At 70.4% G+C, this 57671-nt stretch carries 45 protein-coding genes (1 of these 45 running past the window's edge); 22 read left to right on the top strand and 23 right to left on the bottom strand.

Going from position 1 to position 57671, the window contains the following annotated elements:
- Positions 1-850: the 5' portion of a triacylglycerol lipase gene (locus tag FMQ63_RS21270; protein ID WP_026113875.1), read on the bottom strand. The gene continues 305 nt to the left of window position 1, outside the view; only the first 850 of its 1155 coding nucleotides appear in the window; it begins with the start codon at positions 848-850; its stop codon lies off the left edge, out of view.
- A 134-nt stretch (positions 851-984) separates the two neighbouring features.
- Here FMQ63_RS21270 and FMQ63_RS21265 point away from each other — a divergent pair, with 134 nt between their 5' ends.
- A complete protein-coding gene (locus tag FMQ63_RS21265; protein WP_011550991.1) occupies positions 985-3063 on the top strand; it encodes a S46 family peptidase in 2079 nt (692 codons plus the stop codon).
- Between the two features lie 129 nt (positions 3064-3192).
- Positions 3193-4935 (top strand): serine/threonine-protein kinase, encoded by a 1743-nt coding sequence (locus tag FMQ63_RS21260; protein WP_011550992.1) that lies wholly within the window; start codon positions 3193-3195, stop codon positions 4933-4935.
- A gap of 8 nt (positions 4936-4943) precedes the next feature.
- Here FMQ63_RS21260 and FMQ63_RS21255 read toward each other — a convergent pair whose 3' ends face one another.
- Positions 4944-5282 (bottom strand): hypothetical protein, encoded by a 339-nt coding sequence (locus tag FMQ63_RS21255; RefSeq protein WP_011550993.1) that lies wholly within the window; start codon positions 5280-5282, stop codon positions 4944-4946.
- Positions 5283-5688: 406 nt separating this feature from the next.
- Here FMQ63_RS21255 and FMQ63_RS21250 point away from each other — a divergent pair, with 406 nt between their 5' ends.
- Entirely contained in the window at positions 5689-6288 is a 600-nt protein-coding gene (locus FMQ63_RS21250; protein WP_011550994.1) for an adenylate/guanylate cyclase domain-containing protein, read from the top strand.
- A 51-nt stretch (positions 6289-6339) separates the two neighbouring features.
- A complete protein-coding gene (locus tag FMQ63_RS21245; protein ID WP_011550995.1) occupies positions 6340-6987 on the top strand; it encodes a glutathione S-transferase family protein in 648 nt (215 codons plus the stop codon).
- A 17-nt stretch (positions 6988-7004) separates the two neighbouring features.
- Here FMQ63_RS21245 and FMQ63_RS21240 read toward each other — a convergent pair whose 3' ends face one another.
- The 5 genes from FMQ63_RS21240 to FMQ63_RS21220 all read right to left on the bottom strand — a co-directional run bounded on the left by FMQ63_RS21240 (position 7005) and on the right by FMQ63_RS21220 (position 11501).
- Entirely contained in the window at positions 7005-7598 is a 594-nt protein-coding gene (locus tag FMQ63_RS21240; protein ID WP_011550996.1) for a hypothetical protein, read from the bottom strand.
- 38 nt (positions 7599-7636) lie between these two features.
- The gene (locus FMQ63_RS21235) at positions 7637-8461 is read right to left on the bottom strand and encodes a glycosyltransferase family 2 protein (protein WP_011550997.1); all 825 of its coding nucleotides are present in this window, start codon (positions 8459-8461) and stop codon (positions 7637-7639) included.
- Positions 8458-9057, bottom strand: coding sequence for an HAD family phosphatase (locus FMQ63_RS21230; RefSeq protein ID WP_011550998.1), 600 nt, complete (start codon positions 9055-9057; stop codon positions 8458-8460). Before FMQ63_RS21230 ends, FMQ63_RS21235 begins: the two co-directional genes overlap by 4 nt.
- 10 nt (positions 9058-9067) lie before the next feature.
- Complete coding sequence (locus FMQ63_RS21225) at positions 9068-10963, bottom strand: methyl-accepting chemotaxis protein (protein WP_011550999.1); 1896 nt, start codon at positions 10961-10963, stop codon at positions 9068-9070.
- 97 nt (positions 10964-11060) lie between these two features.
- On the bottom strand, positions 11061-11501 hold the full coding sequence (locus tag FMQ63_RS21220; RefSeq protein ID WP_011551000.1) for a host attachment protein: 441 nt from the start codon (positions 11499-11501) through the stop codon (positions 11061-11063).
- A gap of 197 nt (positions 11502-11698) precedes the next feature.
- Here FMQ63_RS21220 and FMQ63_RS21215 point away from each other — a divergent pair, with 197 nt between their 5' ends.
- The 3 genes from FMQ63_RS21215 (at position 11699) to FMQ63_RS21205 (ending at position 15324) form a co-directional block, all read left to right on the top strand.
- The gene (locus FMQ63_RS21215; protein WP_225909746.1) at positions 11699-12907 is read left to right on the top strand and encodes a hypothetical protein; all 1209 of its coding nucleotides are present in this window, start codon (positions 11699-11701) and stop codon (positions 12905-12907) included.
- Positions 12908-12912: 5 nt separating this feature from the next.
- Positions 12913-13704, top strand: a complete 792-nt coding sequence (locus tag FMQ63_RS21210) for a MopE-related protein (protein ID WP_011551002.1) — start codon at positions 12913-12915, stop codon at positions 13702-13704.
- Positions 13705-13830: 126 nt separating this feature from the next.
- On the top strand, positions 13831-15324 hold the full coding sequence (locus FMQ63_RS21205; RefSeq protein ID WP_011551003.1) for a serine/threonine-protein kinase: 1494 nt from the start codon (positions 13831-13833) through the stop codon (positions 15322-15324).
- Between the two features lie 41 nt (positions 15325-15365).
- On the opposite strand, the gene FMQ63_RS21200 is transcribed toward FMQ63_RS21205, so the two are convergent.
- On the bottom strand, positions 15366-15902 hold the full coding sequence (locus tag FMQ63_RS21200; protein WP_026113876.1) for an FHA domain-containing protein: 537 nt from the start codon (positions 15900-15902) through the stop codon (positions 15366-15368).
- 183 nt (positions 15903-16085) lie between these two features.
- On the opposite strand from FMQ63_RS21200, the gene FMQ63_RS21195 reads away from it, so the two are divergent.
- The gene (locus tag FMQ63_RS21195) at positions 16086-17510 is read left to right on the top strand and encodes an esterase family protein (RefSeq protein WP_011551005.1); all 1425 of its coding nucleotides are present in this window, start codon (positions 16086-16088) and stop codon (positions 17508-17510) included.
- Between the two features lie 7 nt (positions 17511-17517).
- Here the strand turns inward: FMQ63_RS21195 and FMQ63_RS21190 are convergent, their stop codons facing one another.
- On the bottom strand, positions 17518-18369 hold the full coding sequence (locus FMQ63_RS21190) for a RimK family alpha-L-glutamate ligase (protein ID WP_026113877.1): 852 nt from the start codon (positions 18367-18369) through the stop codon (positions 17518-17520).
- A 139-nt stretch (positions 18370-18508) separates the two neighbouring features.
- Here FMQ63_RS21190 and FMQ63_RS21185 point away from each other — a divergent pair, with 139 nt between their 5' ends.
- Entirely contained in the window at positions 18509-23161 is a 4653-nt protein-coding gene (locus tag FMQ63_RS21185) for an amidohydrolase family protein (protein WP_011551007.1), read from the top strand.
- A 176-nt stretch (positions 23162-23337) separates the two neighbouring features.
- Here the strand turns inward: FMQ63_RS21185 and FMQ63_RS21180 are convergent, their stop codons facing one another.
- The gene (locus FMQ63_RS21180) at positions 23338-23943 is read right to left on the bottom strand and encodes a TetR/AcrR family transcriptional regulator (protein WP_228556461.1); all 606 of its coding nucleotides are present in this window, start codon (positions 23941-23943) and stop codon (positions 23338-23340) included.
- 75 nt (positions 23944-24018) lie between these two features.
- On the bottom strand, positions 24019-25416 hold the full coding sequence (locus tag FMQ63_RS21175; protein ID WP_011551009.1) for a metallophosphoesterase: 1398 nt from the start codon (positions 25414-25416) through the stop codon (positions 24019-24021).
- A gap of 310 nt (positions 25417-25726) precedes the next feature.
- Between FMQ63_RS21175 and FMQ63_RS21170 the strand changes: the two genes are divergently transcribed.
- Entirely contained in the window at positions 25727-30100 is a 4374-nt protein-coding gene (locus tag FMQ63_RS21170; protein WP_225909747.1) for a chromosome condensation regulator RCC1, read from the top strand.
- A 19-nt stretch (positions 30101-30119) separates the two neighbouring features.
- Here the strand turns inward: FMQ63_RS21170 and FMQ63_RS21165 are convergent, their stop codons facing one another.
- From FMQ63_RS21165 to FMQ63_RS21145, 5 genes are all read right to left on the bottom strand, one after another.
- The gene (locus FMQ63_RS21165) at positions 30120-30284 is read right to left on the bottom strand and encodes a hypothetical protein (RefSeq protein ID WP_153881074.1); all 165 of its coding nucleotides are present in this window, start codon (positions 30282-30284) and stop codon (positions 30120-30122) included.
- Positions 30285-30304: 20 nt separating this feature from the next.
- The gene (locus FMQ63_RS21160) at positions 30305-30898 is read right to left on the bottom strand and encodes a hypothetical protein (RefSeq protein ID WP_225909748.1); all 594 of its coding nucleotides are present in this window, start codon (positions 30896-30898) and stop codon (positions 30305-30307) included.
- Between the two features lie 140 nt (positions 30899-31038).
- Complete coding sequence (locus FMQ63_RS21155; RefSeq protein ID WP_011551012.1) at positions 31039-32124, bottom strand: alpha/beta hydrolase-fold protein; 1086 nt, start codon at positions 32122-32124, stop codon at positions 31039-31041.
- Between the two features lie 9 nt (positions 32125-32133).
- On the bottom strand, positions 32134-33039 hold the full coding sequence (locus FMQ63_RS21150) for a TIGR01777 family oxidoreductase (RefSeq protein WP_020478150.1): 906 nt from the start codon (positions 33037-33039) through the stop codon (positions 32134-32136).
- Positions 33036-33599 carry a peroxiredoxin gene (locus tag FMQ63_RS21145; RefSeq protein WP_171452302.1) on the bottom strand — a complete coding sequence of 188 codons (564 nt, stop codon included), beginning with the start codon at positions 33597-33599 and terminating at the stop codon, positions 33036-33038. The genes FMQ63_RS21150 and FMQ63_RS21145 overlap by 4 nt, the downstream gene beginning before the upstream one ends.
- A 114-nt stretch (positions 33600-33713) precedes the next feature.
- Between FMQ63_RS21145 and FMQ63_RS21140 the strand changes: the two genes are divergently transcribed.
- From FMQ63_RS21140 to FMQ63_RS21090, 11 genes are read left to right on the top strand one after another with little or no spacing between them, the layout of a single operon-like run.
- Positions 33714-34799 carry a polyprenyl synthetase family protein gene (locus FMQ63_RS21140; RefSeq protein ID WP_011551015.1) on the top strand — a complete coding sequence of 362 codons (1086 nt, stop codon included), beginning with the start codon at positions 33714-33716 and terminating at the stop codon, positions 34797-34799.
- A gap of 7 nt (positions 34800-34806) precedes the next feature.
- Positions 34807-36360 carry an NAD(P)/FAD-dependent oxidoreductase gene (locus tag FMQ63_RS21135; RefSeq protein WP_011551016.1) on the top strand — a complete coding sequence of 518 codons (1554 nt, stop codon included), beginning with the start codon at positions 34807-34809 and terminating at the stop codon, positions 36358-36360.
- A complete protein-coding gene (locus FMQ63_RS21130; RefSeq protein WP_011551017.1) occupies positions 36357-37367 on the top strand; it encodes a squalene/phytoene synthase family protein in 1011 nt (336 codons plus the stop codon). Before FMQ63_RS21135 ends, FMQ63_RS21130 begins: the two co-directional genes overlap by 4 nt.
- 60 nt (positions 37368-37427) lie before the next feature.
- A complete protein-coding gene (locus tag FMQ63_RS21125) occupies positions 37428-38885 on the top strand; it encodes an NAD(P)/FAD-dependent oxidoreductase (RefSeq protein WP_011551018.1) in 1458 nt (485 codons plus the stop codon).
- A complete protein-coding gene (locus FMQ63_RS21120) occupies positions 38882-39808 on the top strand; it encodes a carotenoid 1,2-hydratase (protein ID WP_011551019.1) in 927 nt (308 codons plus the stop codon). The genes FMQ63_RS21125 and FMQ63_RS21120 overlap by 4 nt, the downstream gene beginning before the upstream one ends.
- Positions 39805-40929, top strand: a complete 1125-nt coding sequence (locus tag FMQ63_RS21115; protein ID WP_011551020.1) for a glycosyltransferase — start codon at positions 39805-39807, stop codon at positions 40927-40929. Before FMQ63_RS21120 ends, FMQ63_RS21115 begins: the two co-directional genes overlap by 4 nt.
- Positions 40926-41312 (top strand): lycopene cyclase domain-containing protein, encoded by a 387-nt coding sequence (locus FMQ63_RS21110; RefSeq protein ID WP_011551021.1) that lies wholly within the window; start codon positions 40926-40928, stop codon positions 41310-41312. The genes FMQ63_RS21115 and FMQ63_RS21110 overlap by 4 nt, the downstream gene beginning before the upstream one ends.
- Complete coding sequence (locus FMQ63_RS21105) at positions 41309-41659, top strand: lycopene cyclase domain-containing protein (RefSeq protein WP_011551022.1); 351 nt, start codon at positions 41309-41311, stop codon at positions 41657-41659. Before FMQ63_RS21110 ends, FMQ63_RS21105 begins: the two co-directional genes overlap by 4 nt.
- Positions 41656-42333, top strand: a complete 678-nt coding sequence (locus tag FMQ63_RS21100; RefSeq protein WP_011551023.1) for a lysophospholipid acyltransferase family protein — start codon at positions 41656-41658, stop codon at positions 42331-42333. The genes FMQ63_RS21105 and FMQ63_RS21100 overlap by 4 nt, the downstream gene beginning before the upstream one ends.
- A complete protein-coding gene (locus FMQ63_RS21095; protein WP_011551024.1) occupies positions 42330-43196 on the top strand; it encodes a MerR family transcriptional regulator in 867 nt (288 codons plus the stop codon). Before FMQ63_RS21100 ends, FMQ63_RS21095 begins: the two co-directional genes overlap by 4 nt.
- Positions 43197-43211: 15 nt before the next feature.
- Entirely contained in the window at positions 43212-44111 is a 900-nt protein-coding gene (locus FMQ63_RS21090) for a MerR family transcriptional regulator (RefSeq protein WP_011551025.1), read from the top strand.
- Between the two features lies 1 nt (position 44112).
- Here the strand turns inward: FMQ63_RS21090 and FMQ63_RS21085 are convergent, their stop codons facing one another.
- The 6 genes from FMQ63_RS21085 to FMQ63_RS21060 all read right to left on the bottom strand — a co-directional run bounded on the left by FMQ63_RS21085 (position 44113) and on the right by FMQ63_RS21060 (position 54490).
- Positions 44113-45522 carry an ADYC domain-containing protein gene (locus FMQ63_RS21085; protein ID WP_228556460.1) on the bottom strand — a complete coding sequence of 470 codons (1410 nt, stop codon included), beginning with the start codon at positions 45520-45522 and terminating at the stop codon, positions 44113-44115.
- A gap of 208 nt (positions 45523-45730) precedes the next feature.
- Positions 45731-49648, bottom strand: a complete 3918-nt coding sequence (locus FMQ63_RS21080; RefSeq protein ID WP_011551027.1) for an SUMF1/EgtB/PvdO family nonheme iron enzyme — start codon at positions 49646-49648, stop codon at positions 45731-45733.
- The gene (locus FMQ63_RS21075; protein ID WP_020478151.1) at positions 49645-51381 is read right to left on the bottom strand and encodes a sigma-54-dependent Fis family transcriptional regulator; all 1737 of its coding nucleotides are present in this window, start codon (positions 51379-51381) and stop codon (positions 49645-49647) included. The genes FMQ63_RS21080 and FMQ63_RS21075 overlap by 4 nt, the downstream gene beginning before the upstream one ends.
- Positions 51382-51563: 182 nt before the next feature.
- The gene (locus FMQ63_RS21070; RefSeq protein ID WP_011551029.1) at positions 51564-52244 is read right to left on the bottom strand and encodes a hypothetical protein; all 681 of its coding nucleotides are present in this window, start codon (positions 52242-52244) and stop codon (positions 51564-51566) included.
- A 5-nt stretch (positions 52245-52249) separates the two neighbouring features.
- Positions 52250-52762, bottom strand: coding sequence for a hypothetical protein (locus FMQ63_RS21065; protein ID WP_011551030.1), 513 nt, complete (start codon positions 52760-52762; stop codon positions 52250-52252).
- Positions 52763-52966: 204 nt separating this feature from the next.
- Positions 52967-54490, bottom strand: a complete 1524-nt coding sequence (locus FMQ63_RS21060; RefSeq protein ID WP_011551031.1) for a hypothetical protein — start codon at positions 54488-54490, stop codon at positions 52967-52969.
- 181 nt (positions 54491-54671) lie between these two features.
- On the opposite strand from FMQ63_RS21060, the gene FMQ63_RS21055 reads away from it, so the two are divergent.
- Complete coding sequence (locus tag FMQ63_RS21055; protein ID WP_011551032.1) at positions 54672-55949, top strand: APC family permease; 1278 nt, start codon at positions 54672-54674, stop codon at positions 55947-55949.
- A gap of 74 nt (positions 55950-56023) precedes the next feature.
- Here FMQ63_RS21055 and FMQ63_RS21050 read toward each other — a convergent pair whose 3' ends face one another.
- On the bottom strand, positions 56024-57463 hold the full coding sequence (locus FMQ63_RS21050) for a glutamine synthetase family protein (RefSeq protein WP_011551033.1): 1440 nt from the start codon (positions 57461-57463) through the stop codon (positions 56024-56026).
- Positions 57464-57671 lie beyond the last annotated feature (208 nt).

Below are 57671 nucleotides of genomic sequence, written 5' to 3'. Positions count from 1 at the left end.
CCGTGAGCGGCATCCGCTGCGTCTGCCCGTACATCAGCGCGTAGATGGTGTGCGTGAGCTGTGCGTAGGGGTCCAGCCCCGCCGCCATGCGCGTGCGCAGCGATGGCGGCCGCGCCTGCGTCACCACCGAGCCATACCGCACGCCGGGCCGGTCCAGCGTGCTGGCGTTGAACAGGTCGATGCCCTCCGGCGTGAGCTGTGGAATCAGCGAGGTGTCGTTGCCCACGTCGCTGAGGAACTTCGACACCGCGTCACGGCGCTCCGAGGAGAAGTCCCCCAGGAGCTGATCATAGAGCTGGTCCAGCAGCGTGGGCTTCCACCCGAGCTGGTCATCCGCCCGCGCCAGCAGGTGGCCGAAGCGGAACACCACGCGCAGCGGCAGCCTGCCGAAGCGCAGCACGTAGACGGTGAAGAGCGACAGCAGCTTGAGGATGCGCTGTCCGAAAAGGCCCATGAAGAACGTGGCCAGCGGCGTGCCTGCGTGCGGGGTGGACACGGACGTCACGGTGCGCACGCGCCTGGCGAAGGGCTCCAGGTCCACGCCCTCCGCCACCTGCGCGCCGGGGCTGACGAACAGGCGCGAGTCCAGCCCGCCCGTCGAGTGGCCGATGAGGTGGATGGGGCCGTCGTCTCCGGACGCCGTCTCCTGCACGGCCTTCAGCAGGTCCGCGGTGCGCGTGCGGATGGAGGCCGTGGGGTGGGAGAGGACGATGATGACCTCCGCCTCCACCTGCCTGCGGGCCAGCTCGTCCTTCAGATAGTCCAGGGCGTGGCCGAAGTAGATGAGCTCGCCCAGGTTGATGAAGCCGAAGAAACCGGGGACGAGGTAGACGCGATGCTTGCCTGGCATTGCCTCCAGCATATCTGACGCGGCGCATGATACCCGTGGGGAATGCATCCTCCGCTCGGGGGTTGACGCGCGCCGGCCGTCAAGTCCAGAACCGGCAACCCCCACTCCCAGTCATGACAGAAGGACGCCCGCACGTGGATCGCAGACTGCTCGCACTCGGCCTGCTCCTGTCCCTCCCCGCCTCGGCGGACGAGGGAATGTGGACCTATGACGCCTTTCCCTCCGACACGGTGAACAAGGCCTACGGCTTCACGCCCACGCAGGCGTGGCTGGACCACGTCCGGCTCGGCTCGGTGCGACTGGCCGGCGGCTGCTCCGCCAGCTTCGTGTCGCCAGAGGGCCTGGTGATGACCAATCACCACTGCATCCGCGGCTGCATCGAGGACCTGTCCTCGCCGAAGAAGGACCTGCTGGCCAAGGGCTTCTACGCGTCGAGCGCCGCGCAGGAGCTGCGCTGTCCGAAGGTGGAGGCCAACCAGTTGGTGGAGATGACGGACGTCACCGCGAAGATGAACGCGGCGACGAAGGGCCTCACCGGCGCGGCCTTCAACACCGCGTTGAAGAAGGAGACGGCCGCGGTGGAGGCCGCCTGCGCCACGTCCGGAGACGTGCGCTGTGACGTGGTGACGCTCTTCAACGGCGGCAAGTATCACCTGTACAAGTACCGTCGCTTCCAGGACGTGCGGCTCGTCTTCGCGCCCGAGTTCTCCATGGCCGCCTTTGGCGGTGACCCGGACAACTTCAACTTCCCGCGCTTCGGCTTCGACGCGGCCTTCCTGCGTGTGTGGCAGGACAATGCGCCCGCGAAGAGCCCGCACTTCCTGCCGTGGGCGAAGCAGGGCGCGAAGGAGGGTGACCTCGTCTTCGTCTCCGGCCACCCGGGTGGCACCGAGCGCAAGGCGACCGTCGCCGAGCTGGAGTTCCAGCGCGATGTCAACCTGCCGTACACGTTGCTCCAGCTCGCCGAGCTGCGCGGCATGTTGCGCGAGTACGCCGGGGGTTCGGCGGAGCGCTACCGCACCACGCGCTCCATGCTTCGCGGCGTGGAGAACGGCCTGAAGGCGCTGCGCGGGCGGCACCAGTCGCTGGCGGACCCGGCGCTGCTGGCCGGCAAGCGTCAGGACGAGGCGGCGCTGCGCCAGAAGGTGGACGCCAACGCGCAGGTGAAGGCCGCCACCGACGGCGCGTGGGATGAAATCACCCAGGCGTTGGATGCGTACCGCCGCATGCTGCCCGACTACCGCATGAAGGAGGCCGGGGACGCCTATCCCTCCGAACTCTTCCGCATGGCCCGGCACCTGGTGCGCGTGGCCGAGGAGAAGGAGCGGCCCAACGCGGAGCGGCTGCGCGAGTACACCCAGTCCCAGCTCCCCACGCTGGAGCAGCAGCTCCTGCGCGACGCGCCGGTGACGCCCGAGCTGGACCAGGCGCTGCTGACCTTCGGCCTCACCCGCGTGCGCGAGACGCTGGGCGCGGATGACCCCTTTGTCCAGCAGGTGCTCGGACGCGAGGCGCCCGCCGACCTGGCGCGCACCCTGGTGCGTGGCACGAAGCTGCGGGACGTGAAGGTGCGCGCCGCGCTGCTCAAGGGCGGCAAGGCGGCGGTGGAGGCCTCCAAGGACCCGATGATTCTCTTCGCGCGCAAGGTGGACGCGGAGGCCCGCGCCGCGCGCAAGCGCTACGAGGACACCGTGGAGGCGGTGCTCAAGCGCAATGGCGAGCGCATCGCCAAGGCGCACCTCGCGGTGTACGGCACCTCCGGTTATCCGGACGCCACCTTCACCCTCCGCCTCAACCCGGGGCAGGTGAAGGGCTGGGATGAGAATGGCCGCCCCGTGGCCGCGCTCACCACCTTTGGCGGCGCGTATGAGCGGCACACCGGCAAGGAGCCGTACAAGCTCCCGGACACCTGGCTGAAGGCGCGCGGCAAGGTGCCGCCCCAGACGCCGTTCGACGTGGCCACCACCAACGACATCATCGGCGGCAACTCCGGCTCGCCCCTGGTGGACCGCGATGGGCGCGTGGTGGGGCTCATCTTCGATGGGAACCTGCACTCGCTGGGGGGCCGCTATGCCTACGTCCCTGAGACGAACCGTGCGGTCGCCGTGCACGGAGAGGGCATCCTGGCGGGCCTGGAGCACGTCTACGGGGCCAGGCGCGTGGTAGACGAACTGCGCAAGGCCAGCGACGCCGCGGTCGTGCCCGCGAAGTAGTCGCGGTTCTCAAGACCTGAGAGGTCTTGTGGATTGGATTTGGGCTTTCTGAACGCCTTGGCCGCAGTGGCCAAGGCATGTCAGAGGGAGCAGGATAGAATCCGGTTCAAAGCTGAAAACCGGTTACTCATGGCTCCCTCCAAACCCAATGACATTCCCCTCGGCACGGTGCTGAGGGAGACCTATGAGATTGCAGGCGTCCTCGGCCGAGGTGGCATGGGGACCGTCTTCCTGGCCAACCACCTGCGGCTGCGCGGACGGCAGGTGGCCATCAAGGTGCTGCGCCACGACGCGGGCATGGGGGCCGAGGCCTTCGTGCGCTTCCGGCGCGAGGCGGAGATTGCCTCGAAGCTGGGGCACCCCAACATCGTCGAGGTGCTCGACTTCGACAGCCTCGAGGATGGCTCGCCCTACATGGTGATGGAGTGCCTGCGCGGCATGCCGCTGTCGCGCAGGCTGCGCAAGGGCCCAATGACGCTGGAGGAGGTGTTCTCCTGCGCGCGGCAGATGGGCTCGGCGCTCCAGGCCGCGCACCGCGCGGGCATCGTCCACCGCGACCTCAAGCCGGGCAACGTGTTCCTCGTGCCCACCGAGGTGGGCGGCGTGATGATGGAGCACGTGAAGTTGCTCGACTTCGGCATCTCCAAGGTCATCGACTCGCAGAGCGTGCACACACAGGGCGGCATCCTCCTGGGCACGCCGCAGTACATGGCGCCCGAGCAGGCCACCGGGAAGAACGGCGAGGTGGACCCGCGCACGGACATCTTCGCCTTCGGGTGCCTCGTCTACGAGATGCTGGCGCGCCGGCTTCCGTTCCGGGACAACGGCAACCTTCCGGAGCTCATCTACCGCATCGTCTATGATCCGCCGGAGCCCCTGGAGGCGCTGGTGCCGGACCTGCCGGACCACGTCATCGCGGCGGTGGAGAAGTCGCTGGAGAAGCGCCCGGAGGACCGCTTCCCGGACGTGGCCAGCTTCATCTTCGCGCTGACGGGACGCGCGCTCCAGACGATGGGCGAGGTGCCGATGCTCACGCCGCTGAGCACGCCGAGGCTCGCGGTGGAGCTGGCTCCGGAGTCGAAGCCGGAGACGGTGCCCGGCAGGCGCTCGGGACGCGGCACGGAGGACGAAGACGTCGACGTGAATCCTCCGGACGCGAACCCGCCCTTCCGGGAGTCGGAGACGGTCAGCCTGGCCGCGCCGGCGCCCGCGGTGGCCCCATCCCACGACGCCGCGACCATCGCCGAGGCGATGCCCTTGCCGGAGATGGAGGCGCCCCCGCCTCGGCCCGTCGTCGCGCCCGCGGACGTCGTGCCCGCGCCCATCGCCCGTTCGCCCGTGGGGAGGCCGCCCTCCGCGGCGCCTCCAGGGCCGAGCGCCCGGAAACCGACGCCTCGGGACGGGGCTGTGGCTGGGGCCCAGGTGCCAGACGAAGGCGTGTCGGCGTCTCGGGGGCCCGAGAAACCCCTCGCGCCTGCTCCGTTGCCGCGCGGCGCTGACGCTGCTCCACCCGTACGTCCGCCAGCAGGGGGCGCGCAGGCCGGTGCCGCGTCACCGAAGGTGGTCCCCGCGCCCATCGCGCGGGCGCCCGTGGCAGGCGGCCCCTCCGCGCCGGTCGCTGCCCGGAATGGGCCGCCCTCGCCAGGCGAGGGCGCGGTGGGGTCGACCGTGTTGCTGCGCTCGAAGGCGGGCGTGGCCCAGTCCGCCTCGCCAGGCGTGCTCGCAGCGCAGCCGAAGCGGAAGCTGACTCCGCTCACGGTGGCGATGATGGTGGCGCTCGTCGCCGCCGTGGCCTTCGCCGTGTGGCCACGGCCGGATCCACGCGTGGAGGCGTCCGGAAAGCACGCCGTGCCCGCTGCTGGCGCGGAGTAGCGTCCTCCTTACGTGGATGCGTCAGGCGCGATGACCGAGAGTGCCTCGAGTTCGAGGCCGTGCTCGGGCTGAATCCAGAACGTGCCTCGCCCCTCGGGCGACCAGCCGAGCCCCCTGGCCAGCAGGATAGCCTCGCGGGCGTCACGTGGCAGGGCAGCCGAGTCGTCCGTCATGCCGTTGCCTTTCCCTTCGAGATTCACCGCCAGCGTGGGACCGACCTTCCGGTCCTCCTCCGTCTGGAACCAGGCGCGAATGCGGACGACCCGGACGCCGGACACGTAGCGCCAGTCCCCGGCCCACGCGTACGCCATGCCGTCGACCACCAGCTTCCGGTGCTTCTTCTTCACGGTACTGAACCCTCCAGCGCTCTTCGAATATCAGCCTGACAGGACCGTGGGGCCGTGCCCTGTCAGGACTCGGACCGAACCCGACCTGCTGAGTTCGAGGCCCGACACGCCCGGACAGGACGCAACAGGGCGTTGGTGCGGCGCGTCAGGGAATACGTATCCTGAAGAGGACTGACACGTCGGTTCATGTCATGTCCAACACCGAGCGTATGCGGGCACAGGGAGGGCAAGGGGCCCTCGGGGGGAGCCTGTCATCGCCGGTGGACCCACCGTGTACGGCCGCGTCCCCCCGGGGCGGACGGCCGTCCAGGGCCCGGTTCCAGCCGAGAGGGGGGCTCGGCTGGGACCGGGGGCCCTGTGTGATGTAGCATCGCTGACAGTGCCGGGGGGAAAGGGGAGATGCGCGATGGTGGTGGAGGCTCCAGAACCCGGGAAACTATCGGCGATTCTCTTCACGGGCATTGAAGGCCCTGATGGGCTCTCATGGCGTGACGAATCGCTCCAGAACGACATGCGGGATGAGCATGCGCTGCTCGTCCGTGAGTTGTTGCCGCGCCATGGAGGGCGTGAGGTGAAGCGGCTGGAGGATGGCTTCCTCCTGGAGTTCGAAGGCGGCCCCTCGGCGGTGGACTTCGGTCTGGAATTGCAGCGCGTCCTGGACGCCCGCAACGGAGACGTGTCCGCCGAGCGCCGGGTCATCTTGCGCGTGGGTGTCCACCTGGGCATGGTGGTCCACCGAGACGGTGATGTGTTTGGAGAAGGCGTCAACCTGGCCGCGCGCATCGAGGCGCTGGCCCGTCCCGGCACGCTCTATGTCAGCGAGACGGTGGCGCGTCAGGTGGAAGGCCGCCTGGCTTCACCGCCGGTTCGCCTGGGCCGTGGTGAGATGAAGAACATCCGGTTGCCCGTGGCCGTCTACCGCATCGACCCGCCCGAGCACCGCCGCCGGATGCCGCTGCTGTCGCGCATGCGTTCCTTCTGGGGGCGCCGGAGCGCGGCGAACTGACGCGCACAAGCGCGGGCAGGCCTGGGCGAGCGGCGTTATAGAGGCCGCCCCATGCCCCAGCTCACACTTGTCGTCGGTTCGAAGAACTACTCATCCTGGTCCCTGCGGCCCTACCTCGCGCTGGCCCACACGGGACAGCCCTTCCAGGAGGTGGTGATTCCGCTGGCTGTTCCGGACACAGAGGACCGGATTGCCCGGTACTCCCCCAGCAAGCGCGTGCCGGTGCTCCAGCACGGCGACCTGACCATCTGGGACTCGCTGGCCATTTGCGAGTACCTGGCGGAGGCCTTCCCCCAGGCCCAGCTATGGCCCCAGGACATGGCGGCTCGCGCGGTGGCCCGCGCCGTCACCGCGGAGATGCACTCCGGCTTCGGCGCGCTCCGGCAGCACATGAACATGAACCTGCGCGCGCGCAGCCCGGGCAAGGGCCGTGCGCCCGGCGTGGCGGAGGACATCGCCCGCGTCCAGGCCCTCTGGAATGACTGTCGCGGGCGCTTCGGCCAGGGCGGGCCCTTCCTCTTCGGCCGCTTCTCCATCGCGGACGCCTTCTACGCGCCCGTCGTCACCCGCTTCGTCACCTATGACGTGGCGCTGGACGCGGTGAGCGCGGCCTACCGCGACGCGGTGCTCGCGCTGCCCGCGCTCCAGAAGTGGACCGAGGAAGGGCGGAGCGAGCCCAGCATCCCGAAGTACGACTGAGCCTTCCGCCCAGCGCGCTACTTGCTCGCGGGGGCCGGCTTCACCTCTTCGACCCGGGTGGCGCCATCCTTGTCCACCGCGAGCTTCAAGTGGGGCGTGCCCTTCGCATCATGCAGGACGATGCTCGCCACGCCCTCCTCCACGCCGATGACGATGCGCTCCTTCCAGTCGTGCCGGAAGGTGATGTTGGGCTTGCCCTGGATAAGCCCCATGCACATCGCCTCGTAGCCTTCCTCGCTGTCGAAGCAGAGGGCGTTGATGCCGATGCTGTCGAGCATCCCGAGCCCGCCGACCTCCTGCCCGGACGCATTCATGAACTGGATGCCGTAGGCCTTCACCGCGCGCTTGAGGCCCTTGGGGTCGGGCATGGGCGCCGCGATGCGGATGCGCGCCTGTCCGTGCTCGTCGACGATGTTCAGCTCACGCACGGACAGCGACGCGGCAGCGGGGGCGGTGTTCACGCTGGTGCACGCGCCGAGCAGCCCCAGGGTGCAGCAAGCCGCCCACATCGACAGCCGGGGGAGGAGGGAAGAGGACATCACGAGCAGACCTTTCGGAGGACGTCGAGGAGAGGACGCCACCGTAGGGAGCCCGCACACCGCCAGGGCCATGGCGGTGCGGTCATTTCGTCACGCTTTGGTCATGGCCGTCAGCTCAGCGCGCCGTCGCGCACGCGCGCGAACAGCGCGTCGTAGCGGCCTTCCGCGTAGAGCCGCACCAGCTCCGGGTAGCGGCCCTGGCGCAGCTCGCGCAGGTACGCGTACTTCGTGGCGTGGTAACCCGCCACCGCCCATGCCAGGCGGGAGGCCTCCGCGCCGCCGCGCCACAGCGCGCCCTTCAGCAGACAGTCGCGCGCCCAGGACGCCAGGCGCTGCACGCCCACGGGCTTGAGGCCGCGCTGCTCGGCATGGGCGCGCAGGGCCCACAGCAAGGCATAGCGGTCCTCCTTCTGCGCGCGGTACTCCACCGACGTGGCGAAGCGGTGCTCGATGAAGGCGCGGACGCGTCCGCCCGCCAGCTTCGGCAGGGCCTCGTGGACAATCTGCTCCGGCCGCCACACGGCCTTGTCCCGGCGCACCAGCCGCGCCCGCCACTGCGTGCGGTAGCGGAAGCGGTGCGTCCCCAGCTCAGCCCAGTCGCGGCGGGGCAGCCGGTACACGGCCTCCGTGGGCGATGAGGTCTTCCACGCGCGCAGTGTCTCCACCGCCTCGGGGCCCAGCAGCTCGTCCGAGTCGAGGAAGAAGACGTAGTTACAGGGCGCCAGGGCGTTCACCGCGGCCTCGCGCGCGGCGCCGTAGCCTCGCCACGCATGGGGCACGGAGCGCGCGCCCAGCGAACGCACCAGCTCCGCCGAGCCATCCGTGGCCCCGGAGTCCAGCGCCACCACGTCATCGCAGAGCGCCAGCAGCCCGCGCAGGCACGGCTCCAACGTGTCCCGGTTGTTCCGGTGGAGGACGTAGCCGCCCAGCTTCATAGACCCAGTGCCTTGAGCTGCGCGTCGAAGGCGTCAGCGGTGGTGAAGAGCCGGCCTTGAATCCCCACAGCCTCGGCGGCCTGGACGAACTCGGCCAGGTCGTCGAAGAAGACGGCCTCCTCCGGGGCGCAGCCCACGCCCGTCAGCGCGAGCCGGAAGATGTCCGGCTCCGGCTTCACGTGGCCCACCTCGCAGCTCATCACCACGCTGTCGAAGCGCTGGAGCACCGGCAGCAGCGGACGCAGGTAGGCGACGTGCAGCGCGTTGGTGTTGGACACCAGCCCCAGGCGCACCCGGCCCACCAGCGACTCGATGCGCGGCAGCACGGCATCATGCAGCGTGAAGTGGCTGCTCCACAGCGGGGCGAACTCCGCCATGGGCAGGTCCACGTCCAGCGCGCGACACACGTCCTGGCGGATGCCCTCCGCGCCCAGCACGCCCCGGTTGGCGTCCGTCCACCCCGCGCCCGTCAGCCGCCGGGCCACCTCCGCGGCCTCCAGGCCCGCGCGGGCGCCCAGCCGGGAGAAGAGCAGGGTGTTGTCGTGGAAGACGAGGACGTTGCCCAGGTCCAGCAGCACTGCCTTCACCTGCGCCATGCATGCTCCTTCAAATGCGATAAGCGCGGGCCACGTCCTGCATCTGCTCGGACACATCCTGGAGCAGCTTCGCCGCCCGGGTGGTGGCCGCCAGGCTCTCCTGGGTGTCGTTCATCATGGAGGACAGGTCCGTGACCGCGCTGAAAATCTGGGCGATGCCCGCGTTCTGCTGACTCACCGCGCCGGCAATCTGCCGCACCGCGGTGGCGTTGTCCTGGATGATGGCGGCCAGCTCCTTCAGTCGCTCGCCGGTGCCGCGCACCTGCTCCAGGCCGCTCTCCATATGCGTGTAGCTCTGCTCCGTCATCTTCGCGGTGGAGAGGATGGCGCTGCTCAAATCGCCCAGGATTTCGCGGACCCGGTCCGTGGCCTGGATGGACTGGTCCGCCAGGCTGCGAATCTCGCGCGCCACGACGCCAAAGCCCTTGCCGTGCTCGCCGGAGCGGACGGACTCGATGGCGGCGTTGAGCGCCAACATGTTGGACTGGTCCGCCAGGTCCTTCACGGTCTGGGTGATTCCGCCAATCTGCTGCGTGCGCTCGTTGAGCTGGGCGATGCGCTCCGTCATCTGCTCGGCCTGGGACAGGATTTCGGAGAAGCCGCCCAGGCTGTCCCGGATGGCCCCTTCGCCCGCGCGTCCCACCTCTTCGGCCACGGAGGCGCGATTGAGCACGTCCTCCGCCTTCTCCGAGGCCAGCATCGACGTCTGCTTGATTTCCTGCGCCGTCACCTGCGTCTGCTGGAGGGCCGCGGCCTGACGGGCCACGTTGCGCTCCTGCTGCGTCGACGCCGTCTGCAGCTCCGCCACCGTCTCACTGAGCACGCGCGTGCCGGTGTGCAGGCTCTGCGCCGTCTCCCGCAGCTGGAACACCAGCAGGCCGAAGGCGCCGGCCAGCTCGCCCACCTCGTCGTTGCCGGCCTTCACGTCCAGCGTCTGCGTGAGGTCGCCCTCGCTCACCAGCCGCGTCACCGCCGCGCGCAGGGCCAGCACGGGACCGGAGATGCGGTGCGACAGCAGCCACGCGCCCCCGACGGCCAGCACGATGAAGCCTAGTGCCATCAGCAGCGCCACCCGGTTCACGCGCACCACCGGGGCGTAGGCCTCCGCCGGGTCCACGCGCGCCACGAAGTGCCAGCCGTCGGCCACGTCGCGCACGTCCGTGCCGTTGACGGCCGTGACGGCCAGCAGCGCGTCATTGCCCTGGGCGTTCGCGCCGCGCGAGTCGTACAGCGGCGTGCCGTCTGGCCGCTGGAGGGTAATCGCGAAGCTCTTCAGGGCGCGCTGATGGGCACGGGCCAGCGCCGGCTGCACCAACTGGTCCACGTGCGCCCAGTCGAAGGCGGCCAGCAGCACGCCCAGCCGGTGCTTGGAGACCGGGTCCAGCACCGGGAAGGCCAGCGACAGCACGTGGCCGGTGAAGATGGGGTGCTCCTCGGTGATGCCCTCGCTGCTGGTGCGCCCCTGCTGGGCCTCCGCGAACCAGGGGCTGCGCCGCACCTCGTCCTGCCGGCGCAGGTATTCGTCGCGCAGGGCAGGGGTGTTGGCGGAGATGGCGCGGCCGGTGTCGTCGAAGACGACGATGCCGTTGAGGGTGAGGTAGCGGCTCTGGAGCACGCCGAGCATGGCGTCGGCGGGCGACACGTCACCTCGCAGCGCGGCGCGGACCGCGGGGTCCTCGGCCCAGCCGCGGGCGCTCGCCTCCCGTTCGGCCAGCGTCGACTCCAGCAGGTCCTTCACGCCTTCGGCCTCGCTCAGCAGCGACGCGTGAATCTGCTCTTCCATCACCTGCCGCGCGCTGCGGGCCTGGAGCCAGGTCAGCGTCAGCAGCGGGACGACCGACAGCAGCGTCGCGTAGAGCGTGAGGCGTCCACGAAGGGACTTGGTTCCAGGAAGAGAAAGGGCCATGTGGCGCGGCGGGCAGCGTGCGGGGGCCTCCCAGAAAGGTCGGCCCTCGTCCTATACCAGAGCCCCGCGTCTCCAGGGCACCCCCGCGCCTGCCTGCTCAGATGACAGGCACCCGGTTGGGCAGCTCCTTCGCCGGGACGTTGGAGTAGTCCGAGTCCACGTCCAGGAGGACGCGCTGCCGGACCCGGGCGCTCAGCAAGCGGCGAATCCTCCCCAGGAATCCCGGCGGCGCGGCGATGACCAGCTTGTCGAAGTCGCGCCGGTCATGTGCCTTGTCCAGGAACACGGACAGCTCGCGGGCGAAGCGGTCGTGCTCCAGCTCCCTTCGTCCATTGGGCTCGTTCTCCGCCGGCGGGCCGTGCAGGGTGCCGGCATTGGGGTTGTCCGCCTGCTCAATCAGCTCTGCCTGACGGGCCCGACTCTCGTCGTGGTGGAACTCCTCCACCAGCCGCCAGTCCTCTTCCGCCTTCGCGTCCGTCGCGAAGAGGCGGGCCCGGCTTGCGTTCCCCACCAGAATCCAGAGCGTCCCATTCGCCATGTCGTGCGTCTCCTTGCGCTATAGAGTGGGAGATGCGGACCCCTCCGGGCCAAGGCAAGCTTCCCCAGACGAGCCGCACGCACGCCGAGCGCAGGGCAGGCAGCCAGGCCGCGCATCGTTGACGGGTTTTGCGGGGACTGGGGGCGCCCCGGGCGCCTCATTCCGTTGCGCGGAGCGTCGCGATACAAGAGGGGGCCATGCGTATTCCTGTTGCTCCCGTCACCGCCCTGCTGGCGCTCGTGCTGCTGGCTGCTCCCTCGTGGGCTCAGGAACAGGGTGGGCTGGGTCTGGACCTCACCTCGGACGCCCCCGCCGAGCAGCAGGGAATGGACATGGGGTTGGACCTGCGTCCCAGCAATCCCAACGCGGACCTCCTGCCTCGCTTCGCGTTGGTGGGGCTGTACGCGACGGAGCGCGCGGGTGCGCAGCAGGCGTCGAGCTGGTTGGAGGCCCTGGCGCGCGGGGCGTTGTCCTCCGCCATGGTGGCGCAGGCGTCGGACCTGGTGGAGACGCGTGAGCGGCTGGCGGAGGGTCACGACGCGGCGGTGCGATGCGCGGAGGCCGCGTGCTTCGCCGAGCCCGCGGAGTTGCTGGACGCGGACCTGCTGACCACCGCGCGTCTGTCTTTGGAGGATGCGGGCTGGACGCTGCGGACGTGGACCTACGACAGGGACCTCCGCGTGGTGCACGAGGACTTCGTGACGGGGCGCAACCCGCGCGACGAGGACTTCGCGAACGAAGCCGCCGCGATGCTGTCCAAGCGCCTGACGGCGTTGGCCCGCCCGCGCGCGATGCTGACGGTGAATGTCAACGTGCCGCAGGCGGTGGTGAAGGTGGGCGAGCGCATCGTGGGCGTGGGCAGCGTGGAGGTGCGCCAGGCACCCGGCGCGGTGGCGGTAGAGGTGTCCGCAGACGAGTACGGCACGCAGACGCGTACCCTGGACCTCATGCCCGGCGCGCGCGAGACCGTGGACGTCATGCTGGAGATTTCCGGTCCGGCGCCGGATGGACCTCCCGATGATTCCGTGGTCGGCGTGGCGTCTTCCCGGAAGGCGCCTCAGAAGTCCCTCTTCAAGCGGCCCGCGCTCTACACCGTGCTGGTGGGACTGGCCGCGGTCGGGGCGGGTGTGGTGATGGGCATGGCCGCCAAGGACGTGGAGAAGCGCGGGGGCGACGCGGATGGGGACGGCATGTTCGACGTCACTCGCAAGGAGCGGCTGGACGCGCAGTCCCAGGCCAATCTGGCCACGGCTCTGCTGGTGGGCGGCGGCGCGGTGACGGCGGGCAGCGTGGCGTGGCTGGTGCTGGTGCCCGCGCGCAGCGCGCCCGCATCGACGTCCGTGGCGCCCGGAAGCGGCGGTGGCGCCTCCACGTCCCTGCACATCATGGTCGGCGGGAGTTTCTAGATCCTATGAAGACCTTCGAATCCCGGCTGCGCGTGTGGTGTGGCCTGTTGCTCGTCGCGGGCGCGGTGGGCTGTACGGTGAATTTCCCGGACGACGTGCCCTACACGTGCACGGAGACCGCTGACTGCGGCGGTGACGGCTACGTCTGCACGTCCCTGCCGGACAACGGGCCTCGGTACTGCTGCCTGCCGGACCCCACGGAGGTCTGCAACGGCCTGGACGACGACTGCGACGGCCTGGTCGATAACCTGGAGACCGCCTGCTACACGGGGCCGGAAGGGACGCTCGACGTGGGTCTCTGTCACGCCGGTGAGTCCATCTGTACCCGGGATGCGAGCATCGCGTGCGTGGGGCAGGTGCTGCCTGGCACTGAAATCTGCAATGGCCTGGATGACGACTGCGACGGGACGGCGGACGAGGACTTCGACCTGAAGACGGACCCGGGCCACTGCGGCGCCTGCAACAATGATTGTTCCTTCCTCCAGGACTGCGTGAATGGCGAGTGCGTGCGCCGTCAGGAGCTAGACTGCGCCAACGGCCAGGACGACGACGGGGACGGCTTCCCGGACTGCCAGGACCGCGCGGACTGCGACGGCAAGTCGTGTGGTCCGGAGTGCGTGTGCGAGGGGGGCTCGAAGACGGAGGTGAGCTGCACCAACGGCGAGGATGATGATGGGGATGGCTTGGTGGACTGCGCGGACCGCGCGGACTGCCCCACGGAAACGCAGTGCGGGCCCCTCAGGTCGGATCGCGAAAACGATTATCCGCGCTGCCAGGTGAACGGGGTCTGTCTGTGATGAAGTCGGCTTCCGTGCGTCAATGTCCGCCATCCCGCACTCACCGAGGGTGGGTGGCGTCCCTGGGAAGACAGAGTGCAGATCCAGGGTTGCTGTTTGCCTCGGACATGGAAATTTCTTCTCATCATGGGCTCCGATGACGCCTTCATGCAGACCATGCAGTCCAGTGCCGAGGCCCCCGTGAGTGACGCGGGGCCCCGAGCCAGTGACGAGGAGCTCCAGGAGGGCTCCACGCTGGGGAACTACCAGTTGGAGCAACTCCTGGGCGAAGGGTCCATGGGCCGGGTGTTCCAGGCGCGGCACACGCGGCTGGGGCGCCAGGTGGCGCTCAAGGTCCTGCGGCCGGAGCACGCGCGGGACGGCGGCTTCGTGCGGCGCTTCTTCCAGGAGGCCCGCACCGTCAATCAAATCAACCACGAGCACATCGTGGAGATTTTCGACTTCGTCGACGAGAGCGCGATGGGCGGGCACGTCTACTGCGTGATGGAGCTGCTGCGCGGGCAGAGCCTGAGCTCGCTGGCGCAGGCGGAGCCGCTGACGCTGGCGCGCATCCAGCGCTTCGTGGTGCAGGTGTGCGCGGCGCTCGGCGCGGCCCACCAGGTGGGCGTGGTGCACCGGGACGTGAAGCCGGACAACCTCTTCGTCATCCACCGCGCGGGCCAGCCGGACTTCGTGAAGGTGTTGGACTTCGGTGTGGCGAAGTTGCTCACCGCCGAGGGGAGCACCACCGGGACGGTGGACGGCACCATCATCGGGACGCCCGCGTACATGGCGCCGGAGCAGGCCGCGGGCCTGCCGGTGGATGCGCGCTCCGACATCTACGCGGTGGGCAACATCCTCTACGAGCTCATCTCCGGCAAGCCGCCCTTCCAGGCGCCGGCCTTCGGCCATCTGGTGGTGCAGATCATCACCCAGCCGCCGCCGCCGTTGCCCTCGCACCTGCCGTCCGGCGAGCCCGTTCCACCGCAGCTGGCGGAGCTGGTGATGCGCTGCCTGTCGAAGGAGCCCGAGGCCCGGCCGCAGAGCCTGACGGAGGTGACGACGTCGCTCCTCCTGTTGCCCGCGTCCGCCCAGGCGCTGACGCCCGCGCCCGCCGAGCTGGCGCTGGAGGCCTCCGAGCGGCCCACGCACAAGGTGCAGGTGGCGGTGACGGGGCGCTGGCACCGCCGGGCGGTGGTGACGGTGGGGACCGCGGCGTTGGTGGTGGTGGCCGCGGTGGTCACCTGGTCCGGCATGCAGCCGGAGCCCGCCCCCGCCGAGGCTCCAGTGGCCCAGGTGGCCGACGTCGTGGGCCGGCCCGCAGCCGCGCCCCAACTGCTTCCGCCCGTCACGCTCACGGTGCGCTCCTTCCCGGAGGGCGCGCAGGTGCTGCGCCTGGACACGGGCGAGCTGCTGGGTGTGACGCCGCTGGTGAAGCAGGTGTCTGGTGAGGCCGCGCCGCTGCGCCTGCGCGTGGAGCTGGCCGGCTATGCCCCGCTGGAGCGGATGGTGGACCTGGACAAGCACGCCGAGCTGGAGGTGCCGTTGGTGAAGGCGCTGCCTTCGCCCCGGCAGAAGCCTGCGGCTGGGACGCAGCGAGACACAGGCAAGAAGAGCCGCGAGCGCCCTGTCGCGCAGTAGGTGTCGCGGTGGCCCCGCCCTGGGAGGCGGGGCCTGAGCGCTCAGCGGGGCGCCGCTGTCTGGGCGAGCACCTGAGCGGCGATGCGGCCAATGCGCTCGTCGAAGTCCTCCGCCGCGTGGAAGGTGAGGCGCACATCACCCACGTGAAGCTGCACGCCGGGCTGGAGCACGGTGGGCTGCTCCGGCTCCAGGGCCGTGCCGCCCAGCGTCACCGTCCGGGAAGCGGCCACGCGTGTCACCGTCCAGCGTCCTTCCAGGGTGGGGGACAGGTGGAGCTGCTCGCGCGACACGGTGGCGTCATTGACGACCAGCGCGTTGTTCGAGGCCCGGCCCAGCCGCAGCGGGCTGCCGTCCGTCTGGCCCACCAGTTCGAAGCACAGGGCGTCTCCAGCGGGCAGGCAGTCCCGCAGGTCCGTCAGCGGCAGCCGCGTGGCGGCCACGTTGCCCTCCACCACTTCGGGGACATTCCAAGCGCCCGCCTCCCACACCAGCCATGGGTGTGGGTACTTGGCGCGAAACTTCTCCTTGAGAGCCATGTGCTGCCTCACGAGCAGCGAGAGCAGCAGTGCGCGAGCCATGCGGGTTGAATAACCTTCCTCCCCCGTCGCGGCCCGAGAAGGTGCGCGTGGGGGGCCATGGGATGTCAACGAATGGCCAGATGCGGGTGGGATGCCCCACTCGCGCCCGGGCTGACCCCTGTAGTACACCCGCGACCGCCTCCTGTCCCCCGGACAAGGCATCCCCGCCTCCTGGAAGATTCGATGCGTCGCCTGCTCGCCGCCGTGTTCTGCGCCGCCGTCGTGCTGGCGGCTTGTGAAGACGATTCCCCACCGCCTCCCACGCCGCCGCCTCCCTCCACGGAGACGTACCCGGACGCCGGCACGCGCCCGGACGCGGGCACCCAGGAGCCCTGGGCCTGCCAGCGGAGCACGACGGTGCACAACGCGCCCATGAGGCTGCTCACCCGGCTGCAACTGGAGATGAGCCGCGCCACGTCCTCCGCGCAGCGCACGGAGGCCATCGACCGCTTCGTGGCGGAGGTGGAGGAGCAGGGCGGCCGGCCCCTGGTGAGTGACGTCAAGGCGGGTCATCCTCGCGTGGCCTTCTTCGTGCGAGGTGAGGCCGGCCGGGACACCTTCGTCGCCGGCGACTTCAACGGATGGTCCGCTACGGCCACGCCGCTGGTGCAGGTGAGGGACACCGACCTGTACGTGGCGGAGGTGGAGGTGCCGCGCACCGGCCCGCAGCCCTACAAGCTGGTGAAGGACGGCGACTTCATCGCGGACCCGGGCGCGCGCCACGTCGCGTGGGACGACTTCAACCGGCACGACGTGGGGCGGTTCAACTCGCTCATCTACCCGGAGCTCCAGGACGCCGCGAAGGGCCGGCTCACCGCGTGGTACGGCGTGCCCGCCACGGTGTTGGGGGATGCGCGCGACGTCTTCGTCTACACGCCGGCGGAGTATGACGGGCCGGAGTGCCCGTCCCTGCCGGTGATGTACCTCCACGACGGCAACGAGAGCCTGACGCGCGAGTCCTTCGCGGAAGCGGCGGACTCGCACTACGCGGCGCGGCCGGCGGACTCGGCGGTGCTCGTCTTCGTGGCGCTGCCGGACCAGTCCGTGCGCCTGGCGCAGTACACCTTCCCGCCCGCGCGCGCGCCGGGCTGGCCCACGCCGCGCGGGGATGACTACCTGGCCTTCATCCGCGACGACCTGATGCCGCGAGTGGAGGCGTCCTACCGCGTGAAGACGGGCCCCCAGGAGACGGGCATCGCGGGCGCGTCGCTGGGCGGCCTCATCTCCGTGTACGCGGGCTTCCAGATGCCGGAGAAGTTCGGCTTCGTGGGATCCCAGTCCGGCACGCTGTTCTGGCCCCATGACGGCGTGGTGGACCGCGACGACGGCAACGCGATGATTGTCCGCGCGAGCCAGGAGCCGGTGGTGCCGGTGCGCTTCTACGTGGACCACGGCTCGCCCGTGGCGGGCTGCACGCGGGACGGCGAGGAGGGTGGGGACGACTGCCAGTCCAACCTGGAGTTCGTGGAGGCGCTGCGCGGCCGTGGCTACGGCGTGGCCCACTGGAACGAGCCCGGCGCCGAGCACGACTGGGCCTTCTGGAAGCGGCGCTTGCCGAAGCTGCTGTGCAACTTCCGCAACGCGGCCCCGGCGGTGTGCGGCCTGTAGTCCGGCCTCACAGCTTCGCGACGATGGCGCGGGCCAGCCGGTCCGCGGCCCCGGCGTCGAGCGACAGGAACAGGCGCGGCTCGGTGGCCTCCAGCTCTTGCAGCCGCGACTGGCCCGCGTTGTCGGTGGCCACGTCCACGCGGGCGTAGAGCAGGGGACGTCCCACTGCTTCCAGCACGGACTCCGCCAGCCGCAGCTCGGCTGCGTCCTCGGGCGTGAAGGCGGTGGGCTCGGAGAAGCCGCGCGGTGCGTCCAGCAGCGTGGGGGGCCGGCGCACCGCGTGGCTGAGGACGCCGTCGAAGAAGACGTAGCTGCGCTCGCCCTCCGTTTCGAAGGCGGTGAGGTAGGGCTGCACCATGACGTCGCCCTCGCGGGTCAGCTCGGCCAGCCGGGCGGTGGCGGCGGGGGCCTCCGCGCGTGGGAAGACGTGCGTCTTGAGCGCTCCCGCGGACACGGCGGGCTTGAGCACCACCGCGTCCCAGCTGTGCCTGAGCGCCAGCTCGCCCACATCGAGCGTGTCGCCCTTGCGCACCCAGGTGGTGGGCGTCACCAACACGCCCTTCTCCTCTAGTTCGCGCAGGTAGTGCTTGTGCGTGTTCCAGCGCAGCACGGGCGCGGGATTGTGGAGCTGCGTGAGGCGGCCCACCTTGTCCGCCCAGGCGACGAAGGCGTCGCGGCGCAGGTGGCTGTCCCACGTGTTGCGCACCAGGGCCAGCCGCACCGTCTTCCAGTCCATGGCCGGGTCATCCCAGACGACGGGCCGGGCCTCCACGCCCAGGGCCGCGAGCGCGGGCAGCAGCGATGCGTCAAAGGCATCGAGTTGAGGCAGGCCTTCGAAGGTGAGGACGGCGACGTCCATGACGCGGGCTCCCGGTGTTGAAACGTGCAGCGGCTTGTAGCGCGTGCGGCACCTGCGCGCAGGGCTCTCGCGGTGCGTCAAGAGCAGGGTGCGGGCCAGTCCGACAGGTAGGCGTTGAACACCCCGTACTTGAGGTGAGGTGAGCGGCGTACTCCACGGCACATTCGCGAGCGCGGACGCTTGGGAACTGGACCTGTGCGGTCAGGTGTCGCTGAAATGTTTCAAGGGGTACGCTCTTCGCGTGCCAAGGACCTGCCACCTTCCCTCCGGCCGGCTCCGCCGGGAGACCCACGAGATGCGAATGTCCCCACGTTTATTACTCGCCGCGCTAGGCGCGGTCCTCCTCTTCCACGCCGGATGCGGCGACGAGCCTGGCTGTGAGGGTGCGAGCTGCAACCCGCAAGCGGTCTGCGGCAACAACACCGTGGAGCAGGGCGAGCAGTGCGACGACGGCAACAAGGTGGACGGCGACGGCTGTGAGTCCGACTGTACGCGGACGCCCGCGCCGGCCGCGGTATGTGGCAACGGCAAGCTGGAAGGCGAAGAGGTCTGTGACGACGGCAACACGGTGGACGGTGATGGCTGTCAGGCGGACTGCACGCCGACGCTGACCCTATGCCCCGCGGCCAACGCGCCCGCGCTTCCCGACGGGGCCACCTGCGCGGTGACGCAGCCGGGCTCCGCCGCGCGCCTCTTCACGGGCGTGGTGCTGAAGGACGGCGAGACGCTGGTGGGCGGCCAGGTGCTGGTGGACGCGCAGGGCATCATCCAGTGCGCCGCCTGTGACTGCTCCGCCGCGGCGGGCGCCGCCGATGCCACGCAGGTGTCCTGCCCCGGTGGTGTCATCTCCCCGGGCCTGGTGAATCCGCACGAGCACATCACGTATCCGATGGAGCCGTACGTCGGCACCGAGGAGCGCTACGAGCACCGCCACGAGTGGCGCACGGGCCGCAACGGCCACACGCGCATCAACAGCCCCGCGGCCAGCGCCGCGGACAACGTTCGCTGGGGCGAGCTGCGGCAGATGATGGCGGGCGCCACCTCCATGGCGGGCGCGGGTGGCCAGGCTGGCCTGCTGCGCAACGTGGACGTGAACAACACCGCGCTCCAGGAGGGCCTGGGCGAGGGTGTGGTGAACTCGGACACGTTCCCGCTGGGCGACACCAATGGCAACATGGTTGCCTCGGGCTGTACCTACACCTCGATGCCGTCCACGAGCTCGCTGCCGCGCTCGGCCGCGTACCTGCCGCACGTCTCCGAGGGTATCTCCGCGGCGGCGCTCAACGAGTTCCTCTGCCTGTCCACGGGCACGAACAACGTGATGCAGCCGCGCACCGCCGTCATCCACGGCATCGGCCTGACGGCGAAGGAGATTCGCGTCATGGCGGAGAACGGCACCGGCCTTATCTGGTCGCCCCGCTCGAACATCTCGCTGTACGGCGATACGGCCATGGTGTCGGCCTACAAGAACCAGGGTGTCACCATCGCGCTGGGCACCGACTGGCTGCGCTCCGGCTCCATGAACCTGCTGCGCGAGCTCCAGTGCGCGGACTACCTCAACACCTCGCACTACGCGCGGACCTTCAGCGACGAGGACCTCTGGCGCATGGTGACGTCGAACGCGTCGGACCTGGTGGACACGTTCGAGAAGACGGGCCGCATCGCCGAGGGCAAGGTGGCCGACCTGGCCATCTTCCAGCTGCGGACCTTCACCCGCTCGCCGCACCGCGCGGTCATCACCTCGAACCCCGAGCACGTGGTGCTCACGATGCGGGGTGGCAAGGCGCTCTACGGTGACCAGGCGCTGATGGCCGGGCTCCGCGGCGCGGACACCTGCGACACGCTGGACGTGTGCGGCGCCTCGAAGGAAGTCTGCCTCCAGTCCGAGATTGGCAAGAACCTGGAGGCGCTGACGTCGGGCGCCACGGCGAAGTACCCGCTGTTCGCGTGCGGTACGCCGGAGAACGAGCCGACGTGCTCGCCCCGCCGTGCCTCGCTGGACTCGCGCTGGCCGGCCGTCGTGAACAGCTCCACCAGCTACACCGGTGAGGTTCGCGCCGCGGACAAGGACGGGGACGGGCTGGTGGACTCCGTCGACAACTGCCCTGCCATCTTCAACCCCATCCGCCCCATGGACAATGGCAAGCAGGCGGACTCGGATGGCGACGGGATTGGCGACGCGTGCGACCCCTGCCCGCTGGAGGCGGGTAACGCCTGCACGTCGTTCACCGTGGGCGACGATGACCACGACGGCATCGTGACGTGGCTGGACAACTGCCCGTTCGTTGCCAACCCGGACCAGGCGGACGCGGACGGCGACGGCAAGGGTGATGCGTGTGACGCGTGCTCCAGCGTTCCGAATCCGGGCGACCTGGGCTGCCCCGCCACCATTCACGAGCTGAAGACGCCCGTGGGCGGCAGCCTGCCGCTGGTGGGCAAGCCGGTGTCCATCCTGGACGTCGTCGTCACCGGTGTGGTGAAGGGCGGCGCGAGCTCCCAGGGCTACTGGGTGCAGACGTATCCGCTGCCTTCGGGCACGAGCGTGGATAACTCCGGTCTCTATGTGTACTCGCCCAAGGGCGACCTCGCCGCGGGTGATCGCATCGACATCACCACGGGCGTGCTGACCGTCTACTTCGGCCTGCCCGAGCTGACCGAGGTCAAGTACGTCAAGCGCAGCTCCGGCAACGAGGTTCCCGCGCCGGTGGTGGTGACGACGGCCGACATTCGCACCGGGGGCCCGCGTGCCGCCGCGCTGGAAGGTGTGCTCGTGGAGGTCCGCGACGTGGCGGTCAACACGGGGGTGGACGAGTTCGGCCAGTTCCTGGTGAACGAGGCGGGTGACGCCGGTCAGCCGGGTCTGATGATTGACGACCAGGCCTATGCCTTCCAGGTCCCGTCCATTGGCACGCGCTTCGGCGCGCTGCGCGGCGTGCTGACGTACAACTTCAATGACTCCAAGCTGGTGCCGCGCTTCCAGGCGGACATGCCGCTGCCGCCGCCGTCGCTGACGGGCTTTGGTCCGGACGGCTATGCGCGCGTGGGTGGCACGGGCCCGGTGAACACCTTCCCGCAGGCGCTGACGCTGTCGCTGTCGTCCGCCTACGCGGAGGCGCTCGACGTCGTCATCACCTCCTCCAACGAGAGCGCGCTGAGCGTGCAGGACGGCCGCATCACCATCCCCGCGGGTCAGACGTCCGCGACGGTGCAGGTGAACGCGGTGGCGCCCGCGCAGAGCGTGACGCTGACGGCCACGCTGGGCGGCTCCACGCAGACGGCCACCATCCGGGTGCTGGGTGCCGACGAGCAGCCCGAGGTGGTAGGCGTCACCCCGGGTGACGTGACGATGGTGCCCGGCGGCGAGGTGGTCTTCACCGTGCAACTGGACCGTCCGGCGCCCGCCAACGCCACTGTGGCGCTGAGCGTGAATCCGGCGACGGGCTTCGGCACCTTCGTTCCGGCGAACGGCACGCTCACCGTGACGGAGAACGCCACGGAGGCCGTGTTCTCCTTCATCACGGACGCGGCGGCCACGGCCACCGAGCCCGGCACGGTGACGGCGAGCATCGGTGCGACCAGCGCGAGCGCCACTGTGACGCTGGACCAGAATGCGCCGCGGCTGACGGCCCTGTCGCCGTCCTCGGCGGTGACGATTCCGGCGGGCGGGACGCAGACGTTCACCCTGACGGTGGACCGTGCGGCCGCGCAGGACACGGTTGTTGAGCTGGCGGTGGTGCCGGGGGCGGGCGTGCAGAACTACGGCACGGTGCCGGCCTCGGCCACGATTCCGGCGGGCGCCACGGAGGTGACCTTCACCTTCACGGCGGACGCGCAGGGCGAGGGCACGGGCACGGTGTACGCCTCGCTGTACGGCATCACCCAGACCACCGCGCTCACGGTGCTTCCGCCTCCGCCCGTGCTCAGCGCGCTGTCTCCGTCCACCGCAGCGGTGTTGACGGGCCGGACGTTCACCTTCACGGTGACGCTGGACCGTCCGGCGCAGACGGACGAGACGGACGTTGCGCTGACGCTGGAGCCGGCGACGGGCGTCGGGCTCATTCCGGCCTCGGTCCGGGTGGCTCGGGATGCGACGACGGCGACCTTCACCTTCACGGCGGACGAGGTCTCGAGCCCCGCGGAGGCGCTGCTCACGGCGAGCTTCGGCGGGGTGGACCGGACCGCTCAGGTGTCCGTCATCCTGACCGCGGAAGGCGGACTGGTCATCAACGAGGTGGACTACGACATGCCCGGCGCGGGTGACTCGCTGGAGTTCGTGGAGATCTACAACAACTCCTCTACGCCCGCGTCGCTGAGCAGCGTGTTCCTGGTGTTCGTCAACGGCAGCAACATGTCGAGCTACCAGAAGATTGCCTTGGCGGAAGTCAACGGCGGCGTCCTGGGACCCCGGGAGTATCTGGTCGTGGGCGCTGCCACCGTCGTCGGGCCGCTCGCGGGGCGTGCCGGCGTGCACACGCTGCAGCGGGGGACCACCGACTTCATCCAGAACGGTGAGCCGGACGCGGTGGCCCTGTACGACGAGGCCACGGATGCGTTGATTGACTCCCTCTCCTACGAGGGGCACGTGGTGAACGCCACCATCGCCGGGACGGACACGAAGTTCGACCTGCGGGAGGGTGACGCGGACACGAAGACCCTGGCGGACAGCAACACCGCTCAGGGCTCGCTGTGCCGGGACGCGGACTCGACCGACACGGACGTGAACGCGGCGGACTTCTCCTTCACCACGACCGTCACCCCTGGCGCGGCGAACGTCATCACGAAGACGCCGTAGTTGAGCTGAGCCCGGCGGAGCAGCCGTAGCCGTCAGGCATCATGGAGACAGGGCTGAAGTGCCGGCCCTGTCTCCGTAAGGCTTCAAGCGGGCGGAACCCTGACATGGGGTTCCGCCCGTTTCATTTTGAGCTGGCATGTATCCGGGCGCTGGCTGGCGTTGCCGCGTCAGGGATGTCAGGACTGGCTGGCATTGACGCAGTCGAAGCCTGTGGCCTGCACGAGTCCCGCCAGGTGTATCCGCATGACGGCGCGGTACAGCGGGTCGTAATCCACGGAGGCGCGGAAGAGGTTCTGGTGCACGAGCATGCCCAGGAGCCCGCCCAGGAGGCTGTGCGCGGCGGCGAGTGCGTCCACGTCCTGCCGGAACTCCCCCATCTGCTGCCCGTGACGGATGAGGCGCTCCAGCGTCGTCGCGTAGAGGGCCAGCTTGTCTCGGATGGCCTCCGCTACCTGGTCATTGGAGTCGGCGGCCTCGGCCGCGAGCATCGCGAAGAAGATTCCGTATTCGCGGTGCTCGCGAAGGAGGAGGTGCGTCCGCTCGCAGATGGCTTGGAATTGCTCCCGCGCCGGAAGCTCGCGGTCGTCTCCAGGTAGCTGAAAGGCTCTCAGACAGCGCTGGTGTAATTCCTCAATCGCAGCCAGCAGCAGGTCTTCCTTGGTGGGGAAGTGCCAGTACAGCGCTCCGGGCGTCATCCGGATGGCGCGGGATAAGTCCGCCATCGTCGTGGCGAGGAAGCCTCGCCTCGCGAAGAGGTGGATGGCCGCTTCCAGAATGTCCATGCGCGTGCGCGCGGCACGCTCTTGTTTCAGCTCTCGTTGGGCGGGTTCCCTGGCCATACCCGCCGAATCTATGCATCACGCCAGGAGTGTCACCCGGACGATCTCCGGCGGCGCTCCGACGCGGAGCGGCGGACCCCAGAAACCTGTTCCCCGGCTGACATACAGGTGCCGGTCTCCTTCGTGAAACAAGCCCGCGTCGTGCTCCCAGATGGCGGAGACCGCCAGCGTGAAGGGGAAGAACTGTCCCCCATGTGTGTGTCCGGAGAGCTGCAAGCCCATTCCTTCCCGCGCCGCCACCTTCCAGTTCGACGGCTGATGCGCGAGTAGCACCGAGGCCCGCTCGGAATCCCGGCCCGCCGTCGCCGCCGCCAGGTCATAGCCTTGCGAGAACCCCATCTTGCCCGCCGACCAGTCGTCCACACCCACCAGGTCGAATGACGCGGCCGTGTCGCCAATGCGCACGTGACGGTTGCGCAGAACGTGCACATCCATACGCTCCAGCGCTTCCGCCCAGGCAGCGTCGCTCCAGTAGTACTCGTGGTTTCCCGTGACGAAGTAGGTGCCGTGGCGTGACTTCAGCTCGGACAGCGCCGAGACCGCTGGGGCCAGCGACGCGACGTGTCCGTCCACCAGGTCGCCAGTGATGCACACCAGGTCGGAGCGCAACGCGTTGCAGCGGCGCACCAGCTCGTCCATGAACCGGCGCCGGATGACCGGCCCCACGTGGATGTCACTCAAGTGGACGATGCTGAAGCCATCCAGCGCCTTGGGCAGCCCCGGCAGCTTCACCGCCACCTCGTTCACCACGGGCGGATGGAAGGCGCTCCACATCCCGAAGCCCGTCACGCCACCTGCGGCCAGCACTGCTCCGCCGGCTGTCGCCCGAGCAAGGAAGCGTCGGCGTTCCACATCCACCGGTGCTGGAGCCTCGGACGTGGCGCCGCCGGGCCTTTCCGCCATCGCCACCGGAGCAGCTTCGGCGTGCGTCGCCGCCGCGCCATGTCCACTGGTCGCCAGGGCTTCCGGAGTCACTGACACGGACTCCGTGCCCGTCGCCGCCAGCGTGCCGCCAGCCTGTGCCGAGCCATCCACCGCATGCGCATGGGACACCGAGGCTGTCTCGCCACCGCGCAGCTCCACCACCGCCGGCTCGCCGCTTGAGCGCTGCATTCGCGCCGCCACCTTGCGCACCGCGCCCAACACTCCGAGCGCGAGCAACAGGTAGATGGCCATGCCCATCCACGTCCACACCGCCGTGGCCACGGCGAAGGTGGAGTCCATGGGAAGGAAGCGCGTCACCGACCATGACAGCACTAGCAGTGTGCCCAGCACCGTCATGACGCCCATGCCCACGCGCCGCCATGCGCGGTGCTCCGACGTGGCCGTGAAGAGGCGCCGGTACAAGTAGACGTGGACGGCGACCGTGGCGATGCCGGTGACGAGGGCGAAGAGGATGAAGCGCGCGGTGTCCATGCAGTGCGCCATCCTGACCCGTGCGCGACGCGCTGCAATGCAATCCGCGTGAAGAAATGTGAACACCGCGTACACGGACATCGCATCAATCCGCGCGGGGTGTTCGCAGCTGGGGCAATCGCGACCCGAACCCACGTCGCATGCGATTGCAGCATGCAGCCAAGAGAGCGACTGCGCCGTTCTCGCGATACAAGCGACAGCGTGTTGGCCGTATACACCGGCCTGCCCGAAAGCCACTGAAGGGGCGCCGCGTGTGTGACGGCGAACCGCCTGGCTGACGCGCATGCACCACCTCCTCGAGGAGACCCCCATGCCCCCTGACATGATGGCGGGAACGCGCCGCCTGTTGACGTGCCTGTTGAGCGCCTTGCTGATGGTTGGCTGCGAGCCCTCGGGGGCGCTCGCCAAGCCGGAGACTCCACACGCCACGCGCACCCAGCGAGTGGTCGTCACGGCCCCGCCGATGCGCATCGCCGCGGGTACCCAGCACTCGCTGTATCTGTCACCCGGAGGCGACGTGTGGGCCTGGGGCGGCAATGGCTCCGGCCAGCTTGGCGGGGCGGAGACGTCCCTCCAGGGACTGGCTCCAGTGCGGCTGGCGGCGCTGGAGAACATCGTGTCGGTGGTGTCCGGAGACGCCCACTCGCTCGCACTGGGCGCGGATGGCTCGGTGTGGACGTGGGGCGGCAACAGCTCCGGGCAGCTCGGTGATGGCACCACCACCGATCGCGCGACGCCGATGCGGGTGGCCGGCCTGGACAGCGTGGTGGCGGTGGCCGCCGGAGACTTCCACTCGTTGGCGCTGCGCGAGGACGGCACGGTGTGGGCGTGGGGGACGAACTTCCACGGACAGCTCGGCCGGGGACACACGCAGCCGGGGCTCACGCCCGAACAGGTTCCCGGGTTGAATGGCGTGGTCGCGCTCGCCGCGGGCTTCGACTTCACCCTGGCCGTGCTGGAGGACGGCACGGTGCGCGCGTGGGGCTCCAACGGCTCTGGCCAACTGGGTGACGGTACCTCCACCCAGCGCCTGTCTCCCGTGAAGGTCTCCGAGCTCAGCGGCATCACCGAGGTGAGGGCGGGCACCTACCACGCGCTGGCGCTGGGCAAGGACGGCGGCGTGTGGACGTGGGGTAGCAATGCCTCCGGACAGCTCGGTGATGGCACTTGGAATGACCGCGCCGTACCCATGCAGGTGCCGGGGCTCGAGCGGGTGAAGGCCGTGGCTTCCATGGACTCGGATTCGCTGGCGCTGCTCGACACGGGCGCCGTGTTCGCGTGGGGTGCCAATGGCTCCGGCCAACTGGGCGATGGAGACACCACCGACCGCGCCACGCCGGGACCGGTGCCGGGGCTGAATGCGGTGGCCTCGGTGGTGGGCGGCGCGCAGCACGCGCTGGTCCTGCGAAAAGACGGCACGCTCTGGGCCTGGGGCGGAGGCCTGTCGGGCCAACTGGGCCACGGCGGCTCCGAGCGCCACGTGGTGCCCGCTCCGGTGATGCGCCTGGCGGGCGTGACGTCGATGGCGACGGGCAGTTTCCACTCCCTGGCCGCGCTGGGGGATGGCTCCGTCTGGGCCTGGGGCCGCAACACCTATGGACAGTTGGGTGATGGCAGCACCGCCGAGCGCCACGCCGCGGTGCGCGTGGAGGGGCTCGGCGGCGTTCGCAGCGTCGCCTCGGCCGCCCACCATTCGCTCGCCGTGGGCATGGATGGGACGGTCTGGGCGTGGGGGCGCAACGCCGCCGGACAGTTGGGGGATGGCACCACGCTCGACCGCGCCCGGCCCGTGGCGGTGCCGGGCCTGACGTCGGTGACGGCGGTGGCCGCGGGCGGCAGTCACGTCCTGGCGCTGCGCAGCGACGGCAGCGTGTGGGCCTGGGGCTACAACGCGCTGGGACAGTTGGGGGACGGCACGACGGTGGACCGGTTGACGCCGGTGCGAGTGTCGGGGCTCGGTGCGGTGGTGGCGGTGGCAGCCGGTTCGTACTTCTCCATGGCCCTGCAGTCCGACGGCACGGTGTGGACGTGGGGCGAGGGCTTCGAGGGACAGTTGGGGGACGGCGGTGGCGTGCAGCGACTGAGTCCGGTGCGTGTGGAGGGATTGGCGAACATCACCCGCGTGGCGGCGGGCTCCGCGCATGCGCTGGCCGTGCGCGGCGACGGCACGGTGTGGGCCTGGGGCGACAATGGGGAAGGGCAGCTCGGGGACGGCTCTTGGGCGGACCGCTTCCGTCCGGTGCAGGTGCCGGGACTGCAGGGCATCACCGCCGTCAGCGGTGGCCGCTCCCACTCCATGGCGTTGCAAGGTGATGGCACGGTGCGCGCGTGGGGCTACAACGGTTACGGCCAGCTCGGCGACGGAACGCTCACCTCGCGCGTGCGGCCCGCCCTCATCCCCGGCCTGACTGGCATCCAGGCGCTCCACCCCAGCCACCTGCACGTGCTCGCGCTGCACGCGGATGGGACGTTGCGCGGGTGGGGCTACAACCGCTTCGGCCAGTTGGGCCTGGGCGCCGCGGGTTGGAGCGCCGTGCCAGTGCAGGTGCGTGGCATTGGCCGCGTGGACAGGTTGTCCGTCGGCCGCGCGCACACGCTGATGGTGCGCGCCGATGGCACGGTGATGGCCTGGGGCGAGAATGGTTCGGGCCAACTGGGCGACGGCACCTCCACCCACCGCACGGGGCCGGTGTCCGTGCCCGGCGTGCCCTGTGTCCGCTCTGTCGCCAGTGGCATACAGCACTCGCTGGCGCTGGCGTGTGACGGCACCGTCTGGGCTTGGGGCGCGAACGCGCGGGGGCAGTTGGGAGATGGCACCACCACCCCGCGCGTGACGCCGGGACTGGTGGAGGGGCTTCGGGGCGTGGTGGCGCTGGCGGCGGGTGGAGACGCGTCGGTGGCGCTGCGCGCGGATGGCTCCGTGTGGAGTTGGGGCGGCAACGCCAGCGGCCAACTGGGTGACGGTACCCTCACGGACCGCGCCCTGCCGGCCCACGTCGAGCACCTCTCCAACGCGGTGGCCGTGGCCGTGGGCGAAACGCATGCCCTGGCGGTGGGCGAGGACGGCGCGCTGTGGGCCTGGGGCGCGAATGGCTCGGGCCAACTGGGAGATGGTGGCACCGCGCCGAGCCTGACGCCGGTGCGTGTGAAGGGGCTGGAGCGTGTGGCGTCCGTGGCGGCCGGACGTGCCTTCTCGGTGGCGGTGCGCGACGACGGCACCGCGTGGGCCTGGGGCACGAACCCGTCCGGCCAGTTGGGCGATGGCACCAACCACGCGCGGAGCGTGCCGAATCAGGTGACCTCCTTGAAGGGCATCCGCGCCATGTCTGCGGGGGCCCACCACGTGGTGGCGCTGAGCGCCGACGGCACGGTGTGGACGTGGGGCGACAACACGCTGGGGCAGTTGGGAGATGGCTCGTCCTCGCCGACGGGGATGTGGCCCCGGCAGGTGCCGGAGCTGCGAGGCGTGGAGGCGGTGGCCGCGGGAGAGCAGTTCACCGTGGCCGTGCTGCTGGACGGTACCGCCCGCGCCTGGGGCAGCAACGAGTACGGCCAGCTCGGTGATGGGAAGACGGGCCCGCAGCTGACGCCGATGGCGGTGAAAATCGAAGGACCGAAAATCCGCCCGCCCGTGCGCACCGTGCGCGCCTGGGGCCAGCACGCGGTGGTGCAGATGTCAGACGGCACCGTGCAGACGTGGGGCGACAACACGTTCGGCCAACTGGGAGACGGCACCACCACGCGACGCGCGGTGCCCTTGACGGTGTATGGATTGGCGAGCGTGGTGGCCGTGTCCTCGGGCGCCTGGCACTCGCTGGCGCTGCTCAGTGACGGCACCGTCTGGGCGTGGGGCGCCAATGGCTTCGGTCAGCTCGGGGATGGCACGTCCACTCCGCGCACCAGGCCGGTGCAGGTGGCCGGGCTGGGGGATGTGGTGGCCATTGGCTCGGGGGGCTACCACGCGCTGGCGGTGTGCTCGGACGGCTCGGTGTGGACGTGGGGCTACAACGCGTTCGGCCAACTGGGTGACGGCACCGCGGAGTCGCGCTCCCTGCCCACCCGGGTGGAGGGGCTGGAGGGCGTGGTGGCCGTGGCGGGCGGAGACCACTACTCGCTAGCGCTGCACTCGGACGGCACCCTGTCCGCGTGGGGCAACAACGCGTCGGGCCAGTTGGGAGACGGCACAGGCACCACCCGCTATTCGCGCGTGGCGGTGAAGGGCGTGGACGGCGTGGTGGACGTGCGCGCGGGCGCGACGCACACGGTGGCGCTGCGGGGCGACGGCACCGTGTGGACGTGGGGCGACAACGCGTTCGGTCAGCTGGGGGACGGCGCCAGCGGCACGCGGATGCGCCTGGTGCCCCGGCCGGTGCCGAACCTGTCCTCGGTGTCCGCCGTGGGCGCGGGGGCTCGCCACACGTTCGCCGTGGCGCTCAAGGGCACGGTGTGGACGTGGGGACGCAATTCGCACGGCCAACTGGGGCTGGGGGACAACACGAACCGGACGGAGCCCCTGCGCGTGCGGGAGCTGTCGGACGTCACCGTGGTGTCGGGCGGGGCGGATTTCTCCCTGGCCATGAAGCGCGACGGCACGGTGCTGAGCTGGGGCTCCAGCCTCTACGGCTCGTTGGGCCTGGGCGCCACGGGGCACCGCTCGTCACCCGGGCAGGTGGCGCTGCCCTGAGCCGGGCAGCAGGGCCTGTTCAGAGGGTGCGGCGGGCGGTCCGCAGCCGCACCCGGTACTTCTTGGGCGGGCGCGTCCTGAGCCGGGCCCGGTACGTGCCATGCGCGCGCCGGGCCGAGCGGAAGCGTCGGCTGATGGTTTTCCTGCGGCCCGCGCCGGGGGTGCGTCGACGAAGAGCTTTCATGGGTGCATCCGGCGCGTGCGCTATGGCTTCTCCGTGAGCGGGCGGGGCGTCGTCAGCTCGGAGCCGATCTGCCGCCACTCCTGCGCATAGGCGCCGCGAGCGAAGGCGCGCAGGTCGTCGGACGTCACCGTGCCCCGCGCCATGGCGGTCCCCAGCGCGCGCACGACGGCGTTGCGGTGCGGCTGCTCGACATAGGGATTGCCCTCGCGGAACACCTCGCCGAAGAGCGACTCCAGGCGGCCGTCCTGCTTCAGGCGCTCGACGATGCGGGCCTGCGAGGCGGGCTCGTTCGCGTGCGCGTGCAGCATGGCGGAGGCGAGCCCGCCCTGGGCATCCGCCTGGTCGGGAAACTCGGAAAGCAGCTCCAACTCCGCGTCAGCACCCGCGATGGCGGTGGCGTCCGGAGGCGGCGCCGTCACGGCGCGCTGGGCGGGACGCCGGTCGGGCTCGAAGTCGCTGCGGCCCTGGAACGTCTGCACCGTGCGGTGTGCCTGGACGCCCTTCGTCCCCTGGGTGGCGGTGCCGGAGGCCGGCCGCTGCTCCGGAGCGCTGGCGCGCTCATGCGCCGGGCCCTTGGGCGAGGACGGGCGGTTACCACCATCAATGCGAGACATGGGGGCTCCAGGGATGGGGCCCGGTGCGGACAGAGCTCCGGGAATTCCCATGTAGGTTATCGGGCGCGGTGTGTCTCCAGTTGCGTCCCACCTCTAACGTGCGTCCGCCGGAGTGTCCCCGCACGGCGGGCGCGCCCGCGTCACCGCCCGGAAAAACGCAATGACTCCCGGCGCTTGGCGGGCGGGGGAGGGAAGTGGCGCTCCAGGCCGTGTACCAGGTCCTCACGCCACGCAGGGTAGTTGTGCCCACCGCTGTACTCCCGAAGTTCCACCTGATGCCCGGCTTCTGAGAGTACGGGAGCGATGCGGCGGTTGCCCTCCAGCAAGCCTTCAAAGCGGCCGCAGTCCAGCCAGATGTCCAGCGGGCGGCGGGGTGGGGGCCGCGCCAGGTCGAAGACGACGAAGTCATGGCCCTCCACCGCGAAGGCCCCGGACTGCGACAGCACCCGGCCGAAGACGTCCGGCATGCGCAGGCCGGTGTAGAGCGCCATCAACCCGCCCAGCGAGGCCCCCAGCACCGCGTGGGCACCGGGGCTGCGCCGCTCGTCCACTAGCGACAGTTTCTGTCGCGCCAGCGGCAGCACCTTCCACTTCAACAGCCCCACCGTGTACTCGCTGCAGGCGTACTCCATGCTGCGTGTCTCACCGCCGTTGCACACGAGCGCCAGGGCCACCGGGCGCATGCGGCCTTCGGCCACCAGGGTGTCCACCAGCTCCGGCAGGCGGACGCGGCGCAGATAGTCCTCGCCGTCGTACACCACCACCAAGGGCACCGACGCGTCCGTGGGCGGCGCGTACAGGTACACCCGGCGTTGGCCCGGCAGGTCCACGTCTCCTGTGTCCACCACGTGCCGGGTGACGCGGCCCCGAGGCGCGCCGCGCGGGTGCCGGGCGGGCAGGGACGAGCGGGCCTGGGGCATGTGGAACGAGTGGTTGATGCCGCCAAAGCCGTTGTCGGAAGGGTGGCGGTTGAGCGGGTCCTCCACGCGCTGGCCGCGCGGGTCCTCCAGCGCGTATTCGACGTAGGCATCCGCGGGCAGCGTCAGCGTGCGAGCCCACAGTCCGGGCGCCACGCGCTTGAAGGGCAGCGGCTTGCCGCGCCAGTCCTGGAAGTCACCTTGGAGGCAGATGGGGCCCCGGCCTCGCCACACGAAGGTGGCGGTGTCCGATTCGATGACGGGCGTTCCCTCGGCGCGGGCCCGCGCCTCCAGTGTCTTCGCGTCCATCCGCGCACCCTAGGCCAGCAGGTCGCGCAGCGCGCCCTCCAACTCCGGGTACCGGAATACGAAGCCCGCCTCATGGGCGCGCTGGGGCAGCACGCGCTGGCCCTCCAGCACCACCTTCGCCATCTCTCCCAGCGCCGCCTTGAGCATGAACGCGGGCATCCGCACCAGGGACGGCCGGCCCAGAACGTGGCCCAGCGTGTGCGCGAAGAAGGCGTTCGTCACCGGCGTGGGCGCGGTGGCGTTCACCATGCCCTCCACCTGGGGATGGGCCAGCAGGAAGAGGAGCAAATCCCTGGCGTCCTCGCGGTGCACCCAGCTTACGAATTGCTCGCCGCTGCCCACCGGGCCGCCAGCGCCCACGCGGAAGGGGGGCAGCATCTTGTGGAGGGCGCCCCCCTCCGGGTGCAGCACCACGCCCATGCGCACCACCGCCGTGGGGATGCTGGACTCGCGCGCCTGCATCGCCTCCGCCTCCCAGTCCACGCACACGCGGGCCAGGAAGTCGTCACCCGGAGGGCTCTCCTCCGTCAGTGGATCCGCGCCGCGCGTGCCGCCGTAGTAGCCAATGGCGGACGCCGATACGAAGCGCCGCACCGTGCCCGCGCCCCGCATCGCCGCCACCAGCGCGCGCGTGCCCAGCACCCGGCTGTCGTGGATGCGGTGCTTGCCTTCGTGCGTCCAGCGCTGGGCCACCGGCTCGCCCGCCAGGTGCACGACGGCCTCCGCGTCCGCCAGCGCCTCCGGGGGCAGGGACGAGCCGGCGGTAAAGGGCGCCCCCGTCACGCCGGCGGGCAGGCGGGCCAGGGCGTGTTCAACGTTCCGGGCCAGGACGTGGACCTGGTGTCCACGCTCCAGCAAACCTTGGACAAGCCCTGGACCCAGGAAGCCGGTCGCACCGGTGACGGCCACCTTCACGGGGAGGGCTCCGAGGGCGCCGGGCTGTTCAGGTCCACGCCCACCAGGCGGCTCAGGACGGCGAAGAAGGTCATCAGCTCATCCGGCTTCATCCGGCCGGAGTGCCGGTAGACCAGGGCCCCTTCGGCGTCCAGCAGCACGATGTTGGACGTTTTCAGCGGCAGCTTCCACGGCGCCTTTCCCAGTGCTCCATCCATATCCACCAGGATAGGCACGCCCACCTTCTTCTCCTCGTCCCGGACGAAGGAGAGGGCAATCTGCCGGGCCGGAAAAAAGTCGAAATTCTGAAGGTTTGCGACCGCCAGCACCCAGGCCGCGTCCAGGATTCCGCGCTCCTGCCCCCGGGCGAACAGCTCCTTCTTCAGGGTCGAATTGAGCTTGGTCGAGTCCTTGTCCTCATAGAACAGGATGACCGGCTTTCCGCGCCACTTGGAGAGCCGGACCTCCTTTCCCGCGGAGGTGCGTAACGTCGCGTCCACCGGCTCCGGGGCCGGCGCCGCGCCCAGGGCGCTTCCCGCTGCCAGAGAGATGGAGAGCGCACCTGCGATCCACGCCTTCATGAGGGGACCTCTGTGTACAAGGTTATCGCAAACCTTAGACATACCCTTGACAAGCTCTGGACGCAAACGCTACCTCTAGGAAACAAAGGAACGGGTTCTTCGGAGGAAAGAAGCATGGCACTCACGCTTCCCGATGCGCAGCCGCCGACGGGCCTGCTTCCTCTGGAGCAGGCCTGGCTGCAACTGGTCCAGACGGAGGTGGAGACCTCGCTGGCGGAGTTGTTCGAGCTCCCCGACGAGGCCGGCCTGGACGTTCGTTGGACACAGGCACTGACGCAGGCCCGGGCGTATACCTTGCGGCCCGCCAAGCGGCTCCGCCCCGCGCTGGTGATGGCCGGACACTGCCTGGCGCGTGGGAGCGCGGTGGTGCCCTCCGGGTTGTGGCGCTTCGCCGCGGGGCTGGAGCTGCTGCACACCTTCCTCCTCATCCATGACGACGTGGCGGATCAGGCGGAGCTGCGGCGGGGCGCCGCGCCCCTCCACCGGATGCTGGCGCCAGGACGCGCGGGCGAGGACCTGGCCGTGGTGGTGGGGGACCACCTCTTCGCGCGCGCCCTGGAGGTCATGCTGGGCTCGGGGCTGACGTGCGTCGCGGGCGTGGTGCAGTACTACCTGGGCGTGTGCCGTCACACGGCGGCCGGGCAGTACCTGGACCTGGACCTGGGCCGCGCGCCGCTGGCGGAGGTGACGCTCTTCCAGACGCTGCGCGTGGCGCATCTCAAGACGGCGCGCTACGGCTTCTGCGCCCCGCTGGTGTGCGGGGCCATGCTCGGCGGTGCCAGCAGCGGCTTGGTGGAGGAGTTGGAGCGCGTGGGCCGTCACGTCGGTCTTGCCTACCAGCTTCGGGACGATTTGCTGGGCCTTTTTGGTGATTCGAACGTCGCTGGCAAGGCCGCTGACGGCGACTTCCTCCAAGGCAAGCGAACCTTTCCAGTGCTGGCCGCCTTCGCGCGCGCCACCGAGGCCGAGCGCACGGAGCTGGAGGCGCTGTGGGCGCTGCCGGTGGAGCAGAAGGACGCCGCCGCGCTGGCGCGGGCCCGCGCGCTGGTGGAGTCCTGCGGAGGCCGGGCCGCGTGTGAGCGCATGGTGGTGCGTGCCTCCAGGGCCGCCCGCCGCTCGTTGCAGTCGCTGCCCAATCCCAACGGTGTGAGAGAGCTGCTCGACGCGCTCATCGCCCGGCTGGCCCACCGCGCCGCCTGAGGACGCCATGAGTGCATCGACACAGGGCAGGCGCATCGTGGTGGTGGGCGCGGGCGTGGGCGGGCTGGCCGCCGCTGCCCGGCTGGCGCACCAGGGCTTCGACGTCCAGGTCTTCGAGAAGACGCAGGGACCGGGTGGGCGCTGCAACCGATTGCAGGTGGATGGCTTCACGTGGGACCTGGGCCCCACCATCGTGCTGATGCCGGAGGTGTTCGAGGAGACCTTCCGCGCGGTGGGCCGCCGCATCGAGGACTACCTGACGCTGCTCAGGTGCGACCCGAACTATCGGGTCCACTTCCGGGACGGTTCGGATGTCACCTTCACGTCAGAGTTGTGCGCCATGGGCCGAGAGTTGGAGCGCGTGGAGCCCGGCAGTTACGCGCGCTACCTCGCCTTCCTGGCCCAGGGCCGCGTCCAGTATCGAACGAGCCTGGACCACCTGGTGGGGCGCAACTACGCGGGCCTGCGTGACTACCTCTCGCCGCGCGTGCTCGCGCGCATCTTCCAGGTCCGCGCTCACCGCCGAATGTACGCGGACGTCAGCCGCTTCTTCCAGGACGAGCGGCTGCGCGCGGCGATGACCTTCCAGACGATGTACCTGGGCGTGTCACCCTACGCGTCGCCCGCGGTGTACGGCCTGCTGCCCTTCACCGAGCTGGGTGTGGGCATCTGGTTCCCGAAGGGCGGCCTGTATGCCATTCCCCAGGCCCTGGAGCGGCTGGCGCGCGAGGAGGGTGTGCGCTTCCACTACGGCGCGCCCGTGGAGCGCATCCTCACCGATGGCGGCCGGACTCGAGGCGTGCGGCTGGAGGGCGGCGAGGTGGTGGAGGCGGACGCGGTGCTGTGCAACGCGGACCTGCCCTACGCGTACGAGAAGCTGCTGGACCCGAAGGCGACGACGCTCAAGCGCAAGGAGAAGCTGCGCTACACGTCCAGCGGCTACATGCTCTATCTGGGCATGAAGCGGCGCTACCCGGAGCTCTTGCACCACAACGTGGTGTTCGGCCGGGACTACAAGGGCTCCTTCGACGACATCTTCGAGCGCTTCCGCGTGCCAGAGGACCCCAGCTTCTACGTCAACGCGCCCACGCGCACCGACGCGTCCCTGGCGCCCGAGGGCAAGGATGCGCTCTATGTGCTGGTGCCCGTGCCGCACCAGCACCCGGACCTGGACTGGAAGGTGGAGGGGCCGAAGGTGCGCGCGAAGTTCTTCGCGCGCATGGCGGAGCTGGGCTTCCCGTCGCTGGAGTCGGACATCGAGGTGGAGCGCGTCTTCACCCCGGATGACTGGGCCGGCACCTTCAACCTGGCGCGTGGCAGCGCCTTCGGTCTGTCCCAGAACTTCACGCAGATTGGCCCCTTCCGTCCGTCCAACCAGGACGCGCGGGTGAAGAACCTCTTCTTCGTCGGTGCTTCCACGCAGCCGGGAACGGGGCTGCCCACGGTGCTCATCTCCGCGCGGCTGGTGACGGAGCGGCTGATGACGTGGGCCCACGCGCAGGGCGTTTCGTTGTCGCCTCGGACGGCCGCCGCCACGCCACTGGAAGGGGTGGCCGCGTGAGCCCGCCTGTCGACAAGGCGCTGGTGGCGCGCGGCTATGTGCTGGCGAAGCAGGTGACGCGCCATCACGCCAAGAGCTTCTTCTTCGCCTCGTACCTGCTCTTCGGCCTGCGCCGGAGGGCGGCGTTCGCGCTCTACGCCTTCTGCCGGCGCCTGGACGACATGGTGGACGGGGACGACGCGGCGAGCGCGGCCGATGCGTTGCCGGTGCGGCTGGCGCGGGCGCGGCAGCGCGTGGCGGAGCTGTACCTGCCCATGCCGGAGCTGGCCTCGCGCGAGCTGGGGCCGCCCGCGGACCGGGTGAAGGGCAGCGAGGCCGCGACGCCGTGGGACGCGCGGGAGTTCGCTGCGCTCGAGCACACGGTGCGCCACTTCCGGATTCCGGAGCAGCCCTTCCAGGACCTCATCTCCGGCATGGAGATGGACCTGACGAAGCACCGCTACGCCACCTGGGAGGAGCTGGACCTCTACTGCTACCGGGTGGCGGGCGTGGTGGGGCTGATGCTGACGCCGGTGCTGGGGTGCTCGGACGCGGCGGCGGTGGAGCCCGCGGCCGACCTGGGCCGGGCCATGCAGCTCACCAACATCCTCCGCGACGTGCGCGAGGACCTGGAGCGCGGCCGGGTGTACCTGCCCGCGGAGGAGTTGGCCGCCTTCGGATTGTCGGAGGACGACTTGCGGCGCGGACAGGTGGGCGCGCGCTGGCGGTCCTTCATGCGCTTCCAGGTGGAGCGCTCGCGGGCGTACTACGCGCGGGCGGCGGCCGGGGTGCGCTACCTGACGGGCTTCGGCAGTCAGCGGATGGTGCGGCTGATGGGCGCCATCTACGGCGACATCCTGCGCGACATCGAAGCGCGCGACTACGACGTGTTCAGCGCCCGGGCCCACGTGACGACGCGCCGCAAGCTCGCGCTGGCTTCCGCGGCCATGGTGCGGCCCGCCGCGGTGCTGCCCGCCCCCCAGGGCGAGGTGCGCATGCCGCTGCTTCCCACCGGGGCGGGAGGGTGAGGGCGTCATGCGTGGCGAGGGAATGAAGACGGAGCTTCGGCGGCGCATGGGAGGTGGAGCATGAAGCGCACCCGCGTCGCGGTGGTAGGCGGCGGCATCGGTGGACTGACGGCCGCCGGGCTGTTGGCGAAGGACGGGCATGAGGTGACGCTGTTCGAGCGGGGCGCCTCGCTGGGCGGCAAGGCCCAGGCCGTCATCGTGAATGGCATCACCCTGGACACGGGGCCCACGTTGCTGACGCTGCCGCACCTGGTGCGTGGCACCTTCCAGCAACTGGGCGCCGAGGACCTGCTGCCGCGCTTCACGGAGCTGGAGCCGCAGTGTGCCTACCGCTTCGAGGACGGGTGTGACTTCACGGCCTACAAGGACGTGGAGCGGATGGCGGAGAGCGCGGCGGGTGTCCGCCCGGGTGAGCGCGACGGCATCCGCGGCTTCTACACGGAGGCCGCGGCCATCTGGCGGGCCGCGGGCGAGCCATACCTGGAGGCCCCCTTCGAGGGCATGGCGGGCTTCATGACGCGCGTGGCGAAGCGTGGCGTGGGGGCCGTCATGGCGGGGATGAAGATGGGCACGCTGCACGAGCTGGCGGCCCGGCACTTCAAGACGGACCACCTGCGGCAGTACGTGGGCCGCTTCGCCACGTACACGGGCGCGTCCCCCTACGAGGCCAGCGCGGCCTTCGCGCTGATTCCCCACATCGAGCATGCCTATGGCGTGCACCACGTCCGCGGCGGCATCGGTGCGCTGGTGGACGCGCTGGGGCAGGCCGTGCGCCGGCTGGGCATGCGCATCCACCTGGACACGCGGGTTCGCTTCGAGCGCACGCGCGAGGGCTACCAGGTGGGCCCGCAGGAGGGCACGGAGCGCTTCGACAGTGTGGTGGTGAACGCGGACCCGCTGGAGCGGCTCGCTCGCGCGGAGGAGCCGCTGGCGCTGTCTGGCTTCGTGTTGCTGTTGGAGGTGGAGGGCCGCATGGCTCTACCGCACCACACGGTGCTCTTCGGCGGTGACTACCGGCGCGAGTTCGACGAGCTGTTCGGCGGGCAGCTCGCGTCCGACCCGACGGTGTACTTCTGCAACCCCTCCGCCACCGACGAGAGCATGGTGCCTCCGGGCCGCACCGGGTTGTTCGTCATGGTGAACGCGCCCGCGCTGCCCGTGGATGCGCGCGGCGCGGAGCAGGCCACCCGCGACTGGGAAGCAGGCGCCGAGCGCGTGAAGGCGCAGATGCTGGAGCGCCTGTGCCGGCACTACCCGGCGCTCAAGGGGCGCGTGCGTGTCATCGGCCAGCGCTCGCCGGTGGACCTGGCCGCGCAGGGCGCTCCGGGCGGCTCCATCTACGGCTTCCTGCCGCACGGGAAGTTCGGCCCCTTCCGCCGACCGCGCATCCGCGGCAACACGCCGGGCCTGTTCTTCGCGGGCGGTGGCACGCATCCAGGCGGCGGCGTGCCGCTGGTGATGTTGTCCGGTCGCTTCGCCGCGGAGCTGGCTTCGCAGCACCTCCGGAGGGATGCATGATGCGCCTGGCGAAACTCCCCGCCCTGCCGGACGCGGCGGGCACCTACCGCTGGTTCTATGCGGACGTCACCGCGGGACCCTACAGCGCGGTGTGCATCTTCATGCTGGGCTCGCTGTTCTCGCCCCGGTACTCGGTGGCGGCGCGGCGGGGCGGACGGCCGCTGGAGCACAGCGCGGTGAACTTCGCGCTGTACCACGCGGGGGTGCGGCGGCTGTGGGTCCTCAGCGAGTACGCGCGCGCGGAGTTGGATGCTCCGGGCCGGCTGCGCATCGGTCGCTCCACGCTGTCGTACGAGGGGGACGGCACGGTGCGGATGGCCGTGGACGACGGGACGGCGCCGTGGGGCCGGCCCGTGCGCGCGAGCCTGACGCTGGAGCCGATGACGCCCGTGGGCGAGGTGGTGCAGCTCATGCCGGGGCTGCCGCACTACTGGCAGGCGCTGGCGCCTCGTTCGCAGGCACGGCTGGAGGTGTCCTCGCTGGGCATCGAGGCGAGCGGCCTGGGCTACCACGACACCAACCACGGCGGAGAGCTGCTGGGCGCGCGGTTGTCGGGGTGGCACTGGGCTCGCACGCACCGCGAGGACGAGACGGTGGTGGACTACCACCTGCCTGAAGGTGTCGCGCCGCTGCGAGTGGTGGCCGGCGCGCGCGGAGTGCGCTGCGAACGGGGCCCCACGTTGGTGGAGTCGCGGCCCACCCACATCACCGGCTGGGGCCTGCGCGTGCCGTCACGCCTGCACGCGGGAAACGTGGTGGTGGGACAGCCGAAGCTGCTGGAGTCGTCGCCTTTCTATGCACGACTGGAGGCGCGCCAGGGGCCTCTGGACTCCCTGGGCGAGGTGGCGGACTTCCGTCGCTTCCACTCGCCCTTCATCCGCTGGATGGCGCACTTCCGCACGCGCATGGGACGGGCGGCATGAGCGCGCTCGTCCTCGCGTCCCTGGCGTGGTGCGCCGTGGCCACGGGCTTCAGCGCGGTGGCGTGCGTGCGTCTGTCGCGCGCGCGGGCTGGCGCTGCTCCCCAGCCCGGCGCGCTGCCGCCAGTGTTGCTGCTGCGCCCGGTGGACGCGCCCACGCCTCGAGAGCTGGAGAATCTGGCGCAGTCCATCGACTACGCCGGGCCGTTGGAGCAGGTGGTGGTGTCGCCCTACCGTCCCCGGCTCGCCCCGGGCGTGCGGTGGCTTCCGAGCGAGCCGCTGACGCCCAACCGGAAGGTGGGACACCTGCTTTATGCGCTGGATGTGTTGCCCGTGGGCGACCGGGTGGTGCTGTCGGTGGACGCGGACGTGGCGGTGACGGGCGCGCTGGTGGAAGGCCTGGCCGTGCCAGTGGCCGCGGGCGCCGCGCTGAGCACCGCGGCGCCGCTGCCAGTAGGGCCTCGGGACGGCGCGAGCCGGGCCATGGCGGGCCTGCTGCGTTACACCCACCACAGCTTCCGGGCCCTGGATGCGATGAGCGCGGGCGCCAAGGCCGTGTGTGGCAAGGCTTTGGGCTTGTCTCCCGTGGCCGTGGAGTCGCTGCGGCGGCTCGCGGACCACATCGGCGAGGACCTGGAGCTGGCCAAGCGTCTTCACGCCCAGGGACTGGGCGTGGTGCTGAGCAGCGCCCCGGCGGTGGTCCCCCTGGACGCCGAGGTGCTCTGGGCGGCGCCCCTGTCGCGCTTCACGCGCTGGATGCAGGTACTGGCCAGTCACCGGCCCGCGCTGTATCCCACGGTGCCGCTGCTCTTCACGCCGACGCTGCCGCTGACGGTGCTGGCCGCGGCGCTGGGGTCGCCCGTGTTGGCGGGCTCGGTGGTGGGATTGGTTGCCGTGCGAACCTTGCTGGCGCTTCGATTGGCCGGGCTCCACGCGCCGGTGGCGGACGCGGGGAGGGCCTATGCGGTGACGGACTGGTTGTTGGGCGAAGCGCTCTTGCTTGCGGCCTTCCTGCGCTCGCTGTGGCGGCAGGGAACGGTGACGTGGCGGGGGCAGACCTATGTGTTGCGACCCGGGGGCCGAATGATACGGGTGGCTCCGGAGCTGAGTGGAGGACCCGGATGACGTACGCGCGATTCCTCGGGCTGTTCGTGGTGGTGCCCATACTCTTCCTGGCGTGGCGCTACCGCCGCACCTTCACGGCCAGGAGCCTGGCGCCCATGGGGCTCCTGCTCATCGTCGTGTACGCGGCGACGTCGCCCTGGGACAACCTGGCGGTGAAGTGGGGCCTGTGGGGTTTCGACCCCGAGCGCATCTGGGGCATCAAGCTGGGGTACCTGCCTCTGGAGGAGTACCTCTTCTTCGGCCTGCAGACGCTGTTGGTGGGGCTGTGGGCCCAGGCCCGGCTGGCGCGTGCGCTGGCGCCGGATGCCCAGGCGTCTCGGCCCGCGGCGGAGACGGGTGAGCGCCGCGAAGGCGCGCTGACGGCTCGGGAGGTGGCGCCATGATGGAGACGAAGTGGGCATACCTCATCCACCTGTTGGGCTGGACGCTGCCGGTCATCGCCTTCCAGTTGGTGGTGCTGGTGCGCCACTACAAGGAACGCTCCGGCGCGGTGCTCAAGGCGGTGCTGCCGCCGGCCTTCATCATGGGGCTGTACCTGTCCATCGCGGACCACCTGGCCATCTCCACCGGCATCTGGAACTTTGGTGAAGGCAAGCACCTGGGCGTGTACCTGGGCGTGGTGCCGCTGGAAGAGGTGGTCTTCTTCCTGATTACCAGCGTGTTGGTGTCGCTGGGCCTGGCGCTGTTCACCGGGTTGGTGGCGCTGCTGGGGGAGGCCCGGGCGTCGTGATTCACGCGGCGAAAGGAGGCCCGCTGGGCTGGGCGTGGGACCGGTACATCGGATGGAAGTTCCGCTCGGCGTTCCGGGGATTGTGGGTGCGTGGGGCGCTTCCGCCGGGAGGGCCGGGCCGGCTGGTGTACCTGAACCACTCCAACTGGTGGGACGGCTTCGTGCTCAACCAGCTCTGCCAGACGGCGGGTTGGGACGGCTACTGCCTCATGGATGAGGAGAACCTGCGCCGCTACCGCTTCCTCACGCGCATTGGCGCCTTCAGCATCCGGCGCAAGGACGCGACGTCGCCGGTGGCGTCGCTGCGCTACGCGAAGGAGTTGCTGCGAAAGCCCCGCGCGGTGGTGTTCGTCTTCCCGGAGGGCGAGCACCGCCCCTTCGGCGTGCTCCCACTGCGACTGGAGCGGGGCGTGGAGCTACTGGCGCGGGTGTCGAAGGTGGAGTGCCTGCCCATCGCGGTGCGCTACGGCTTCTTCGAACACGAGCGTCCAGACGTGTTGCTGGAGGTGGGCACCCCGCATCCGCCCGGTGACATGTCCGTCTTCCAGGAGGGATTGGAGACGGTGGTGCGGCGACTGGCGGCGGTGACGTCCATGGAGGGCTTCACGCGCAGGGTGTCCGGTGCGCGAGGCGTGGCGGAGCGCTGGGACGCGGCCCGGGGGCTGGCGTCATGACGTTGCGCATCCGCACCATCGCGCGCATGACGGGCATCCGCGAGGCGACGCTGCGCGCCTGGGAGCGGCGCTACGGTTTCCCGCGTCCGCTGCGCAGCGAAGGCAACAACTACCGCGTCTATTCGCGCGAGGAGGTGGAGGCCGTCCGCCGTGTGGCCCGGCTCATCCAGGAGGAAGGCCTGTCGGTGAGCGAGGCCATCGCCCAGGTGAAGACGGAGCCGCCGCGTGAGCAGCCCGAAGCCGAGCGCCTGCGCGAGCGCTTCTGGTCCTCCGTGGGGGCCCTGGAAGGGGACGAGGTGACGCGCGTGCTGGATGACGCACAGACCGTCATGGACGTGGAGGCCTACTGTGACGGCTTCCTGCTGCCCCTGCTGCGGGAGATGGGCGTGCGGCTGGACGTCGCGCGGGAGCACCTGGCCTCCGCCCTCATCCGCCAGCGCCTGCGGCAGGTGTATGACGCACTGTCCCCCGCGCCTGCCGGCCCCCGTGCGCTGCTCGCCTGTCCGTCAGGGGACCACCATGAAGGCGGCCTGCTGGTGCTGGGCATCCACCTCAAGCGCAAGGGGTGGCGGGTGACGATGCTGGGCGCGGACACCCCGGCGGCGGCGCTGCAGGGGGCTTGCGTGCAGGTTCGGCCGGACGTGGTGGCGCTGTCCTTCGTGCGCGCCCGTGCGCCGGAGGAGTTCGCGTCCGTCCTGGAAGACGCGCTCCGGGCCTGCGCGCCCTTTCCCGTGGTCGTCGGCGGGCTGGGGGCTCGCGAGCACCTGAAGGCCATTTTCTCGCTCGGCGCGCAGTACGCGGAGTCATCGGAAGAGCTGGTGGCCATCTGGAACCAGGTGCGCAACGCTCAGAATCGCCCGTAGTCTTGCCGTAGCGACATGGCTGAGCGCACCTATCGAATCAACATCGCCGCGGAGTTGGCAGGAGTCCGGGTGGAGCTCATCCGGGCCTGGGAGCGCCGCTACGGCGTGCTCACGCCGCGCCGCACCCCCGCGGGCTACCGCGCCTATACGGACCGGGACGTGGCGGTGCTCAAGCAGCTCAAGCGGTTGACCGACGAAGGCGTGGCCATCAGCGAAGCGGCGAAGCTGCTGCCTCAGTTGATGGAGGGGCTGGAGGCGGAAGTCGCGGGGCGGGGTGCCAGCCAGGACGCGCGGCCGCATGCGGAGACGTGGCGGGAGTCCATGCTCGCCGCCACCCAGGCGTATGACCAGCCGCGCGTGTCGGACGTGCTCGACGAGGTGTTGGCCGCGCTGCCCCCGCTCAAGGCCTTCGATGAGGTGCTGGCGCCCCTTCTCTGCGACGTGGGCGAGCGCTGGGAGTCGGGCACGCTGACAGTGGCGCAGGAGCACCTGGTGTCGCAGATGGTGCGGGCGCGGCTGGTGAGCCTGCTGCACGCGGCGCCCCTGGGGCGGCACCGGCATGGTGTCCTGGCGTGCTTTCCGGAAGAGGAGCACGAGATGGGCCTGCTGGGAGCGGCGCTGCGGCTGCGGCACCTGGGCGTGCGGGTGACGCTGCTGGGGCAGCGCGTTCCCGCGGAGGACCTGGGCCGCGCGGTATTGGCGCTGCGGCCCGACTTCGTGGGGCTGTCCACGGTGGCCAGCCGGAGCGCAGAGGACTTCGAGGACACCCTGACGCGTTTGAGGCAGGCGCTGCCCAGGGGGCTGCCCGTCTGGGTGGGCGGCGCCGCCGCGCGCTCGCACCAGGCCGTGTGCGAGCGGTTGGCGGTGCACGTCTTCCAGGGCGAGGAGGACTGGGACCGCCTCGCGGGTACGTGAGTCAGGGCGTGTTGATGGCGGAGTGATTGAAGACGCGGCTGCCGTAGTACTGGGCGGCCTCCTCTGCGTTGTCGCAAATCTCCGCGCACTTGCCCGGGGCGTAGGGCGTGTTCGGGTCCCTGCAATCGTTCACGATGTTGCCGTTCGCATCGTAGATGGGGGGATTGAGCGGCACGCAGGGCGCGGTCAGGTGCTTCCAGCGCAGGTGGCTGAGGCACGCGGGGCCCGCGGTGTTCCAACCCGCCTCGAAGGTCAGGTCATTCGAGCTGGAGTCCGGCGAGGGCGCGGAGATGATGGCCGGCGTCAGGGCGTCCCAGGGACGGATGCGGGTGCCGTCCAGGGTGAAGGACGTTCCCTGGCCGCAGTAGTCGGCGCGCGCCATGCGGGTGCAGGACCAGTGAGCCTCGGTGATGGGCCCGGATGTCGCGCCGTCCAGCCACGGGTGGTAGCCCCAGCGGTAGCACTTGGCGATGACGCCCGCGTCACAGCCCAGCGTGAAGGCCCGGGGGCTCTCGTACCGGTCGCCCTGCAGGTCGAAGAGTCCCTTCACTGGCACGGCCCAGTTCGCCCCAGTCGGGCACAGGGGCACGGACGCCGTCGTGTAGCGCACCTGGTAGAGGAAGGTGTGCCCGCTCGGCTCCCACATGCCGGAGCCTTCGGTGTTGGGGAGCGCGTTCGCGTTGATGACGTCCTCGACCACCAGGGCGGGGCCCATGGACGGCTGACGGAGCCGCGCGCCAATCAGCTCCTCGCCTCGGAGGATCTTGCGTGTCGTGGGGTAGGTGCTCGACCGGCTCGTGAGCTGCATCAGCCAGGTGGTGTTGGGCGTGCCCGGTCCCGCGAGCGCGGTGTACACGCCGCTGGAGGGACAGGTGAACGTGACGGCGGGGCAGTTGTTGAGGGAGAAGCTGCTGTTGGCGGAGGCGAGATAGCCCGGCCCCTGGTGCTCGCACGGGGCTTCGCCCGCGCAGACGCGGACCACGGGGGCCCCCGTGCACCGGTTTCGAGGGGAGCCGCTGTCGCCACCCATGAGCGTGACGAGACTTCCTGGCGAACAGACGCCTTGTCCGTCCACGACGAAGCCACAGCTTCGCTTCTCGTTCGCGGGCGCTCCCCCGCCGCAAAACATCAGGCTCGGCGTGGTGCCATCCACGGAGAGGGGCATGTTGGCCACGATTTCCCCGCGCGTCAGTTTCAGGTTGGCGACCCGGAGCGCACCGTCGTGCTGCACGAGTGCTTCGTCGTACATCACGGTGCGCACGGGAGTTGCGTGAAGCTGGGTACCTTGGGAGTGGGAGTCGGGGTCGTCCTCGTCACCCGCGAAGGATTGCTGGGTCAGCGCCGTGTCCGTTTCGTCCACGGGGGGCGCGCAGGCGGAGAGCAGGTAGATGGCGAGACAGGGCGGGAGCATGCGGAGGCGGAGCGTCACGTGAGACACCTCGGTCATCGTGGAGTACGCGGTGACAGAGCATCCGCCATGCCACCCAGCGCGTGCCGCCCGGTGGCCGGTGTCCCTGGCAAGACTTGCAGGCAGCCGTGTCCTGGCATGCGTTGCGAGCAGGAATGGACGGCAAGGATTGCCAGGGGGCTGGCAGGGATTGCCGGCAGGGGACGCCCGTTCAGGGGCGCGGCGTGGCGCAGACGCGAAAGCCGATGAGGGCTTCTCGCTGCGTTCGTTCCACGCGGTCCCGGTTGGCGGTGTGGGCCGTCAGGTCGCTCTGGTACCAGCTTCCGCCCTGGGCGGACGGCTTCTCCGGGGCCACGTCGGAGCGCGTCCACTCCCACACGTTGCCCACCATGTCGTCCACGCCGAAGGGGCTCCGCGAGCGCGGGTGGCTGCCCACTTCGTCGGGGCCGAAGCCCCAGGGCTCCCGGCCATAAGTGGCGTCATGGTTGGCGTCGTCCGGCGCCAGCCAGTCGCCCGCAGGGTAGCGGCGGCCGTCCGCGCCTCGCGCGGCCCGTTCCCACTCCCGCTCCGTGCACATGCGCGCGCCTGGCACCTGGCCGGTGCGGCCCAGCCACGCCACGTAGGCCAGGGCATCGTCGAAGGAGACGGCGGACACGGGGAAGCGCAGCCAGTCCTGCTCCTGCCGACGGTCCCGCTTGCCGTAGCGCAGTCGTTCACCGTCCCTCACGCTGTAGCTTGCGGACGCGGGGCGCAGGGTGAGCCGCCAGCGGCCATCTGGTTCGTGGGCCAGGTCCACCACGGTGAGGCGGCGGCGCGAGCCCGGCATCCGCGCGGCGCGCTCCTCGGGGGGCAGCGTCTCCAGGAAGGCGATGTACTGCGCGAACGTCACCTCGTGCCGCGCGATGAGGTACGCGCCCGTGTCCACGCGATGCAGTGGCGGCGCGAAGAAGAATGCACGCCGCAGATATTCGCTCTCCGACGCGCCCTGGAGGAAGCGTCCGGCGGGGATGTGCACGAAGCCCTCGGGTACCAACCCCGCGGCTGGAAGGGGCACGTCCAGCGCCAGCCGCTCGCCGGATGCGAGGAGCACGGGGACGCGCACCGGAAACCGGCCCGGCGCTTCCATCACCAGGAGGTGGGACCCCGCGGGCAGTGCCACCTCGTGCAGGGGCGTCTGTCCCAGGTCGCGTCCCGGGACGGGCTCTCCCTCTGGCGTGGGCTCCAGCAGCCGCACGCGAGCGCCCGCGGGCTCACTGGTGAGCGTCAGCCGTGCCGGTGCCGTCAGCCCCCGGCGCAGCTCGCCCATGGGGTCGTGGGCCCCGAGCCGCGCGAGCCACTGCGCGCGCTGCTCGGGTTGGCGTTCCTGCTCGGCGAACTCCACGCGCGTTACCAACAAGTTGGCCATGAGCGGGCTCACCCGAGGGTTTCCGGGCGCCAGGCCCCAGGCGGCCTCCAGCTCCGACATGGCGCGCAGCGCGGTCTCCTCCACCGCCTGCCGGGTCTGTTGGGCGCGGCTCCACACGGCTTCGGCTGCTTCGCGGTTCTGAGGGCCCGGCGTGTCGAACAGGGTGAAGGCTTCGGCGCTCAGTTGGTCCAGCTCGGCGCGGCGCATGTCCAACGCGACCTGCTGCACCTTGGCCTCGTCCAGGTGGCGGTTGATGCGGGCATCCAGTTGCGCCCGGGCCTGCACGCGCGTGACGCCCACCACGCCTCCCAGCACCAGGGGCACCAGGGCCACGGCCAGCCAGCGCGTCACCCGGCGCCGACGCACGGCTCTTCGTGAGCGGGAGAGGAAGTCGCGCTCCCGCGGTTTCTCGACATGGGAAAGGCCCGCGGCGCGGCTCTCGGTGAGCTGCCGCTCGCCGTAGAGCAGTTCGGGCGGGTGGCCCAGCCGTTCCCACTCCGCGGCGGCGCGCTCCAGGCGCATTCGCACGGCACGGCGTTGCTCGTCCTGCCCCAACCACCCGCGCAGGGTGTCCCAGCCGGTGACGAGGCTTTCGTGGGCCAGCGTGTACACGCCGTCTCCGTCCTCCGCCTCGCCCGCGGTGAGCAGCCGGCCGCGCACCAGTCCGTCCAGCACCGCGCGTCCGGCGTCGTCGTCGGGGCCACGCAGCAGCTCCTCCTGGGTACGGCGCAGGCGCGTGCCCTCGGGCGTCACCAACTCCAGGAGCATTGCGCGGGCGCGAGGCCGTTGCTCGGGCCGGAGACGGACGACCACGGCGTCCGCGTGACGGGCCAGCGCTCCTTCCACGCCGCCCAGGGCCTCCAGTGCGGCGGCGGGGATGAGCTGGCGTTGGGAATCTCGTGCCTCCCAGAGTGCCTCCAGCGCGAACTGGAGCAGGGGCAGTCCTCCCTCGGCCCGGGCCGCGGAGGCGACCAGGGCGTCCACCATGGCGGGGCTTTCGAAGCGCATGCCCAGCACGCGGACGGGGCCTGCCACGGCTTCTCGCAGCCCGTGTTCGGAGAGGGCGCGCAGCAGGTGGAGCGCGCGCGGCAGTTCATCACCCAGACCCGGGAGGGCCACCATCCGTGTGAGGCAGTCGCTGCGAGCGGTGGTGAGGAGGCGGAAGCGGGGCGCGCGGCGCAGCACCAGGGCCAGTTCCTCGGCGAGCCGGGCCGCCTGCGTGGACTCCGAGAAGGTGACGAGCTCCTCGAGCTGGTCGATGAAGAGGAGCAGGGGTGGAGCGTTCGTTGGCCGGCGGCGCAGGGCTCGGGCCAGGACGCCGGGCTCCTCGGTGGTGAGGCGTGCGCGCAAGGCATCCGCGCTCTCTCCGACCACGGGGGCTAGCAGCTCCACCCAGGTCTCCAGCGGACGGCGCCCGGGTGTCCCGGAGATGACTGCCCAGGCGGGCCCGCCATCCTCCAGGCCGCTCTGGCTGACAGCAGGGAGAATGCCTGCCCGGCACAGCGAGGATTTGCCCACGCCGGAGTCGCCCGCCAGCAGGACGAAGGTGTCGCCGCGCAGCCGGTCCAGGACCTCTCGCAGCTCGGGTTCGCGGCCGAAGAAGACGCTCCGGTGCGCGGCATCGAAGGCCCGCAGTCCCAGGTAGGGATTGCCGGTGGGGATGGCACTGGCGCGCGTGGGCGTGCTGAGCGCTTCGAGTGCTTCCCGAAGTGCGTCACCCGACTCGTAGCGCCGGGCCGGGTCCGCGTCGACGCATCGGTCCACGATGGCGGCGAAGGCTGGCGACAGCCCTGGTGCGCGCTCGGAGAGAGGCGGTGGGGGACGCTCCTGTATCGCGGCCCCGAGCTGCTCCAACGGTACGCCTTCATGGGGCGCGTGGCCCGCGCACAGTTCGTAGAGGAGGATGCCCAGCGCATAGACGTCGCTGGCCCGGCTGGCGGGCTCACCGCGCCACAGCTCGGGTGCGAGATAGAGCGGCGTGCCTGGAACGAAATCCTGGCGGGCCTCATCGGCGCGCGGGCCGGTATCGCGCCCCAGCATGACGGAGAGTGGCCGGGTGTCCGTGGGGCGAGGGCCCGGCGAGGACACCGCATCCGTGACACCCGGCGCGGCAGGCAGCCGGGTATCCACGGGCCGTGGCCCAGGCATCGGCCGGGTGTCTTTGGGGCTCGGCCCTGGTGAAGCCGGAACGTCCGTGCCCGCCGCCGAGGCGGGAAGCTCCTCCTCCGCGAACGCGGACTCCGCGAGTCCGAAGTCGAGCAGCTTCACCTCGCCGTCCTCGGACAGGATGGCATTGGCGGGCTTGATGTCGCGGTGGAGGATGCCGCGCCGGTGCGCCGCGGCCAGCCCTCTGGCGAGCCCAAGGCCCAACGCGAGCGCCTGCTGTGCATCCACCGGCCGCTGCAACCGGTCCAGCGGCTCTCCTCGGATGAGCTCGGACACCAGGTAGGGCTGACCGCGCACCTCGCCGACGCGGTGGATGGCCACCACGTTGGGGTGCTGGAGCCGGGCGATGGCGCGTGCCTCCTGGAAGAAGCGCGCGCGCGCCGCCGCGTCCGGCAGCCGGCCCTGCGCCGTGGCGATGAACTTCACCGCCACCTGCCGGTCCAACAGCGTGTCCTGCGCCAGGAACACCTGTCCCATGGCGCCGTGCCCCAGGGGGCGCAGCAGCCGGTACTCCTCGAACTCCGCGGGGGGATCCAATCGCCCGGAGGAGGATTTCATCCGATGGGCGGCCCCTTGCGGGAGGTGCGGGGTTGCAGTCCAAGCTGCTTCAGCTTGAACGAGAAGGTCCGGATGGGCATGCCAATCATCGCCGCCGCGCGAGTCTGGACGCCCTCTGCCTCATCGAGCGCCTCCTGCATGCGGCGGCGCTCCAGGTCTCGAATCTCCTGGGCCAGGGGAACCCGCGTCTTCTGGGGCGACACCCGTTCGGCCACCGCGGGAGGAGGCCCCAGGTCCTGCGCGGGCGCGCTGGCGCCACGAGGCTGCAGGCGCGAGGGAAGGTGGTGCGGCTCCACCACGTTCTCCGGCACGGCGGCCGCCGCGTAGTCCATCAGGTTGCGCAGCTCGCGCACGTTGCCGGGCCACGCATGGCGGGACAGGGCGTACAGCGTGCCCGCGGACAGCTCCATCTCCTCACGGCCCAGCGACTGGCATGCCCGGGCGAGGAAGTCGCGCGCCAGGAGCGGCACCTCGCGCGGGCGCTCTCGCAGCGGTGGCAGCAGCACCGTCGCCGCGCCGAGCCGGAAGTACAAGTCCTCCCGGAACCGCCCCGCAGCCACCTCCGCTTCCAGGTCCCGGTGCGTGGCGGCCACCACGCGCAAGTCGATGGGGCGCTCCCGCACGTCGCCCACGCGGGTGATGCGGCGGACCTCCAACGCGCGCAGCAACTTGGCCTGTGCGGAGGGGGGCAGCTCGCCCACCTCGTCCAGGAAGACGGTGCCGCCCTGGGCGCTCTCCAACAGGCCCACGCGTGTGGTGTTGGCCCCCGTGAAGGCGCCGCGCTCATGGCCGAAGAGCTCGCTCTCCACCAGCCCCTCCGGCAGGGCCGCGCAGTTGATGGCGATGAAGGGCTTGTCCGAGCGCGGAGACCAGTGGTGCACGGCGAAGGCGGCGTTCTCCTTGCCCACACCCGTTTCACCGCACACCAGCACGGGCAGCTCGCTGGCCGCCAGCCTGCGCAGCAACGTGAAGAGCTGCGCCATGGCGGGGTCCGCGACCAGCACGGTGCGGTCCGCCAACGTCAGGCGGGTGATGCCTTCAGCCGCGGGAGCCCACGCACCGGACACCGCGGTCCGGGCCGCTGCACGCGCCGCCGCCACCAGGGACTCCGCGTCGCAGCCGTCCGAAGGACAGGTCGCGATGCCCAGGCGCCCCTGGGGACACGCAGCCAGCAGCGCACCGACGCGCTCACCCAGGCCATCCTCGCCCGGCTCTCCGGAGACCTCGGGCATCATCCACAGCAGGTGAGAGCTGTCCAGCCAGCCCGCGGCTTCCGCGGGGCCCGCCTCCGCCGCCAGCAAGGCCTCCGCGGCTTCGTGTCCCACGCAGCCCTGCTGCGGCAGCGCGAGCACCAGTGCGGTGAGCGGCCGGCCATACCGCAAGGCGCGTTCCGCTTCCTCTCGCAGCCGCGCCATCAGCCGTTCCGCCTGGAGCGGGGCGTGCGCGGGCGCGGCGCGTGCACGCGTGCGCACCACCGCGACCACCGCGCCAAAGGACACCACGTCACCGGACAGCAGGGGCTGTGCGGTGTCCACGGGGCGGCCGTTGAGGGTGGTGCCGTTGTGGCTGCCCAGGTCCACCAGACGCGCGCCTTCCTCCGTCAACACCAGACGCGCATGGCGGCGTGACACGCTGTCGTCGCGCAGGCACAGGTCGGCCTGTTCGTCGCGGCCCACCAGCACCACGCCTTCGGCGGGAAGGGCGAACCGAGACGTCGAGTCTCCCTCCAACACCAGGAGATACGAGGCGCCGGAGTCTGAGGATTCCGGCGCGCTCCCAAGAGGGCGCGTGTCGCGGGCACTGGGCTGTGAATGGGCCATGTCGGGCCTGAGAATGCTGTCACGCCCACACTGGACCGGGCAACCGGGGGCCCGCCCGGACATGCGCCGGCTCGGATTCCACACGTCTGGGTGGCTCATGGTCGCAGCGTCATGGGAAGAGACTCCCCCGCACGCGAGAGGTAGATGCGCGAGGCCAGCCGGCTTCCGTCGTCCGCGAGCCGCATCACCGCCTGTCCCTGCAGGCCGTTCACCATCAGCAGGGATGACAGCAATTCCGCGCGTGCCTCGGCTGCGTCATGCTCCACCTCCAGCACACACATCCGGGTGCGGCAGTCCACGCGCGTCAGACGTGAGCCCGCGAAGTCCGGACCGCTGAACGCACGGGTGACGAGCGCCTCCGTCGGTCCCGCCCATTCCCTGTCACGCGGCTCGGTATGGGCGGCGGCCTGCAGCTCGGCTTCCAACTCCTGTCGCCGCTCCTCGCGAGCAACCTCCAGCGTGGCCAGGGTTTGCGCGGTGGGCGCTGCCGCCCGGGTTTCGGGCGCTGCCGCCTCCTCGGGCCCGGGCAGCGGCGCGGGGCGCCCCACGGACTCCACGCGTTGCAGCAGGTGCCCGTGTCCCCGGCGCAGCGCCTCCAACTCCGCGCGCAATGCCCGCACCTCCGACGTCAGGTCCGCTGGGGACCCGGGCCGGGCCTCGGCGGCTTCCGCGCGCGCCGGTGTGGCTTCGGGCGTGGCCCCCCACATGCTCCACCCACCGGCGGCGGCAACGGCGGCCGTGGCCAGACCCAGGAGTCCCCAACGAACCTGTCGCATGGTGGCTACTCCGTGACGACGAAGCTGGCGAGGACGGACGCGTACGTGCTGGAGCCGCTGGTGTACTGCCCCGGCAGAACGCAGCGCAGGCTCACGTAGCCGTTGATGTTCGCGAACACCGACGGGAGGTTGATGGAGAAGGAGTTGTGGTTGGCCGTGTCCGCACCCCAGCTGGAGCACGCGGAGGACGAAGCCAGGGAAGTGCCGTCCTTCTCGGCCACCGTCGCGGTGCAGCAGACATTCTCCGTCAGGTGCGGGTCCAGCGCGGTGACGCTGACGGACAGTGATTCATTGAGGGAGGGCACGGCGACGTTGCGCTGAATCGGGCAGACGACCTCGAGCGTGTTCGCGTTGGAATTGAGGAGGCGGCCACTGCGGAAGACGGTCGGGCTGTGGAATCCCGAGACCGACGTGCAGAGCGCGCCCGAGTAGGTCGCGGTCCCCGCGAAGGCGGGCAGGGTGCTGAGCATCGCGAGCGCGGCAACGGACTTCGACACGAACGAAAGCGACTTCTTCATGGAGCTCTTCCTGGCTTCACGCCCTCGTCGCGGCACCGCGTCATGCGGGCCGGCGGAGCGTGGCGAGCAGGGGAAGAGCAACCCGGATGCCAGCCATTGCACGGCGTCCGTGCCTGGGAATCCATGGCAGGTGAAGCAGATGTTGCCGCGCCCGCGCCATTCCGGTGCGGCAAGGCTTGCCAACCCCGGCAGGACTTGCCGTTTCTACGGCGAGGTGGCGGGCGGTGTCTGGGCGGCGGTGGTGGGGGCCAGCCGATGGAGCGCCGGAGGTGACGCGCTCAGCGCCCCCACGTAGAGGCGGCCGTGAAAGCCTTCCGCGAGCGGCTGCGGGAAGAGCCGCACCCCGGAGGCGATGTCGGGCTTCTGCCGGACCTCCTTCGTGGGACTGATGGCGAACACGTTGCACTCCACCGCGTCCCACACGTTGAAGCGGCAGGAGAACTGCGTGCCTCGCGTGAAGCCCACGTCGAGCGCGCGCACTGACGGGAGGACCTGGGCCAGCCGCGCTCCCAGCGGCGCATAGTCGCTGTCCCAGTTCACGCCCGCCGTCCGCACGTGCGTGCCACCCGCGAGCACCAGCGTCCAGGCCTGGGCGCGTGTCTGCTGGTGGGCCAGCAGGTGCCGGGCCATCTCCGCCTCGCGCTCGTTGCCCTGGGCCTTCTCGGCGTCGAAGGCCACCACGGAGATGTCCTTGCCAGAGGCGCGCAGCCGGCGTGCCTGTTCGATGAGCCAGAGCATGGCGCTGCTGCTGCGGCCGTCCTGATAGGTGCGGCGCCAGAAGGGGCTCTCGCTCATCATCGTCTGGAGGTCCTGGAACTGTCCCGGGCTCGCCAGGTAGGTCTCCAGCAGCGGCTGCTCGGAGGCGGGCAGCGACAGCGCCAGCGTCACCGGCAGGCCCTGGGCCGTGGCTTCACAGAGCATCCGCAGCGCCGCCGCGGGCAACTCCCGCGTGCCCAGGGGGTCCGCCAGCAGCAGCACGTGCCCTGGCGCCATCAGCGGGCCGGCGCCGTCCACCGGGGTGCCACACTCCGGCGCCTGTTGCGCCTGCTCCGTCTGTCCTCCTTCTGGCGTCACGGAGCGGATGGGCACGGGCGCGTTGCTGCCCACCAGTTCCAGGGCGGGCACCATCTCCAGCCGTTGCAGCAAGGTCCGCTCGATGTCCAGGTCGCGCACGCCGCGCACCATTCGCATGCGCTCCATGCCCGGCGCGTTCTTGAACGGGTCCTCCATGGGCACCGCCCGGGGGCCATTGGGACCGTTCGCGTAGGTGAAGGCGTCCCGCGTGGCGTCAAAGGGATGGGCATCCAGCACGGCGAACATGGCCGCCTCCCGCTTGCCCGCCGCCTGTGGCGGAATCTCCAGTTGGGTCTCCATCTCGTTGTAGCTGAGCCGGAAGACGCGCACGACGGTCTGCCGCGGCCCCAGCCGCTCGCCCTTGATGTAGTAGCGCTCGATGGTGCGCAGGCCCGGCATGTTCTTTCCGGGCTCATGGGCCGAGGAGAACATCTCCAGCCCGCCTTCCTTCTCCATGACGTCGTAGCGCTGCTCTTCCAGGATGCGGCGCGCCACCATCATCGCGTCCTCGGCGGGGACGATGTACACCAGCTCTTCTTCCGGCGTTTCGTACTCGCCCGTGTCCTCGTTGGCCGTGGCGCCGAACCCCCGGCTCAGCGTCGCGCAGCCAGCGCACATCAGAGTCAGTCCCATCAGCGCACCGTGAAGCCGCATCGAACCCTCCTCAGGGCCGTGCCTCAGGCAAACGGCCTGGATGTCGGGCTGAAACGCTCGGCGCCCACAACCATATCGGGGGTATCCACCCGGTGCATTGGTGTCCGGCGCTCAGCTGTAGTGAACTACCTCCGTGCCGGTTCCTTCCTCCGCCCCCGCTGTCGCATCCGCGTCGCGTCCGGTGGGGCCGTTCCAGCTCCTCTCGCTCGGCGTCAATGGCATTGTCGGCGTCGGCATCTTCTTCGCCCCGGCGGAGGTCGCCGCGCTGGCGCCGGGTGCCAGCGCCATTGCCGCCTTCGCGCTCACCGGGCTCGCGTTGATTCCGGTGGCGCTGGCCTTCGCCGTGCTGGGCCGGCGTTTTGACGCGGACGGCGGGCCCGTCCTCTTCGCGCGCGCGGCCTTTGGAGAGCGGGCGTCCTTCCTGGTGGGGTGGGTGGCCTACGTCAGCGCGTTCCTGAGCACCGCCGCGGTGGTGGCGGGCCTCTCCCAGGCGGTGGCGCCCTCCCTGGGCCTGGAGGGCGCCCTGGGGCGGTCGGTGCTCGCCTCCGTCCTCGTCACGGCGCTGGCGGGCGTGGTGGCGTCCGGCATCCGCGTGTCGGCGGGGACCTGGACGGCGCTCACCGTCTTCAAGCTGCTGCCGCTGGCCGCGTTGCTGGTGGCCTTCCTGGCGCTGTCGGGGCCACCTCCCGCCGCGGCGGTGGCCGCGGGCCCGGTCGTGGACGTGTCGTGGCTGCGTGCGGGGTTGACGGTGATGTTCGCCTACCAGGGCTTCGAAATCGTCCCGGTGATTGCGGGGCAGGTTCGCTCGTCGTCGCGCACCGTGCCGCTGGCCACGGTGGGCTCGCTGCTGGTGGCGGTGCTGCTGTACGTGGGCCTGGTATGGGCTTGCGTGGCCGCGCTGCCGGAGCTGGCCTCACAGGCCGCGCCGCTGGCCGCGGCGGCGGGCGTGTGGGGCGGGCCCGGGCTCGAAGGGTGGGTGAAGGCGGGCACCAGCGTGTCCGCGCTGGGCATCTGCCTGGGGATGATGGTGACGACGCCGCGCTACCTGTCCGCGCTGGCGTCGGGCGCGCACACGCTGCTGGGGCTGGACGGGATGTCCGCCGGAGGCGTGCCGGTGCGCGCGCTGGCTGTCACCTGGGCGCTGGTCCTGCTGTTCGTCAACCTGGGCGACCTGTCGGAGCTGTTCGCCCTCTCCAGCATCGCGGTGCTGATGCAGTACGGCGTCACGTCCGCTGCGCTGGCCGCGCTGGCCTGGCGGCGCGAGCGGGGGCTGCGTCCGCTTCACGCCTTGCTGGCGGTGCCCACGCTGGGGCTGGGACTGACGTTGGTGGCCTTCGGCGCCAACCCGCGTGAAGGCGTCACCATGGCACTCACCCTCATCGCTGGCGTGGTGCTGCTGCGGCTGTCGCGGCCCCGGGCTTCCGAGCCGTCAGCGGCGCTTCGCGGCGAGCCGCTGTAACGGACGAAGCCGCCGCCTCCCCATGTCGCGGGAGGGCGGCGGCTCCTGAAGTCCGGCGGTGCGGACGTCCGTTCCTAGAACTGGTTCCAGAGGAACTGGTTGGTGACCTCGTGGTGGAACTTGACCTCCGAGTACTTCACACGGGTGCCCAGCTGCTTCGGGCTGCGCTCGGCCGTGGTCGTCTTGAGCTCGGCGAACTTGCTCTGCACGCCCTCACCCAGGATGGACGCCACGAACTGGCTGCCCTTGAAGATGCGGATGGCGTCGAAGATGTTGTCCGGCAGGAAGCGGGTGCGGCTGCGCTTGGCCTCCGCGTCCTCCTGCGGCTGCGGGCCCTCCAGGCCGGTGCGCAGCAGGGTGTAGAGCACCAGGTAGGGGTTGGCGTCCGGCGCCACCGAGCGGCACTCGATGCGCGCGCTGCGCTCGTTTCCGAAGGGGATGCGCACCATGGCACCGCGGTTGTTGGCGCTGGCCTTGATCTGGTTGGGGGCCTCGAAGTGCGGGTCCAGGCGGCGGTACGCGTTCACGCTGGAGTTGAGCGTGAGGCAGATGTCATTCGCGCTGGTGAGGAGGCGGTCGATGAAGTCCCAGCCCATGGGGCTGAGGCCGTCCGGGCCGTTCTGGTCGTGGAAGAGGTTCTTCCCGCCCTTGGACAGCGACAGGTTCATGTGCATGCCGTTGCCATTGACGCCCGTCACCGGCTTCGGGAGGAAGCTGGCGGTGCAGTCCAACTGCGCGGCCACCTGGCGGCTGAGCAGCTTGTAGAGCTGAATCTGGTCGGCCGCGATGAGGGCTTCGCTGTACGAGAAGTTGATCTCGAACTGGCTGGGCGCCACTTCGGGGTGGTCCTTCTCGTTCTGGAAGCCCATGGCGCGCTGGGCCTCGGCCACCTTGTCGATGAACGTGCGCAGCACGTCACCGGGCAGCGAGTGGTAGTAGCCGCCGGTGGAGATGAAGTCGAAGTGGCCCTTCTCGTGGAAGTGGTGCTCGGCGTCGCGGCCCTTGAAGAGGAAGCCCTCGATTTCAGGCGCCGCGTGAACCACCGTGCCGTCTTTCTGGTACATCGACTCGGTGAGCAGCTTCAGCCTGCCACGCAGGTCGGAGTGGTACTGCGTGCCGTCACGCTCGTGCACCTCGCTGAACACCAGCACCTTGCCCGGACCGAAGATGTCCGAGGGCAGCCAATAGAAGGCGCTCCAGTCGATGTTCAGCCGCAGGTCACTCTCCTGCTGCGCGGAGAAGCCCCGGATGGAGGAGCCGTCGAAGGTGAGGTTGTCGGCGCTCTTGATGAGGAACTTCTTGTCGTAGTCCAGCATGTGCAGCCGACCCTCGAGGTCGGTGAAGCACACGGTGACCGCCTTGATGGCGCGTTCCTTCGTCAGGTACTCGATGCGCTCGTCACGGAGCTTCTCCGACGCGGTGTGCTTGAGGCGCTGCTCCTTGACCTTGAGGTTGCGCTCCTCGAGCTCGTCGTAGGGAATCTCCAGGAACGTCCGTAGCCCCTTCGCGTCCATTGTTCGTGCCTCCCAGGCCGGATTCTTCGCCGTCGGTGCGGCGGGATGAGTCCGTGGGCCCAGGTATTTACATTTGCCGAGCGGAAATCAAGCCCAAATCTGGAGATGTGGAGCATAAAATCTTGGCGATGAAACCTTCGGAGCCCGCTGGATGACACTCACGCCTACCAAGGGAGCCCTCGGATGGATGGCCGGGGGGGCACTGGGG

The organism is Myxococcus sp. CA005 (genome assembly GCF_006518205.1).
Lineage (GTDB): Bacteria > Myxococcota > Myxococcia > Myxococcales > Myxococcaceae > Myxococcus > Myxococcus xanthus.
The sequence above is the reverse complement of the archived record's forward strand: the minus strand, read 5'-3'. Positions and strand labels throughout refer to the sequence as shown.

What these genes read in the sequence shown, in the direction of transcription:
- FMQ63_RS21105 (WP_011551022.1), top strand. Translation starts at nt 41,309, where the DNA reads ATGATGGAGACGAAGTGGGCATACCTCATCCACCTGTTGGGCTGGACG.
- FMQ63_RS21205 (WP_011551003.1), top strand. Translation starts at nt 13,831, where the DNA reads ATGGGCTCCGATGACGCCTTCATGCAGACCATGCAGTCCAGTGCCGAG.
- FMQ63_RS21195 (WP_011551005.1), top strand. Translation starts at nt 16,086, where the DNA reads ATGCGTCGCCTGCTCGCCGCCGTGTTCTGCGCCGCCGTCGTGCTGGCG.
- FMQ63_RS21210 (WP_011551002.1), top strand. Translation starts at nt 12,913, where the DNA reads ATGAAGACCTTCGAATCCCGGCTGCGCGTGTGGTGTGGCCTGTTGCTC.
- FMQ63_RS21250 (WP_011550994.1), top strand. Translation starts at nt 5,689, where the DNA reads ATGGTGGTGGAGGCTCCAGAACCCGGGAAACTATCGGCGATTCTCTTC.
- FMQ63_RS21085 (WP_228556460.1), bottom strand. Translation starts at nt 45,522, where the DNA reads ATGCTCCCGCCCTGTCTCGCCATCTACCTGCTCTCCGCCTGCGCGCCC.
- FMQ63_RS21245 (WP_011550995.1), top strand. Translation starts at nt 6,340, where the DNA reads ATGCCCCAGCTCACACTTGTCGTCGGTTCGAAGAACTACTCATCCTGG.
- FMQ63_RS21215 (WP_225909746.1), top strand. Translation starts at nt 11,699, where the DNA reads ATGCGTATTCCTGTTGCTCCCGTCACCGCCCTGCTGGCGCTCGTGCTG.
- FMQ63_RS21260 (WP_011550992.1), top strand. Translation starts at nt 3,193, where the DNA reads ATGGCTCCCTCCAAACCCAATGACATTCCCCTCGGCACGGTGCTGAGG.
- FMQ63_RS21125 (WP_011551018.1), top strand. Translation starts at nt 37,428, where the DNA reads ATGAAGCGCACCCGCGTCGCGGTGGTAGGCGGCGGCATCGGTGGACTG.
- FMQ63_RS21050 (WP_011551033.1), bottom strand. Translation starts at nt 57,463, where the DNA reads ATGGACGCGAAGGGGCTACGGACGTTCCTGGAGATTCCCTACGACGAG.
- FMQ63_RS21090 (WP_011551025.1), top strand. Translation starts at nt 43,212, where the DNA reads ATGGCTGAGCGCACCTATCGAATCAACATCGCCGCGGAGTTGGCAGGA.
- FMQ63_RS21065 (WP_011551030.1), bottom strand. Translation starts at nt 52,762, where the DNA reads ATGAAGAAGTCGCTTTCGTTCGTGTCGAAGTCCGTTGCCGCGCTCGCG.
- FMQ63_RS21225 (WP_011550999.1), bottom strand. Translation starts at nt 10,963, where the DNA reads ATGGCCCTTTCTCTTCCTGGAACCAAGTCCCTTCGTGGACGCCTCACG.
- FMQ63_RS21155 (WP_011551012.1), bottom strand. Translation starts at nt 32,124, where the DNA reads ATGGACGCGAAGACACTGGAGGCGCGGGCCCGCGCCGAGGGAACGCCC.
- FMQ63_RS21115 (WP_011551020.1), top strand. Translation starts at nt 39,805, where the DNA reads ATGAGCGCGCTCGTCCTCGCGTCCCTGGCGTGGTGCGCCGTGGCCACG.
- FMQ63_RS21235 (WP_011550997.1), bottom strand. Translation starts at nt 8,461, where the DNA reads ATGAAGCTGGGCGGCTACGTCCTCCACCGGAACAACCGGGACACGTTG.
- FMQ63_RS21135 (WP_011551016.1), top strand. Translation starts at nt 34,807, where the DNA reads ATGAGTGCATCGACACAGGGCAGGCGCATCGTGGTGGTGGGCGCGGGC.
- FMQ63_RS21145 (WP_171452302.1), bottom strand. Translation starts at nt 33,599, where the DNA reads ATGAAGGCGTGGATCGCAGGTGCGCTCTCCATCTCTCTGGCAGCGGGA.
- FMQ63_RS21175 (WP_011551009.1), bottom strand. Translation starts at nt 25,416, where the DNA reads ATGGACACCGCGCGCTTCATCCTCTTCGCCCTCGTCACCGGCATCGCC.
- FMQ63_RS21190 (WP_026113877.1), bottom strand. Translation starts at nt 18,369, where the DNA reads ATGGACGTCGCCGTCCTCACCTTCGAAGGCCTGCCTCAACTCGATGCC.
- FMQ63_RS21240 (WP_011550996.1), bottom strand. Translation starts at nt 7,598, where the DNA reads ATGGCCCTGGCGGTGTGCGGGCTCCCTACGGTGGCGTCCTCTCCTCGA.
- FMQ63_RS21160 (WP_225909748.1), bottom strand. Translation starts at nt 30,898, where the DNA reads ATGTCTCGCATTGATGGTGGTAACCGCCCGTCCTCGCCCAAGGGCCCG.
- FMQ63_RS21110 (WP_011551021.1), top strand. Translation starts at nt 40,926, where the DNA reads ATGACGTACGCGCGATTCCTCGGGCTGTTCGTGGTGGTGCCCATACTC.
- FMQ63_RS21200 (WP_026113876.1), bottom strand. Translation starts at nt 15,902, where the DNA reads ATGGCTCGCGCACTGCTGCTCTCGCTGCTCGTGAGGCAGCACATGGCT.
- FMQ63_RS21060 (WP_011551031.1), bottom strand. Translation starts at nt 54,490, where the DNA reads ATGCGGCTTCACGGTGCGCTGATGGGACTGACTCTGATGTGCGCTGGC.
- FMQ63_RS21120 (WP_011551019.1), top strand. Translation starts at nt 38,882, where the DNA reads ATGATGCGCCTGGCGAAACTCCCCGCCCTGCCGGACGCGGCGGGCACC.
- FMQ63_RS21180 (WP_228556461.1), bottom strand. Translation starts at nt 23,943, where the DNA reads ATGGACATTCTGGAAGCGGCCATCCACCTCTTCGCGAGGCGAGGCTTC.
- FMQ63_RS21080 (WP_011551027.1), bottom strand. Translation starts at nt 49,648, where the DNA reads ATGAAATCCTCCTCCGGGCGATTGGATCCCCCCGCGGAGTTCGAGGAG.
- FMQ63_RS21220 (WP_011551000.1), bottom strand. Translation starts at nt 11,501, where the DNA reads ATGGCGAATGGGACGCTCTGGATTCTGGTGGGGAACGCAAGCCGGGCC.
- FMQ63_RS21165 (WP_153881074.1), bottom strand. Translation starts at nt 30,284, where the DNA reads ATGAAAGCTCTTCGTCGACGCACCCCCGGCGCGGGCCGCAGGAAAACC.
- FMQ63_RS21140 (WP_011551015.1), top strand. Translation starts at nt 33,714, where the DNA reads ATGGCACTCACGCTTCCCGATGCGCAGCCGCCGACGGGCCTGCTTCCT.
- FMQ63_RS21070 (WP_011551029.1), bottom strand. Translation starts at nt 52,244, where the DNA reads ATGCGACAGGTTCGTTGGGGACTCCTGGGTCTGGCCACGGCCGCCGTT.
- FMQ63_RS21095 (WP_011551024.1), top strand. Translation starts at nt 42,330, where the DNA reads ATGACGTTGCGCATCCGCACCATCGCGCGCATGACGGGCATCCGCGAG.
- FMQ63_RS21230 (WP_011550998.1), bottom strand. Translation starts at nt 9,057, where the DNA reads ATGGCGCAGGTGAAGGCAGTGCTGCTGGACCTGGGCAACGTCCTCGTC.
- FMQ63_RS21170 (WP_225909747.1), top strand. Translation starts at nt 25,727, where the DNA reads ATGCCCCCTGACATGATGGCGGGAACGCGCCGCCTGTTGACGTGCCTG.